Raw genomic sequence first — 56784 nt, 5'->3', positions numbered from 1 at the left:
GACCTCACCGAGGCCCGCCGGATCGAGGCGGTACGCCGTGACTTCGTGGCGAATGTCAGCCACGAGCTGAAGACCCCGGTCGGCGCGCTCTCCCTGCTCTCCGAGGCCGTCATGGACGCCTCGGACGATCCGGAGGCCGTGCAGCGCTTCGCCGGTCGTATGCAGATCGAGGCCACGCGCCTGACCAACCTGGTCCAGGAACTGATCGATCTGTCGAGAGTGCAGAACGACGACCCCCTGGAGGACGCCGAGCCGGTCCGGGTGGACGAGCTGGTCGTCGAGGCGATCGACCGCTGCCGGCACCAGGCGGGCGCCAAGCAGATCACCATGGCCGCCGGCGGCACCGCCGACCTGCACGTCTGGGGCAACCGGGGCCAGCTGGCCGCCGCCCTCGGCAACCTGGTCGAGAACGCCGTCAACTACTCCCCGGCCCGCACCCGGGTGGGGATAGCCGCTCGCCGGGTCAGCGTGCCCGGCGGCGACATGATCGAGCTCGCCGTGACCGACCAGGGCATCGGCATCTCCGACAAGGACAAGGAGCGCATCTTCGAGCGCTTCTACCGCGTCGACCCGGCCAGGTCACGGGCCACCGGCGGCACCGGTCTCGGGCTCGCCATCGTCAAGCACGTGGTCGCCTCGCACGGCGGGGAGGTCACGGTGTGGAGCGCCGAGAACCAGGGCTCCACGTTCACCCTCAGGCTGCCGGAGGCGGGCGTGGCCCGCGACCGCGCGTCGCAGCACCCCGACCTCGACGACGAGGCCGGTACCACCGAGTCATCCCCGTACGAACCGCTTCCCGCCCCGGAGGTCCTTCCGTGACCCGAGTGCTCGTCGTCGAGGACGAGGAGTCCTTCTCCGACGCCCTGTCGTACATGCTCCGCAAGGAGGGCTTCGAGGTGGCCGTGGCGGCCACCGGCCCCGACGGACTCGACGAGTTCGAGCGCAACGGCGCCGACCTCGTCCTCCTCGACCTGATGCTGCCGGGGCTGCCCGGCACCGAGGTCTGCCGCCAGCTGCGCGGCCGGTCCAACGTCCCCGTCATCATGGTGACGGCCAAGGACAGCGAGATCGACAAGGTGGTCGGTCTCGAAATAGGAGCCGACGACTACGTCACCAAGCCCTTCTCCTCCCGGGAGCTGGTCGCCCGTATCCGCGCGGTGCTCCGCCGCCGCGGTGAGCCGGAGGAGGTCACCCCGGCCGCCCTCGAAGCGGGGCCGGTCCGCATGGACGTCGACCGCCACGTGGTGACGGTCTCCGGCTCCAAGGTCGACCTCCCGCTGAAGGAGTTCGACCTCCTGGAGATGCTGCTGCGCAACGCCGGCCGCGTCCTGACCCGCATGCAGCTCATCGACCGGGTCTGGGGCGCCGACTACGTCGGTGACACCAAGACCCTCGACGTCCACGTCAAGCGCCTGCGCGCCAAGATCGAGCCGGACCCGGGTGCCCCGCGCTACCTGGTGACGGTGCGTGGTCTCGGCTACAAGTTCGAGCCGTAGACCGAACAACCCGCCTGCCGGCCGCAGCAGCCGCAGGGCCGGCACGGCCGACGTGCGGCTGCGGCCGACGTGTGGCGGCTGTCGACGTGCGGCAGCGGCCGACGTGTGGCTGCCGCCGAGCGGCCGGCATGCGGTTGACGTGCGGCTTGCTTGCCGCGGATGGCCATGTGCGGCGGCGGTGTGTGCGCTGACGGCGGTGTGCGTGGTTGCGACCGCCGTGCGGTGACGCTCGTGTCGTACCGGCCGGTGGTCGGCGTGCGGTGACGCTCGTGTCGTACCTGCCGGTGGTCGGCGTGCGGTCAGGACGGCCGGGCCGGCGGACGGCGGCGACCATGCGGCCGACGTGCGGTGACGCGGTCGGCGGGTCGGCGTGGCGCCGGTGTGCGGTCGTGTTTGTCGTGCGGTGAAGGGCGGCACCCCGAGGGGTGCCGCCCTTCACGTGTCGCCGGTGCGGTGCGGGCGCTCAGCCCGCGTTCGTCGACGCCGAGGCGGAGTCGGTCGGGGTCGCCGTGGCGCTCTCGGAGGCCTTGCCCTTCTTGCCCGGCTTGGCGCTGCCGCTCGCCGTCGAGCCGCCGGCCGGGGTGGTGGACGTGGACGGCGAGGCCGAGGGCGACGGCACCGCGCTCGGGCCCCAGCCCGTGAAGAAGCTCTCGGCCGGCACCACGAACGCGCGCAGGCTCACGTCACCGGTCTTGCTGAAGGTGAAGGTGATCTTCTGCGCGTTGCCGTCCTGGACCGCCTCGCGGCTGCTGGCCAGCACCGCGGAGGCGTTGCCCGTGCCGCCCAGGATCAGCCGGCCGCCGCCCTGGATGGTCAGCGGCTGGGACTTGGTGGCGTGCAGCTCGGCGGTCTTGCCGGTGCCGGCGACGACGATCGACTGGAGCGTCTCCGGCTCGGTGCCGGTGTTGAAGATCGTCGCGGAGATCACGGCGGGTCCGGTCGACGTGAGGTCGGGCTGGGTGATCACGGTCGCGTTCTGGACCTTGATGTCGCCGACACTCGTCGCCGCGTTGTCCGGCTTGATCTGCAGCGTCTGGGAGTCGTTGCCGGCGCCGCAGGCGGAGAGCGCGGCGACGGAGAAGGCGATGGTGGAGGCGGCGAGGGCGCCGCGTCGAAGGCTGCTGCTCACGGCGGCGGCAACTCCTTGAACGCACGGGCGGCCCCCTTATAAAGCCGCCCTAAGTGTCTGTCAGCGGCCTTAGGTTACCGAGCCGTTCCCGCGCCGCCGCACCCGACCCTCCCCAAGCCCCTCGCTTCCCCCGGGCTGGGGGTACCCACGGGCAGCCACAAGTGCCCCTTCGGCCCCTTTGGGGCGACGCCCGTCCGGCATTCACATAACCGGTCCGCAACACCGCGAGCACCACGCGCAAATTTTCCGTGAAGGAATGCGCGACCGCCCGGAGAATTGATCACACACTGCTTCAGGTGCGGGTTCGCGTGCCGTTCAGTCGGACCCGGTGATCAATTCCGGAAACGTCCGGGATCCGGCTCCGGCAACCGAACGGAGTAGCGGAAGTCGTACGCTTGGAACCGGACATATGTGGATGTTCCATCGCTTGGGCGAGCCTCCGGATGTGTGTAACGTACGCGTTTCACCTCCCCCGAAGAGCGGCTCCCACCTGCGAATACCTGGTTCCGGACGGCTCGCGAAGCACGTTCCTGTTGCTGTTGTCAAGCCCCGAGATATGCCCTGACCTGCGAAAACGCCATTCAGAACCGCCGGTTTCCGTGTTACCCTGGATAGCCACGGAAGGGGTACCTGTCACATGACGTTCAAGGTTGGCGACACCGTGGTCTATCCCCATCACGGGGCCGCGCTGATCGAGGCCATCGAAACTCGCCAGATCAAAGGCGTGGACAAGACCTACTTGGTGCTGAAGGTCGCCCAGGGCGACCTGACGGTACGTGTGCCAGCGGACAATGCGGAGTTCGTCGGCGTGCGTGATGTGGTCGGTCAGGACGGGCTGGACCGGGTCTTCGAGGTGCTGCGCGCGCCGTACGCCGAGGAGCCCACGAACTGGTCCCGTCGGTACAAGGCAAACCTGGAGAAGCTCGCCTCCGGTGACGTCATCAAGGTCGCGGAAGTCGTGCGTGACCTGTGGCGTCGTGAGCGCGAGCGCGGACTCTCCGCCGGTGAGAAGCGCATGCTCGCCAAGGCCCGCCAGATCCTGGTGAGCGAGCTCGCCCTCGCGGAGAACACGAACGAGGACAAGGCCGAGGCCCTGCTCGACGAGGTCCTCGCGTCCTGACGCAGACGCAGTCCAGCTCAGCACGCTGAAACTCCGCACACCCGAAATGCCGCGGTGCCCGATGACACTCTCACTGTCGCCGGGCGCTGCGGCATGTTTGCGTACGCCCTCGGGAAACCCCCGATACTAAGCGTGCCGGGCCCGGGCTGCTGGCTCGACCAGTGTCACGGAAGGGTCCGGTCAAGGCGTCGCGCCCGGCACTTCCCAGGCCATACCCACGCCAGGCCCGCACACAAACCTGACAGGAACCGATGTCTGACGATTCGCGTCCTTCGCGTACGGAACCGGGTACGCAACCGCGTACCGCACCGCGCACGGCAGCCGTGATTCCCGCCGCCGGCCGGGGTGTGCGGCTCGGTCCGGGCGCCCCCAAGGCACTGCGCACGCTGAACGGCACGCCCATGCTCGTCCACGCCGTGCGCGCCCTCGCCGCCTCCCGCGCGGTCTCCCTGGTCGTCGTCGTGGCCCCGCCCGACGGCGCGCCCGAGGTCAAGTCCCTCCTCGACGCCCACGCGCTCCCCGACCGCACCGACTTCCTCGTCGTCCCCGGCGGCGAGTCCCGACAGGAGTCGGTCAGGCTCGGCCTGGACGCACTGCCCCCCGACTACGACATCGTCCTGGTCCACGACGCCGCCCGCCCCCTCGTCCCGGTCGACACGGTCGACGCGGTGATCCAGGCGGTCCGCGACGGCGCACCGGCCGTGGTCCCGGCCCTCCCGCTCGCCGACACGGTCAAGGAGGTCGAGCCGGCCGCCGCTCCCGGCGACCCCGAACCGGTGCTGGCCACCCCCGCCCGCGCCCGCCTGCGCGCCGTCCAGACCCCCCAGGGCTTCGACCGGGCCACGCTGGTCCGCGCCCACGAGACGGTCACCGACAACGTCACCGACGACGCCAGCATGGTCGAGCAGCTCGGCGAGCAGGTCGTGGTCGTCCCCGGCCATGAGGAGGCCTTCAAGGTCACCCGCCCCCTCGACCTCGTCCTCGCGGAGGCGGTCCTGGCCCGCAGGAGGCTCAACGATGGCTTCTGACCCGATCCTCCCCAGGGTGGGCGTCGGCACCGACATCCACGCCTTCGAGGAGGGCCGTGACCTGTGGTGCGCCGGTCTGAAGTGGGAGGGCGAGGGCCCCGGCCTGGCCGGTCACTCGGACGCGGACGTGGTCGCGCACGCGGCGTGCAACGCGCTGTTCTCCGCGGCCGGGCTGGGCGACCTGGGACAGCACTTCGGCACCGGCCGGCCGGAGTGGTCGGGCGCGTCCGGGGTGACCCTGCTGACGGAGGCGGCCCGGATCGTCCGCGCCGCGGGATTCCTGATCGGGAACATCGCCGTGCAGGTCGTGGGCCCGCGCCCGAAGATCGGAAAGCGCCGGGACGAGGCGGAGAAGATCCTCTCGGACGCGGCGGGCGCTCCGGTCTCGGTCTCGGGGGCCACGACGGACGGTCTGGGGTTCCCGGGCCGGGGCGAAGGTCTCATGGCGGTGGCGACGGCGCTGGTCGTGAAAACGGCGTGACCGGATCCTTCCCGGGGCGCGGGAACAGCGCGGCGAGCCACCGCGCACCCGCCCCCGGCCACGGCGCTTCACACATCGGTGCCACGCACCACCCTCCGCCCACTACCCTGGTCCCGTGACCATTCGCCTGTACGACACCAACGCCCGGCAGATCCGTGACTTCACCCCGCTCGTCCCGGGCTGTGTCTCGATCTACCTCTGTGGTGCCACCGTGCAGGCGGCGCCCCACATCGGGCACATCCGGTCGGGCCTGAACTTCGACATCATGCGCCGCTGGTTCGAATACCGCGGCTACGACGTGACGTTCATCCGGAACGTCACGGACATCGACGACAAGATCATCGCCAAGTCCGCCGACCAGGGCCGCCCCTGGTGGTCGATCGGCTACGAGAACGAGCGCGCGTTCAACGACGGTTACAGCGCCCTCGGCTGCCTCCCGCCGACGTACGAGCCCCGGGCGACGGGACACGTGCCGGAGATGATCGAGATGATGCGCGGGCTGATCGAGCGCGGACACGCCTACGAGGCCGACGGCAACGTCTACTTCGACGTCCGCTCCTACCCGGACTACCTCCAGCTCTCCAACCAGGAGCTGGACAACCTCCGCCAGCCCGAGGGCGAGGGCGAGACCGGCAAGCGGGACCAGCGGGACTTCGCGCTGTGGAAGTCGGCGAAGCCGGGCGAGCCCAGCTGGGAGACGCCGTGGGGGCGCGGCCGGCCCGGCTGGCACCTGGAGTGCTCGGCGATGGCCCACAAGTACCTCGGCGCGGCCTTCGACGTCCACGGCGGCGGCCTCGACCTGATCTTCCCGCACCACGAGAACGAGATCGCCCAGGCCAAGGCGTTCGGCGACGACTTCGCCCAGTACTGGGTGCACAACGCCTGGGTCACCATGAGCGGCGAGAAGATGTCGAAGTCCCTCGGGAACTCGGTGCTCGTCTCGGAGATGGTCAAGCACTGGCGCCCGGTCGTGCTGCGCTACTACCTCGGCACCCCGCACTACCGCTCGATGATCGAGTACAGCGAGGAGTCGCTGCGCGAGGCCGAGTCGGCGTTCGCGCGGATCGAGGGCTTCGTGCAGCGCGTGGTGGAGCTGGCCGGGGGAGCCGTCGAGCCCTCGGCCGAGGTCCCGCCGGCGTTCGCCGAGGCGATGGACGACGACCTGGGCGTCCCGCAGGCGCTCGCGGTCGTCCACACCACCGTCCGGCAGGGCAACTCCGCCCTCGCCGCCGACGACAAGGAGGCGGCCGTCGCCCGCCTCGCCGAGGTCCGTGCCATGCTCGGCGTGCTCGGCCTCGACCCGCTGGCCGCGCACTGGTCCGGCGAGGCCGAGAAGGGCGAGGACCTGCACGGGGTCGTCGACAGCCTCGTACGCCTCGTCCTCGGTCAGCGCGAGTCCGCCCGCGCCCGCAAGGACTGGGCGACCGCCGACGCCATCCGCGACCAGCTGAACCAGTCGGGCCTGGCCATCGAGGACAGCCCGACCGGCCCGCGCTGGACCCTCAGGTCCTAGCACCCGCAGCCATCAAGATCGACTGTGCCGCCCGGCCCCCCGGGCGGCACACTGCATAAGACGTACGTACGAAACGAAGCTCACGGAGACGAGTGACCATGGCAGCCAACAACCGCCGCATGTCCGGCAAGAAGGGCGCGCAGGTCGGCAGTGGCGGCCAGCGGCGCCGTGGCCTGGAGGGCAAGGGCCCGACCCCGCCCGCCGAGATGCGCAAGGGCCACAAGAAGAACCGCATCGCCACCGCCAAGGCCAAGCAGGCCCAGCGCCGTCCGGTGGCGCGCGGCCGGGGCGGCAGGGGCACGTCCGAGATGGTCGTCGGCCGCAACCCGGTCGTCGAGGCGCTGCGCGAGGGCGTCCCGGCCTCCACCCTCTACGTCCAGCAGTTCATCGACAACGACGAGCGGGTCCGCGAGGCACTCCAGCTCGCCGCCGAGCGCGGTGGCATCAACCTCATGGAGGCCCCGCGCCCCGAGCTGGACCGCATGACCAACGGCCTCAACCACCAGGGCCTGGTCCTCCAGGTCCCGCCCTACGAGTACGCGCACCCCGAGGACCTCGCGGAAGCGGCCGCCGACGAGGGCGAGGACCCGCTGATCGTCGCCCTCGACGGGGTCACCGACCCGCGCAACCTCGGCGCGGTCGTCCGGTCCGTCTCCGCGTTCGGCGGGCACGGCGTGGTCGTGCCCGAGCGCCGCGCGGCCGGTATGACCGCCGGTGCCTGGAAGACGTCGGCCGGTACGGCGGCCCGTACGCCCGTCGCCCGCGCCACCAACCTGACCCGGACGCTGGAGTCGTACAAGAAGGCCGGCATCGTGGTCGTCGGCCTCGCCGCGGACGGCGAGCACGAGGTAGGCGACCTGGAGGCCCTGTCCGGCCCGGTCGTCATCGTCGTGGGCAGCGAGGGCAAGGGCCTGTCCCGGCTGGTCGGCGAGACCTGCGACTTCCGGGTCCGCATCCCCATGCCGGGTGGCGCCGAGTCGCTCAACGCGGGTGTGGCGGCGGGCATCGTGCTGTACGAGGCGGCGCGGCAGCGGGCCTGACGGCGGTACGGGGCGGGTCGGGAGCGGGCCAGCGGTCGTGTGGGGCCGGTCGGCGGCGGGCTGGCGGCCGTGTGGGGCGGGCGGACGGCGGGCCGGCGGCCTAACGGGGCTGCGCGGCGCCGAGTTGAACGGGTGTCCGAGACCTCGCCCGCACGGGGTGATTCCGGCGTCCGGGACATCCTTGACGGGGTCCGGACACATCCGGCGGGTCAAAGCAGTGTCCTAACTCCACGTCACTCGGTTAGATGAGTGTGGACACCAGAACACCCCGCACACCCACGGGGGACCGCTCCTCGGGATTCCGCTCCGGATTCGCCTCCGGTCCCGACGACGCTCCCGCGCTGAGCATGGTGAAGGTGCCGAGCGATCCGGCGCAGGTCATCGTCAACCACGCGAGCTTCCGCGTGCAGCTGGGCGCATCGACACGGCGTACCCCGTCCCCCCGGGTCGCACGGCACCTGAGCGCCACCGAGGACACCGCGCGCATCCCGGTCGCCGCCCCGGCGGGCAGGGCGGGGGCGGCACCCGGCCGTCGCCGTCCGGTCGTCTGGAGCGGCCGGTCCGCGCCCGACGACACCGGCGCCCACCGGCTGCTCCAGGCCGTCCGGGGCGGCAGCGTCCGGCACGTCGACGAGTCCGCCGAACCGGCGGGCGCGACCCAGGTCATCCCGCGCCTCGGCGACGGCTACCACGCGCTCGAACAGACCGTCGAGACGCCGACGGTCGGCCACCCCCGGTCCCCGGCCTCCGGCGAGAACCGGCTGCTCCCGAACCTGCCGGCGGTGGGCAGCGCCTACGACGACCTCACCTACGGCGAGCCCGGCTACGGCGAACCGGCCTACGCCGACGACGAGTTCGAGGACTTCGACGAACCGCGGTCGGCCCGGCGCGCCGGTGACGGCGACCCGGCCCGGCACGCTTACTACCCGGGCCGCCGGATGAACCTGGGGGTGGTCCTCCTCCCCCTGCGCATCTTCCTCGGCTTCATCTCCATCTACGCCGGCATGGGCAAGCTCTGCGACCCCGTCTACTTCGACGGCGGCAAGCGCGGCTCCATGGTCAAGTGGCTCAACACCCTGCACCCCTGGGAAGTCGCCGAGCCGCTGCGCCAGTTCGCCCTGCACCACCCCGTCGGCTCGGGGCTGGTCATCGCCTTCGCGCAGGTGATCGTCGGCGTGCTGACGGTCCTCGGCTGCTGGCAGCGGGTGGCCGCGGTGCTCGGTGCGCTGCTCTCCGCCGCGCTCATCGTCACCGTCAGCTGGAAGACGGTCCCGGCCTACGACGCCCCCGACATCATCTACCTCGCCGCCTGGTCCCCGCTGATCATCGCCGGTGCGCCCGTCTACTCCGTGGACGGCCGACTGGCGGCCAGCGCCTGGCGCCGTCTCGGACCCCGCTCCGACATCTGGGACCTGCGCGCCTACGTCCTGCGCCGGGGCGCTCTGATCACGGCCGTCACCGTCGGCCTCACCCTCCTCATCGGCTCGCTGCTGGGTGGCGCGGTCCGCGACTCCAGCCGCGTGATCGTCCCCGGGCCCGGTGAGGCGCCCCGCAACAACCTCCCCGGCACCACGCTGCCCGGCGAGTCGACCAAGCCCCGCCGCCAGGCTCCGCCGGCCTCCACGGCTCCCTCCGGGGGCGCGACGTCCAGCCCCTCCCGGTCGGCGGCCACCCCGAGCGCCGACAGCAGCACGAGTGGGGCCACCACCACGACGCCCAGCGAGACCCAGGGGACCACGGGGCAGGCCCCGCCCCAGCACACCGCTCCGGCGCCGACCACAGCGGGGCCCACCTCAGGCGGCACCGCCACGGGGGGCGCCTCCACCGCCGGTGGCACCGGCAACAACACCGGCAGCACCGGCGGCGGCGCCTCCTCCTCAGGCCAGCCAGGCCTGGTGGGCGGCCTCCTCGGCTGACCCCCTTCCAGACCGGTCCGCCGCCGTCGACCGCGGCCCGCAGGGGCTCGTCGCGCAGTTCCCCGCGCCCCTTTTCGGGGCCGGTGCGCCGTCGTCGGCTGCGGGCCTGCGGGGGCTCGTCGCGCAGTTCCCCGCGCCCCTTTTCGGGGGCGGTGTGTCGTTGTTGGGTGCGGGTCTGTGGGGGCTTGTCGCGCAGTTCCTGGCGTGCCTTTCGGGGGCGCCTCTTCGGGGTGCTTCGGCAGCGCCCCGCCAGGGGCGCGGGGAACTGCGCGGCGAGCCCCAGCGGACCGGCAGTCGACGATGGTCCTTCGCCACCCCGAAAAGGGGCGCGGGGAACTGCGCGATCGGCCACTGTCTGCCCGCAGGCGGCGAACCGGCGGCAACCGCCCCCTCTCTTCGGCCTACCGCCCCAGCGAGGCCAGTTCCTTCGCCGCCTCCGTCAGGTCCTTCGCCGTGTCGATCGCCCGCCAGTACGCCCCCTGCGGGATGGGGAACCCGGCCAGTCGCCGGCTGCGTGCCAGGTGCGGGAACGTGGTCCGCTCGTGGTCCCCGCGCTCGGGGAGCAGCGCGGCGAACTCGGGAGAGAAGACGTACACCCCGGCGTTGATCTCGAACGTCGACGGCGGTGCCTCGATGAAGTCCGTGATGTGACCGAAGCCGTCCGTCTTCACCGCGCCCCACGGAATCCGCGGCCGCGCCAGCGCCAGCGTCGCCACCGCGTCCCGCTCCGTGTGGAAGTCGGCCATGTCACGCAGCGAGAACCGGGTCCAGATGTCGCCGTTCGTGGCGTACCACGGCCCGTCGGGGCGGGGGAGATGCGCGGCCGCGTACCTCAGGCCGCCGCCCCGGCCCAGCGGCTCGCTCTCGACCACCGTCGTGACGGACAGCGGCAGGTCGGCCGTCGCCAGCCACTTCTGCAGGACCTCGGCGAGATGGCCGCAGGAGACCACCACGTCCGTGACGCCCTCCTCGGCGAGCCAGGTCAACTGGTGGCCGATGATCGGCGTGCCCGTACCCGGGATCTCGACCATCGGCTTGGGCCGGTCGTCGGTGTACGGACGAAGCCGTGAGCCCTGGCCACCGGCCAGGATCACGGCTTGAGTGGGGCGCAACGCGGCGTTCGGATGGGTCATGCCCGAACTGTACGACGCGCCCCGGGGTCGGCTTCCCGCCGCGGGCGGCCCCTTAAGGAGCCGTTACCCACTTCCCAACCGGTGTTCAGCTGTGCGCCGCCAGCACGCCGGACGCGAAGGACGTGTCGCAGACCGGGCGGGCGTACGACTGGGCGCGGGAGGCGCCGTAGATGCGGACCGCGGCCCGGCCCAGCGCGCGGGCGATGGACGTGCAGTGCTCCGCCAGCGACGGGTGGCCGTTCACCGCCTGCTGGAGGTGGGTGAGGACCTGGCCCGGGTTCTTGTCCTGGAGCTCGGTCATCAGCTGGTCGCGCAGCACGTCCTGCGGGGCCTGGGAGACGGCCTTGGAGGAGACGTGCACGTCGGTCACGTCGGTCGCGGTGAGCACCGAGCTCCGCGGGGACCCGGTCCAGTTGACGCGGGTGACCGCGAGGGTCCCGGAGAGCACCAGGACGACGGGCAGGACAAGGGCGAGGGTGCGGCCGATCCGGCGGGCAGGGCCGCCCCGGTGGCCGCGTCGCGTCTGAGGGGTGGTGGAGTGCTTCACGCGTGTGAGGGTAGCGTGCGGTAATGATTTGGCGACATTTAGTCACCGGTTCGGGGGATGGTGAAGTGCTGTGTCGCGGGTACGGGGTTGACGCACACCGCTCGAAAACCACCCGCTTGCCGGGGTAAATCAGGGCAGTGGAAAGGGCCCCGCAGCAGGCTGCGGGGCCCTTTCCGTCAACCTGGGTGAATTCACCCTGGTCAGAGGTTTGTTTCCGGGACGCGCTCCGAGTCGGAGGCGGGCGGAGGTCAGTCCGAGAGACGCTCGCCCGTGGACGTCGAGAACACGTGGGTCTCGCCCGGCCGCGGCACGACGTGCAGCGTGGCGCCCTTCTCCGGGACCGCGCGGCCGCTGACGCGGACGACCAGGTCCTTGAGCTCGTCACCGACCTTGGCGCTGCCGTAGACGTAGCCGTCGGCGCCCAGCTCCTCGACGACGTTCACGGAGACCGCGAGACCGGCCGGGGCGTCCTCGGTGTCCTTGGAGAGGGCGGACGCGGCCTCGCCGTTGTGCTCGACGACGTCGAAGTGCTCGGGACGGACGCCGACGGTCACCGTGCGGTCGCCCTTGTCGGCGGCGGCCTTGAGGGCCTCGCGGTTGACCGGCACCACGCTGTTGCCGAACTTCACGCCGCCGTCGGTGATCGGGACCTCGACCAGGTTCATGGCGGGGGAGCCGATGAAGCCGGCGACGAAGAGGTTGGCCGGGCGGTCGTACATGTTGCGCGGCGAGTCGACCTGCTGGAGCAGACCGTCCTTGAGGACCGCGACCCGGTCGCCCATCGTCATGGCCTCGACCTGGTCGTGGGTGACGTAGACGGTGGTGATGCCGAGACGGCGCTGCAGGGACGCGATCTGCGTACGGGTCGAGACACGGAGCTTGGCGTCCAGGTTGGACAGCGGCTCGTCCATGAGGAAGACCTGCGGCTCACGCACGATCGCGCGGCCCATCGCGACACGCTGACGCTGACCACCGGACAGGGCCTTCGGCTTCCGGTCCAGGTACTCGGTCAGGTCGAGGATCTTCGCGGCCTCCTCGACCTTCTGCCGGATCTCCGCCTTGTTGACGCCGGCGATCTTGAGCGCGAAGCCCATGTTGTCGGCGACCGTCATGTGCGGGTAGAGGGCGTAGTTCTGGAACACCATGGCGATGTCCCGGTCCTTGGGCGGCAGGTGCGTGACGTCGCGGTCACCGATGCGGATGGCGCCGGCGTTGACGTCCTCCAGGCCCGCGAGCATGCGCAGCGAGGTGGACTTTCCGCAGCCCGACGGGCCGACCAGGACGAGGAACTCGCCGTCCTCGATCGCGATGTCGAGGCCGTCGACGGCGGGCTTGGTGGAACCCGGGTAGATCCGGGTCGCCTTGTCGAACGTGACAGTGGCCATGGCTCAGAGGCCCCCTTCTACCGGCAGGAACGTGCCGGACGATCCGTTGTAGGAAGGTGGTTGGTGTAGCTCACTCGGGTAGCCCACGCGAGTGAACCGGATCAGGACGGTACCTGGCGTTCACCCCGTATGTCAGTACCTGGAGCCCTGTGAACTTCGCGGAAATTTTCGACAGGCCCCGCCCGGGACGTGGGTACACTGCACTGGCACGCACCCCTGGTGCGCGTACGCCTCCTTAGCTCAGCTGGTCAGAGCGCCGCTCTTGTAAAGCGAAGGTCGTCGGTTCGAATCCGACAGGGGGCTCCTACGACATGGGCACCGCCGCATCACGCGGCGGCGCCGCCAGTGCTTCGACTGGCGGCGCTGCCTGTGACCGCCCCTGGGCGAGAGGTCAGGGAACGATGTAGTTCGCGGCGCGGAACAGCTCGTACCACTCGGCGCGGGTCAGCGGGACGTCCGATCCGAGGGCGGCGTCCGTGACGCGCTGCGGTGTGGTGGTGCCGATGACGACCTGCATCCGGGCGGGGTGCCGGGTGATCCAGGCGGTCGCGATGGCGATGGCGGGCACGCCGTACTTCGCCGCCAGGCGGTCGATGACGGCGTTGAGTCCGGCGTGGCGCTCCGAGCCGAGGAACGGTCCGTCGAAGAACCCGGCCTGGAACGGCGACCAGGCCTGCACGGTGATGTCGTGCAGGCGGCAGTAGTCGAGGAGTCCGTCGTCGCGGCTGACCGACTGCTCCAGGCCCTGCATGTTGGCCGCGACGCCCTGCGCGACGAGCGGAGCGTGTGTGATCGACAGCTGGAGCTGGTTGGCCACCAGCGGCTGGGTGACGTAGCGCTTCAGCAGGTCGATCTGGCGGGGCGTGTGGTTCGAGACGCCGAAGGCCCGCACCTTGCCCGCCGTCGCGAGTTCGTCGAAGGCCCGCGCCACTTCCTCGGGTTCGACCAGCGCGTCGGGTCGGTGCAGGAGCAGGATGTCGAGGTAGTCGGTGCCGAGAGCCTTGAGCGAGCCGTCCACGGACTCGACGATGTGTTCGTAGGAGAAGTCGAAGTACGGGCCCTCGCGGACTATGCCCGCCTTCGACTGGATGATCAGCTTCTCGCGCTGTGAGGCGCTCAGCTGCATGGCCTCGGCGAAACGGCGCTCGCAGCCGTGCAGTTCGCTGCCGTACACGTCGGCGTGGTCGAGGAAGGTGATGCCGGCGTCCATCGCGGCGGCAAGGAGTTCTCGCACCTCTGCGTCGCTCTTGTCCTGGATGCGCATCAGGCCGAGCACGATGTTCGGGACGACCATCTCGGTGCCGGGCAGCTTGAAGGTTTTCACGGTGGGTTCCTTGTCCGTAAGCGGTGCGTGGTGCCGGTACCGGGCGTCTCAGGCCGCCGACAGGCGGGAGATCTGCTCGGGAGTCAGCGTGACGTCGGTGGCGGCGGCCGAGTCGCGGATGCTCTCGGGACGGGAGGCCCCGGGGATCGGCACCACCACGGGTGCGAGGGCGAGTTCCCAGGCCAGGGTCACCTGGTAGACGCTGACGCCCACCTCGTCGGCGACCTCCTGGAAGACGGTGTGCCGCGCTGAGAGCGCGGGCGCGCCGGCGATGCCGCCCAGCGGGCTCCAGGGCAGGAACGCGATGCCGAGTTCGGCGCAGTGTTCCAGCTCGCCCTGGCTTGAGCGGAAGCTGGGCGAGAACTGGTTCTGGACCGAGGCCAGCCGGCCGCCCAGGATCTCGTTCGCCTCGTCGATCTGGTGAACGGTCGCGTTCGAGATGCCCGCCATGAGGATCACGCCCTCGTCCAGCAGGTCACGGATCGCACCGACGGAATCGGCGTACGGGACGCGAGGGTCGGGGCGGTGGAACTGGTACAGGCCGATCGCCTCGACGCCCAGGCGTCTGGCCGACTCCTTGGCGGCCTGCTTGAGGTGGGCCGGGTCGCCGTTCACGGTCCAGCTGCCGTCACCGGGCCGCAGGTGTCCGCCCTTCGTCGCGACGAGCACGTCGCCCGCTCCCGGGCCGTACTCGCGCAGCGCCTGGGCGATCAGCTCCTCGTTGTGTCCGACCTCGCCGGCGTCGCGGTGGTACGCGTCCGCTGTGTCGATGAGCGTGACACCGGCGTCGAGCGCGGCGTGGATCGTCGCGATCGATCTGCCGGCGTCGGGCCGGCCCTCGATGGACATCGGCATACCGCCGAGCCCGATCGCCGACACCGTGCGTCCGCCGATCGTGCGTTGCTTCATCGAACGTCTCCTCCGGATGTGGAAGACAGAAGACAGGTGGCCGAAGCCTTCTCGTCCGAAGCCGTCTCGCGCGGTCGTCTCGCGCGGGGTCCTCGCTTACTGAAGGCCTGCCTGGGCGAGCCTAGGAACCGATGATTCACAAGTCCAACAGTCGCTCTTCATGACATTCAGAAGCGCGATGGATGAATGGAGCGGGGCGTGGGCGGCAGGCTGCCCACGCGTGCGCTTGGTCCGCACGGCGAGGTCTCGGGCCGGCGTACGGGGTCAGCCGTTGACGGTATGGCCTCGCGCTCAGCCGGTGACCGGCTTCGTCGGCCTGCTGGTCGCGGTGCCGTCCTTGTGGCCGGTGCGGTGGGCGGTCACCTTCACGGTGATCTTCTTGCCCTTCTGGGCCGCCTTCAGGGTCAGCGTGGACCTGGTGGCCCCGCCGATCGCCCTGCCGTTCGCGTACCACTGGTACGCGTACGAGGTCGCCGCCGGGCTCCAGGTGCCGTGCGCCGCCGTCAGCTTCTTCCCGACCTTCGCCGTGCCGCCGACGGCCGGCGCCTTGGTGGCCCTCGGTGCCTCTCCCTTCGCGACCGTCACCGCGGCCGAGGTCGCCGACCCGCTGGCCCAGCCGCTCCGCACGGCCGTCACGGTCACCGTGAGCTTCCTGCCGAGCAGGGACGCCGGGACGGTGTACGAGGCGGCGGTGGCCCCGGCGACGGCCTTGCCGTCGGCGTTCCACTGGTACGTGTAGGAGGTCGGGGCCGCCGACCAGCTCCCGGTCGTGGCCGTGACCTTGGCGTCGACCCCGGCGGTGCCGGTGATCTTCGGAGCGGCCGTGCCGGTCAGCCGGGGCTGGGTGACCGTGAAGCCGCCGCTCTGGTACTCGCAGCAGAACGACAGCACGCTGACGGTCCAGTCGCCGACGGCCGCGCCGGTCAGGTCCAGGGTGGCCGTCACCGAGCGGTTGTCCGCGGCGACCGAGTCGGCCTTCGCGGAGATCGTCCGGCCGGACAGGCTCAGCCGTACCACCGTGTCCGGGCCGAGCGCGGTGCCGGTGACCGTCACCTTCACCTTCGTGCCGCTCACCCCGGTGGCCGGGCTGATCCCCGTGACGCTCACCCTGTCGGTGCCGCAGAGGGGGGACGAGCAGGCCAGCCGGGCGCTGTAGGCGGTGCTGGACGCGGTCTCGGGCAGGCCGAGCAGGAACACGGTCGGGGTGGCCGCCGCGGACGAGCCGAGCGTGGCGCAGTCGTAGCCGTCGCCGTCGCCGTCCGTACCGAGGTAGTGGACGCAGCCGTTGCGCCAGGACGTCGGGTTGTACAGCGCCGGTACGGCCGTGGCGGTCGCGCCGGTGGTGTCCTTGATGTCGGCCGAGAAGTGGTCGAGACCGGAGGTCGGCAGGACCGCGCAGACGGCGCTGTGCGTCTCGTCGAGGGTGCCGGTGACCGGGCCGTACCCGTACGACACCGACGGGACCCTGGTGCACTCGGGTGCCGGGCCGTCGGCGGTCGCGATGCGCAGGGCGTCCAGGTGGTACACGGGGGAGGCCTGCTGGCCGGCCGGGGTCTGGACGAGGACCTGGTGGGTGGTGGAGCCGGTGACCGCGCAGGCGCTGTTGCGGTAGGAGCACTCGGACGTGCCGTCGCCGCCGAGCACCATGAGGTTGGCCTTGCCCAGCGCGTCCCGCACGTTGACGTGGAGCACGTCGGTGGCGGCGGGCGTGGTGACCTGGACGCAGTCGACGGTGCCGGCGGCGCCGTAACCGCGCTTCACCGAGGGGCCGCCGACCTTGGCCGCCGAGGTCCTCGCGCAGCCCACCGAGGTCGCCGAGGCGGTGACGTCCCGGCGGGTCAGCGTGTACGCGGCCGCCTTGTCCTGGCCGGTGACCAGCACGGTGTGGGCCTTGCCCGGGGTGAGCGGGCAGACGGTCCAGCCGTTGGTGGTGGCGTAGCGCTCGCAGACCTTCTTGCCGGTGGAGTCCAGCACCGAGAACTTCGCGGGTGCGTCCCCCGAGGTGGCGGTCAGCTGGAGCAGCTCGGCGCCGGTGTGGGCGTCCGCCGGGATGCTCAGGCACTGCGAGAAGGCACCGCCGCCGGTGGTGAACGTGGCCTTCGCGCCGTCGGCCGTGAAGCTGCCCGCGGGCAGCACGGGGCAGCTCTCGGGGGCGTCGGTGCGGTGCAGGGCGATGCCGTAGGGGCCGGTCGCGCCCTCCGCCTGGTATTCGCTGTGCAGCAGCACGCGGTAGGGCGCGGTGCCGGTGAGCGCGCAGTCGCCGTCCGCGAGGGCCTGCGCGTCGCACTGGGCGGTGCCGTCGGCGTCGACGACCTCCACGTCGGCGTCGACACCGGCGGAGACGAGCGGGGTGAGGGCGGCGATCCGGGCGTTGTGCGGGGCGGGCAGGGTCAGGCAGTCGTACTGGCCGGGCGTGCTCAGCTCGCCCCGGTGCAGGCCGTACCCGGTGGTCACGCATCCGGCGTCGGAGGCTCGGTCGAGGACGATCACGCCCTGGCGGGCGGGGCCCTCGGGGATCGCGGTGTAGGTGCCGGCGGCGGGCACCCGGCACGGGTCGGTGTCGGAGCGGCACACGGTCCTGCCGTCCGCGCCGTAGACCTGGACCGGGCCGGTGCCGCGGTCCTCGTTGACGTAGTGGACGGTGTAGGGGCCGGCCTTCCCGGCGGTGAAGGTGGAGCAGCCGCCGACCGTGAGGTCCTGCGGGTCCAGGACGCCGTACGGGCGGACCGGGGCGGTGGTGCAGCCCTGCGGGTCGTTCAGGCGGCGGGCGGCGACCGTGTACCCGGCCGGGAAGCCGTTCTCCGCGTAGGTGACCTGGGAGATCACCCGGTAGGGGCCGCTGCCGGTCAGGACGCAGCTGTCCTCGTCGTCCTCGGGGAAGCGCGGGCAGATGCGGGCTCCGGTCGCGTCGGTGAGCCATGCGACGGTGCTGCCGTAGACCGACGTGGCGGCGGTGAGGCGGATGCGCTCGCCGGCCTGCCCGGTGAAGGGCTGGCAGTCGACCTCGGCCGGGCTCACGGCGGTGCGGGTGGCGGGCGGCTGGTCCCAGCCGGTGCCGGCCGGATCGAAGCACCCCGGGGTGGCCGACCCGAGCGGGACGACGGTGAGCGTCGAGGCGGCGGGGTCCCAGCCGGTGTTGACGACCTTGAGCGTGTAGGCGCCGGCCGCGGGCAGGTCGCACCAGCCCTTGACGCTGTACTCGTTGTCGTAGCAGTCGAGTTGGGTGCCGTCGGCGGTGTACAGCTGGGGGTACAGGTCGCTGCTGCCGGCGCCGAGGGAGACCAGGTGCAGGCCGGGCGCCTCGGCAGTGAGGGTGAAGCAGGTGCTGCCGTCGGCCGGCACCGACACCTTGGCCTCCGCGTCCCCGGGGTCGCCGAAGGGCGCGAGGGCGAGCGGCGCGCACACCGGGTCGTCGGCGCGGGCGGACCCGGCGCCGGTGAGGGTGAGCAGTGCGGTGAGCAGCGATACGACGAGGACCGTCACGGCGGTGAGCCGCCCGGCTCTCACTGTCGTACCGGAACCGGTGCCGGGTCCGTGAAACACCATCAGTTCCCCCCCTGGAATGCGAATGTTGGGCCGATGGTCGCACACAGGTACGACACAGCCTCAACGGGTTTCCAGGGGCGCCCGCGCGGGGTGTGACCTCAGTGCCGCCCCGCCACCCGGTCCGCGATCCGGGCGAGTCGGGAGGAGTCCGTGCTCGGGCGGAGCCGTTCGCGCTGGTCGGCGGCGCGGTAGGTGGCGTACATGCCCTGGACGCCGAGCCAGCGGAAGGGTTCCGGCTCCCACTTGCGGACCTTGTGGTTCACCCACGGCAGCTCGGTCAGGTCGGTGCGGCCGGCCTGCCCGGAGTCGAGCTGGACGAGGTCCCGGAGGGTGCGGGCGGCCAGGTTGGTGGTGGCGACGCCGGAGCCGACGTAGCCGCCCGCCCAGCCGAGCCCGGTGGTGCGGTCCAGGGTGACGGTCGCGCACCAGTCGCGGGGCACGCCGAGCACGCCCGACCAGGCGTGCTCGACCGCGACACCCGCCAGGGACGGGAAGAACCGCACGAGGATCTCCCGCAGCGCCTCGACCGTGGCCTCCTGTGTGCGGCCGTCGTTGTCCGTCCGCGACCCGAACCGGTACGGCACCCCGCGCCCGCCGAGCGCGATCCGCCCGTCGGCCGTGCGCTGCGCGTACATGTACGCGTGCGCCATGTCCCCGAGCGTCTCCCGGCCCTCCCAGCCCACCGACGCCCACTGCTCTTCGGTCAGTGGCTCGGTGGCGATCATGGAGGAGTTCATCGGCAGCCAGGTGCGCTTCTGGCCCTTGAGGCTCGCGGTGAAGCCCTCGGTGCAGCGCAGGACGTACGGGGCGCGGACCGTGCCGTAGGGGGTGACGGCGTGCCGGGGGCGGACCTCGGTCACCGGCGTGGACTCGTGGATGACGACGCCGAGCGCTGCCACGGCCGCCACCAGGCCCTTCACCAGCTTCACCGGGTGCAGCCGGGCACCGTGCGGGGTCCACGTGCCGCCCACCGCGTCGGCGACGCGGATCCGCTCCCGGGTCTCCCCGGCGCCGTACAGCTCGCGGTCCTTCTCGCCGTACGACAGCTCGTGCTCGTGGAAGGCCTTCAGGCGGGCCAGCTGGGCCGGGGTGGTGGCGACCTCCAGGACGCCGCCCTTGTGCAGGTCGGCGTCGATGCCCTCGGCCGCGGCGACCGCCACGACCTCGTCGACGGTGTCGTTCATGGCCTTCTGCAGGCGTACGGCGGCCTCGCGGCCGTGCAGCGCGGCGTACCGGTCGCGGCCGGCGATGCCGTTGTAGAGCCAGCCGCCGTTGCGGCCGGAGGCGCCGTAGCCGCAGAACTTCTGCTCCAGGAGGGTGATCCGCAGGAAGGGGGCGGCCTTCTTCAGGTAGTACGCGGTCCACAGGCCGGTGTAGCCGCCGCCGACGATCACCACGTCCGCCGTGGCGTCACCGGCGAGCGGCTCCCGTACCGACGGGAGGCCGTCGTCCGCGTACCAGAAGGAGATGCCGCCGTTCACGACGCCGCGTGCCGCGCCGCCTGCCGATCTGCTCATGACCTGGACGCTAACCCCTGAGACCGGCCAGTGTCTCCTTCGGATTCCATGCTTTTCCGCGCCCCCTGACCAGCGGCCGGCAGCCGAGGCCGATCAGCGCGGCGACGAAGTGTCCCAGGTCGGTGAAGGTGGGCGACTCGGTCAGTGGCAGCCCGTAGACCAGCAGCACGGCCACGATGTAGGGATACCGCCACGGCGTCGCGATCCGGTACGCGAGCACCGCGATCACCCCGGCCAGCGCGTAACTCACCCCGATGTCGAGGGTGTTGACCGCGGAGTGCGGGGCGAGGCCGTCGTGGATCCCCTTCAGCAGCGCGCCCTCGCTGATCAGGGTGGCGAGGACGTGCGCGGTCACGCACACCACCAGCCAGCGGGCCGTGCCCAGCCAGCGTTCCGCCGGCGCGTGGAAGACGGTGTAGAGGAAGGCGTACGGCAGCCAGTGTCCGCCGTCGATCCACATCGCGCTGGCGACCAGCACCCGCACCGGGTTGTCCGACAGCTCCCGGATGTTGGTGGACCGCTGCCGCAGGAACTGCTGCTCGAACTGCGGCGACATGTGGTGCAGGGCGACGGTGGTCACGAAGAGGATCGCCAGCCAGATGTACGTACCGGGGGCGCTGCGGACGTACGCCCACACCGCGCCGCCGAGGCCCCGGAAAAATCGCATGAGGCGATTCACGCACGATCGGATCGACGGGCGGTTGATTGACATTCCGAATGTCGGGGTCCGCTCGGCGGTCCGGCGGCCGCGGCGCCGTCGTGGCCGAGCAGCCCCCGCGACGCGCACGCGGCATTGAGCGTGAACCTCCGCACCCCCAGTGCTGCGCCGGGCCGCCGCCGATTGTCGGGAGCGTGAACCGTGCTTCGTGATGTGCCCGTTGTGTCGGCGCGGGGGCCGGAAACCGGAACGGGACGGAGAAGGGAGGCGGGGCGTAGATGGCACACAAGCCGTGGCCCGTGTTCGGGCTGGAGGGCCGGAGCGCCGAGGAGGTGCGGGACGCCGTCGCTCTCGGCTACCGCAGGTTCGACGCGGGGGAACGGTACGGCACCACGACCGGCGAGCTGGCCGGGGCGATCCGGGACGGCGGGGTGGACCGGGAGGGGGTCGAGGTCCTCTACCGGTTCGACGTACGGGCGGACGAGACCAGGGACGAGCTGAGGACCAGGCTCCAGGGGGTCGCGGCGGAGTTCGGCGGCCATCTCGACGCGGCGGTGATCGGGAACCTCGACGCGTCGGAGGAGAAGGTCAAGGAAGCCTGGGTGGTACTGGGCGAGTTGAAGGAGGAGGGGACGGTCCGGCAGGCGGGGGTCGCCGGCGTGGCGCCCCGGCACGCGAACCTTCTGGTGGACCTCCGGCAGGACGGGCGCGTCGACGTCGTCGACTTCGCACCGCAGGCCCCTGGCCAGGGGCAGGGGCAGGGAGCGGCGGAGGGCTGGCGGAAGAACCTGCTCGACGCGCTGGGCGGCGACGAGGACCTGCGGTACTACAAAGTGGTGCGGGCCCTGGGGGAGCTGCTGGGACGGGCGGCGCGGACCCAGCAGGCGTCGCAGCTACCGCAGGCACCGCGCACACCGCCAGCACCGCAGGAACCGCAGGAACCGCTCACACCGTCGGCGCCGCAGGCGTCGCACGCACCCGCGACATCACCGGCACCACCGCGACCCGCACACACACCGCAGGTCTCGCAACCGCCCCGGACGCCGCAGGGACCGCAGCTGTCGCCGCGGCTGCCGGCAGGGCAGCAGCCCGCGCCGCGCACGTCGTACCGGCCACAGGACCCCGCGCCGTCCGTCCACACCCCCGACAGCGTCCTCCGCGACGACGACACGCCCCTCCCGGACGGGATCAGGGAGCTCCTGGTCCCCCTCTACGAGGAGCCGGAACGGCTGCGGGCCGAGGTGCGGGCGTATGCGGCGGGCGGGGCCGTGGACCGGGAGACGGTCAGCCGCTGGCTGATGGAGGAGCGCGGGTTCACCCGGGAGGAGCTGGAGGGCGTCACGGTGCCGGACCGGGTCGGGTTGCGGGGCGAGTTCCGGGACATGAGGCTGGCCGACGTGCTCGCCGGGCACCTGGGCCCCGACCCTCGGAACCAGGCGGTGGCCCACGAACTCGGCTACGCCCTGCTGCACGGCCCCGGCACCTGGAACGAGGTCCGGCCGGCCCTGAGCACGGTCGCGTACCCCTCCTCGCCACCGCCGTCGGTCGCCGACGCGGCGGCCCTGCGCAGTGTCCACACGGAGTCGCCGGGGCAGGGACCGACCAGGAACGGGGAGACCGCCACCGTGGGCCTGCCGCCGCGGATCGCGTCGGCGGCGATCTCCCGCACGCTGTGACGGCGCCTCACTCCCCGTAGGCGGCCATCCCCGGTGGCTCCTTCTCCCGGTGACCGTTCGCCTTGCAGCCCGCGAAGGGGCCGGAGGGATCGCGGAGCGCGTTCATGACGTGGGCGAGATGGTCTCGGTGCCAGATGGCGGGGCCGGTCAGCCCGGCGGCGGCGCTGGTCAGCTCCTGCCAGGACAGCCACAGGCCGTACAACTGGGCCACGGCCTCGCGGTGGAGCCACCAACTCGTGCACCAGGGGGCCGTGGAGGTGACCTCCCGGCCGTAGACCGGCAGCAGGAGATGGCGTACCCACTGCATCAGTCCGCGCAGCGCCTCGTCGTGTTCGGCGCCTGTCAGATAGAGGATGAAAACCGGCTTCTGCTGATCTTTTTGCTGCTCTTCCTGTTCTTCCTGCTCTTCCTGCTGTTCCTGTGCGGAGGGCATTCGAGGTGCTCCGGTCCTTTGAGGTGTGGCCGTTTCACCCCGCACTACGAGAAGTTCCGGACGGGGGGTTCAAAGGAATTCGGCCCGGCTGAACTCCGGGCACCCCCACAGACGTTGTGGACTGCTGAGGTATCCCACAAAGGAGCGCAGGCATGGTCGAGAACAACGAGATCGAGATGGTCTACAGCACCGACGACGAAGCGGAACAAGAGATACGGAATAAGCAGGCCGGCGGTCACGGAGACCTCCAGTACCTCGGCGCGGACCGGGAGATCGTGCAGAAGCCGGCCGGGGACCACAACACGGAGAACGAGTTCTACCAGCGGGTCCGGGACGGCCAGTACCCGGCGATGCAGGGTGTGGTGCCCAAGACCTACACCGCCGACGAGGTGCGCAACCTGCTGAAGGACGACCTGGACGACACCCAGAAGGCCGCTCTGGACGACAAGAAGTTCGTGTATATGGAGAACATCGCGAACCTCCAGCAGAAGAAGGTCCTGGACATGAAGATCGGCCCTCAGACGACGAGCTACGTGGACAACACGAAGCAGCAGGGAAAGACCACCGGAGAGGCCGTCCTGAAGTCCATCAAGCTCAAGTTCGTCGACGTCCTCACGGATTCCGCCAAGCGGAACTGGCGTGTGGTCGCGGGTGATGACGCGGCCAAGTCCCGGATCAAGAGCGGCCGCAACTCCGAGGAGATCCTGAGCAAGTTCTCGGACGATCCGGAGGTGTGGAAGCAGATGGTCGCGAAGATGAAGGACATCAGGGACGCGGTGAAGACGACCGACATCGGTCTGGTCGCTTCCAGCGTCTTCACGGTCAAGGGCACGGCGAACGGGAACTCCGTGGTGGACGCGAAGCTCATCGACTTCGCTCACGTCATCGACGCCAACAAGCCTTTCGAGGTGACCAAGCCGGGCGCCGACATGACGGGCGCCAGGGACAAGTTCCGGGAGAACTTCGTCAAGGGGATGGACTCCCTGATCAAGACCTCGGAGAAGATCCAGCAGGAGAAGGAGACGGCCGCCGCCGCGAACCTGACCCCGGTAGGAATCCAGAACCTCCAGAACAACCCCGGCCCGTCGCAGTCGACGTCGAATACCGTTCCGGCCCTGGTCTCCGCCAACAACCAGAACAAGCCGCTCAGTCAGTGACATGAGCGGGCTGGGCCCGCCGCGTTCCGCAGCGCCGGGCGGCCGGGCTTCCAGACGGCGAAGGGAATTCATGGACGGCGAGTTGGCGATTCAGGCGTTCGGCACGGTCACGGGGACCGGCTGTCTGGTGCGCGCGGTGTACGAAGCCGTACGCGCGGTACGGCCGCGGCCGGGACGGGCGCGACCGATGGGCACGGCCTTCGTCTGGTTCCTGTCCTGCACGCTGGCCTTCGGCATCGCTGCCGCGGTCGGTCTGTCGCGGTGACCGTCGAACCGTAGGGCAGGACTTCGGGCCGGGAGCGGAACTCCGCTCCCGGCCCGAAGCAGGTGGTTTTGCGTCACGCGCCCGTCGGCGCCGGGTTCTTGTCGTCCCGGTCCGTCGGCTTCGTGAGCGTGACCGGGCCGGCCCCCAGCCGGGCCGCCGCCCGCTCGGTGATGGCTGCCGTCTCGGCCTTGGCCGCCGCCGAGATGGGGCCCGCGTCGGGCTCCTTGTACCAGGGGCGCAGCCGGATCAGGGCCGGGCGGATGCCGGTGGCGAGGAGCAGGGCCGTGCCCTTGGGCAGGGCGCGGATCCGGTCGGGCGGCAGCACCGCCTCCTGGCGGTAGGAGTACGAGCGTGACGTGCCGTCCTTGCTGCGGGAGACGCTCGGGGTGCGCACGTCGTGCTGGCCCACCAGGGTGGAGATCTTCTGCACGAAGTCCGCGTCGTCCAGGCCCGCCCCGAGCAGTTTCACCGTCGCCGCGCTCCACAGGGCGTCCATGCCCGCCTCGCCCCACACCCGCGCCCCCTGCCGGTAACTCTGCAGCAGTGTCACGACGTTGATGCCGCGGGAGCCGAAGTGCGAGTACAGGTCGGGGAGATCGGAGATGCGGCAGACGTTCGCGGCCTCGTCGAGGACCGCGGTCATCGGCGGGTCCAGCCGGCCGCCCATCCGCTCCGCCGCCACCACCCCGGCCCGCATCGTGGCGTCCGCGATGCCCGCGATGACCCCGGCCGCCGAGCCACCGCCGTCCTTGGACAGCAGGTAGAGCGTGTCCCGGCCGAGGACGTGCGCGGCCGGCACGAACTCCGGCAGGTCCGGGTCGGGGGTGACCCAGGCCAGGATCTCCGGGTCCAGCAGACACGAGACGGTCTGCCGGGCGGTCTCGTAGATGCCGTCCCTGGTCTCCACGGCGCCCCGGACGGTGCCCTGCAACTGGTCGGCCATCGCCGGGAGTCCGGCGTCGCGCAGCAGGTCGATCGGGGTGCGGTCGGCCGGGTCCGCGAGCCAGGCCAGCAGCTCCTGGACGCCGGCCTCGCCGCGCGCGGCGGCGAGGAAGAGGGCGGTCAGGGTGTTCTGGGCGGCGGCGATCCAGAAGTCCTTCTGGGAGGAATCGTCGTTGACCGACGCCACGAAGTGACCGGCGAGCCGGCGGGCGCCCTCGATCGTCGTGCACTCGCCGAGCATGTTCCACCACATGCCGCGCGGGGTGTGCGCGATGCCCTGCGGGTCGAAGGTCCAGACCGTGCCGGTCTCGGCGCGGGCGGCGCGGGTGACGGCGTACACGTCGGACTTGTTCGAGGTCAGCAGCACCGGGCCCTGGGCGCGCAGCACTCGGGGGATCGCGATACCGGTGGACTTGCCCGCCCGGGGGGCCATCAGGTCCAGTTCCACGTCCTCGTAGGAGGAGCGGAGTTCGGGGCCCGAGGGGTCGAGGTCGCCGAGGAGGTTGCCGGTCTCGTCCGGGTGCAGGTGTTCGCGGCCCTTCAGGGTGGGGCGCAGGTCGCGGGCGCGGGCGGCGATGCCCTGCGGGCACATGCTCGCGAGTTCCCGGCGCCCGGCCAGCCCCGAGGGCCGCGCCAGCCGCTTCACCAGCAGCCGTACGACGACGGCGACGGGCGCGGCGACCAGCGCGGGCAGCCCGGCCAGGCCCGCGTACACCGCGCCGGCCGGCGCCTGTGGCCACAGCCGGGCCGGGCCCTCGGTGAGCAGCGCGGTCACGGTGGACAGTGCGAACGGCGGTGCGCTCCAGCCGTGCCCGCTGAGTCCGGCCCCCAGGGTGCCGCCGCACCACAGCAGGGTGAACACCAGCAGGGCCACGGCGGCCACCGCGGCGATCGCCCAGGACGCCAGCTCCTGACCGCCGACGGCGGCGGAGGGACGCGCCCCGCTCACGCGGGCCTCCGCAGACGGCTCAGCACCACGGTCGGCGGATCCTCCAGCGCCGCGGCCCCCGCCGGGGGCCCCGCGAGGTTCGTCGCTCGTGCCGTCGGTACGCCGTTCGGTGTCCAGCGGGTGTTCGTGTCGTGGAGCCGGCGTTCGACGTCGGTGATGGCCACCCGGATCGGGATGCCGGGGCGGCCGCCGACCTTGATGAGGAAGCGGCCCCGTCCGGGGGGTTCCTCGTGGTCGCCGGAGGCGCCCCAGCCCGGCGGGGACGACCAGGAGGAGACCAGTTCGATCTCGCGCCGGGACAGCCCCACGACCTTGCCCAGCTCCTCCATCTCCGCTCGCGGCAGCCCCGCGCACACCACCATCCCGGCCCGCTCCACGAACCCGCGTGCCTTGGCCCGGTCCGAGTCCGTGCCCAGGGCCTCCGCGTCCTTGAGGGTGTGGGTGATCTTCGCGTCGCCGAGGCCGAGCGAGCGGTTGAGGCGGGTGAGCGCGTCGATGCGGTCGACGATGCCGGAGGCGGCCCGCAACGGGCGCCACAGCTCGTCGAGGACCGTGAAGAACCAGCGGCGGGGCGCCAGTCCCGCGTCCGCCAGCGCGTGTGCGGCGGCCACCGTGCCGAGCCCGTCCGACCAGGCCGCCAGCATCGCCGCGGCCGTCAGCTGGGTGTCGGCCTCCCCGATGCCGGAGATGTCGATGCACACGGCGGGTGCGTCCGGGTCGATCCGGGTCGACGTCTCGGAGGCGAAGGTGTCGCCGAGCGGGCCGTCCAGGATGCCCAGTAGGGAGCGGTGCAGCGGGTCGACCGCGTCCCGGTAGCGGGTGTCGTCGCCCCGGTCCAGGGTCACCGCCCTGACCCGGTCCGGACCCTCGGTCAGCACCCGCAGGAGGTCCGGAAGGAGGACCGTCCGCCCGACCGGGGTGCGCTCGCGCAGGTGGTGCAGGACCGCGGAGAGCACCGACTGCTCGTGGTCGTCCATCGGACGGCCGCGCACGATGGTGATCAGCGCGGCCACCATGTTCAGCACCCGGCCGTGCGTCTCGGCCCGGAGGACCTCGCCGGCCTCCCCGCCGATCCGGGCCGCCGCCGCGCCCATCGCGCCCGGATCGAGGACGTTGATGCCGCCCCGCCCGCGCCCGATGGAGATCACCTGGCCGCCCAGCGCGCGCACGGTGTCGGCGTAGTCGGGCTTCAGGTCGCCCAGCACCAGCGGTACGACCCCGGTCGCGGCGAGCCCGATCAGCATCCGGTTGACCAGTGTGGACTTGCCGAGTCCCGGCATGCCCAGCATGAACAGGGAGGGGTTGGAGATGAACCGGGCCCGGGTGAACCAGTTCAGCGGATCCCCGCAGACCGTGGCCCCGGTGAACAGGTGCTGCCCGAGCGGCACCCCGGTCATCGGCGAGCCGGAACCCGCCGCGAACGGCCACATACCGCACGCCTGCACGGTGGTGGCCCGCCACATGGTCGGGGGGTCCATGTGTCCGACGCGCCCGCCACCGGGTCCGGCCCAGCCGCGCGCCGGCACGAACAGCCGCTCGGCCGCCTTCTTCTCGCTGTCGCGCCTGCTCACAGTGCCTCCTGCAACTGCTGCGGAACCAGGGTCTGCTCCCAGGGCAGCAGCCCGGCGGGGAGCGTGCAGCTGAAGGCCGCCGCCTGCATGCGGTCCGCGGCGCGCATCTGCACGCGCGCGGCGGCCGACAGGTTGCGCACCGTCACACCGGCGTCGGCCAGCTCCTCGTCCGAGTCCACGGTGACCGTCAGCATCAGCGAGAACTCGACGAGCCCCGCGCCGGCCGCCTCCTCCGCCGCCGCCTGTTCGGCCGCGCGCACCTCGGAGGCGGCGCGGGCCTGCACCATGCCCCGGCCGGAGGTCGCCATGAACTGGGCGCTGCGCCGGTCGGACTCGACGATCCGGGCCGAGGTGGCCGGATCGATGGGCCGGTAGACCAGGGCGACCCGCTTGCGCCGGGTGCCGGGCGCCGCCTCCAGCAGCCCGCGCAGCACCGAGGACCGTACGGTGCCACGCGGCGCCAGCGTCAGCAGCCAGGTCCGGGAGACGCCCGAGTCGTGCCGGTAGCTGCTGACGGTCTCGACCGCGGTGGCGGGCCCGGCGTCCTCCCACTCCAGGCCGGTGCCGCCGTGCTGCGCGCGGGCGTTGAGCACGTCCGGGGCGACCGCGGGGTCGTAGGCGACGCGTACGACCTCGGCGATGCGCTCCGCCGACAGCGGATAGGCCGCGCCGCCGCCCGCGCCGACCAGCCCGCTCAGCAGGCCGGGGATGCGGATCGCCAGGTCGGTGAGGACGTCCTCCGGGTCGCGCTTCTGGCCCTGCGGGACGCCGTAGGTGAGGGTGACGTACGTGTGCATCTCGGAGGAGGCGCTCGGATAGCGCTGGACCACCTCCTCCATCACCGCGCGGGCGGCGGGCGGGGCGCCGGGGTCGATGCGGGGCAGGACCTCGTTGGCGAGCCGGGTGCCCGGGTCGGGGGCGGTCTCCACGACCACGGCCGCGCCGCGCAGCCCGGGTTCGTGGGCGAGCCGGGCCAGCCAGTCGCCCCACATCGCGACCCACACGTCGACCTGGTCGGGGTCGACCAGGGAGCCGCCGTCGGGGTCGCAGCCGAGGACGATCGTGTACTGGCCGCGGGCCGCGTGGCGCAGGACGCCGAACGGACGGTCGTAGGCGTCCCGGCCCTCGTACATGGTGACCTTGTTCAGCAGCCCCGGCGGGCGGAACCGGCCGCCGGGACGGCGCGAGAGCGGGCCCGAGACGTAGAGGTGGGCGCCCTTGCGCTTGCGGCGGCGCCAGCCGATCCGCAGGGTCATCATCTGGTAGACGTTGCGGCCGTCCTGGGTGCGGACGGCGAGCGGGACCAGGAACAGCAGCAGCGGTACGAGCACGACCAGCGCCGCGGTCAGCGAGATCAGCGACACCAGCAGGGTCAGGATCAGGCCGCCGAAGACACCGAACGTGCCGACGAGCCCGAGCGGACCCAGGCCCGGCCTGCGCGGACGGCGCCAGTTCCCGTAGGTGGGATGGGTGACGGCTTCCGTGGACATGGGAGGGGGACCTCCTTCTCGTGTGCGTGTGTGCGTGTGTGCGTGTGTGCGTGTGAACGCGGGGGTGCGGGCGGGTGACGTGAGGTGGGGGAGTCGGCCGGGTGGGCGGGGGCTCAGGTGTTGTGGCCCCGGTCGCCGTCCGCGTCCTGGACGGCGCCGGAGGCGACCCGGCCGACGAACTGCGCCGCCGCGACCACGGCCGCCGCGGGCCCGGCCGCCGCCGCGGCACCGGCCGCACCGGCACCACCGGCCGCGCCCGCGCCGCCCGCGGAACCGGCACCGCCCGCGGCACCCGCGGATCCGGCCGTGCCCGCGGATCCGGCGGACCCCGCCGAACCCGTCGTACCGGCCGACCCGTTGCCGCCGCTCGCGCCGCTTCCGCCGCTGCTGCCGCCGGTTCCCGTCGCGCCCGAGGGGCCCGCCTGGCCGGCCGGGCCGCCGCTGCCGCCACCCACCGACCGGGCGCCCGAGGCCAGCGAGCCGGCCGTGGACATCGCGACGGACATGGCGTTGCCGCTGCCGAGCGCGGCCGTGGCGGGTACGACGAGTTTCAGCAGCGCGGGCAGCGCGATCGCGGACAGCAGGATCACGCCGATACCGGCGATGCGCTGGTTGATGTCGCCGTTTCCGCCGGCCCCGCCCTGGCTGCCCGCGGTGAAGATCGCCGAGCCCGCGAAGAGCACCAGTCCGGCGGCGGGCTTGTAGAGCAGCCAGGCGATCATCCAGCCGATGTGCTTGCGCCACCAACCGCCGCCCCAGTCGGTCATCGACGCGGCCGCGGCCAGCGGGAGCGTGCCCAGCAGGATGATCATCACGCCGAGCCGCACGAACATCAGGATGGTCTGCACGATCCCGGCGATCAGCAGCAGGAAGGAGAGGACCAGCAGCAGGAAGGACTCGATGTCGGTCTGGCACCCGAAGTTGTCGAGCTGGGTCTGCGCGCCCCTCTTGAAGAGTTCGTCGGCGTACTGGTCGGAGAGCTTGGCGGCCGTCGTGACGACGGCGGTGGCCGCGCCCGAGACGAGGATCATCCGGATGACGCCCTTGAGCGCGGTACGGCCCGCGTCACCGCGCCGTTCCAGAGCCATCCGGGCGGCGGCGAAGAGCAGCGAGCCGACCGCGAGATAGACCACGATGCCCTGGGTCTCGTCGTCGATCGCACGGGCCGAGTCCGTCCCGGCCAGGGTCGGGATGTTGGTGGTCAGGGTCCCGAACGCCGAGATGGCCGCCGACAGTACGGCGTTCGCGACACCCGCGACGATCGTGCCGATGGGGTCGCCGAGGAAGTCGAAGAATCCCTTGGCGGCATCGGCGATGGGGTTGCCGGTCGAACAGGTCGCCGCCATCTCACGCTCCCCACAGGACGAAGCCGCCGGGCCCGGCCACGGTTCGCACGGGCGAGTGCAGGGCCCCGTCGTCGCCGGGCGCGAGCTTCCAGTCGCCGTCGCCCCAGCGCAGCCCGACGTTGGTGGCGGCGTAGCCGCTGGAGGTCTTGATGAGCAGCGCCACCGTCGCGGCGGACTTCTGGTACGACAGCACGGAGAACCCCGCGTATCCGGCCGAGGACCCCGAGCCGCCCGGCGAGACGTCGGGGACCGTGGCGCGCTGGGCGACGAACAGGTCGCGGCCGCGGCCCGCGACCACCTGCATCCGGGCGACCGACCGCCAGGCGGGCCCGCTCATCTGGGACGGGATGACGTGCGCGGCGAGCGCGGCGCCGGTCGGGGTGTGCGCGAAGCACCACCACACCGGGCCGGTCGTCATGGTGGGGCCCGCCGAGGCGGAGACCGGCACCCGGGTGCCGGCCAGGTCGCGCCACCGCACATCGGTGGGGGCGGCCGTGGGTGGCGTGTCGTCCCCGTCGCCGTCGGTGGCGCAGCCCTCGGGACGGCTGCCGCGCAGGGTCGGCAGGGCCACCACCTGCCCGGACCGCCCCGAGGCCGCGGTGCCGCCGTTGCCCGAGCCGTCGTTCCTGGTCAGCGCCACGACGGCGGCCACGAACAGGACGACGGCGAAGAAGCCGGCCGACAGCTGCCAGCTGCGCTGCCGCCAGAACGGCCGGGGCCCGTCCTCGGCCCATCGCGGACGGGGGGCGTACGTGTCCGCGCGCGGGGGGTACGTGTCCGCGCGCGGGGCGCGCCGGTGCAGGCCGGGTTCCCGCCGTACGGAGGTCTCGTCCCGCCAGGGGGCGCCGAAGCCGTCGTCCTGGCGGTGGTTCGACTGGTCGCGCATGAGGATCGCCTTCCGCCGGCTCACTGGAAGACGAACTGGATCAGCGGTCCGGCGGTGGCCACCAGGACGCAGCCGCCGAGCACCATGCCGAGACGGCCCATGTGCTCCGAACTCTCCCCCCGCTTGAGGGAGATGGCCATCATCGCGCCGGTGATCAGCACCCCGGCGACACCGGCCGCGGTGCCCGCCCAGGCGGCTATGCCCAGCACGGTGTTGACCTTGCCGGTGAGTGCGTCGGGTGCGTTGCGGCCGGGGTTGGGGACCGCGCCGTCGGCCAGCAGGACCGAGGCCGAGTGCAGGAGTGTGCTCATGTTGCCCTTCGCCAATCGTGAGGAAAGCCGAGGAAAATGGAGGAAAGGTGCATGGGTGGGCGCGCTGGGACGCGCCACCGGTGAGTGGAAGGGGGGCGGGGGGTCAGATGGACAGGTCGCCGAGCGCGGCGACCAGCGGGCCCGCGGAGGCCGCGATGACGCAGCCGAGCAGGACGAAGAAGACCCCCCTGAAGTGCTCGCCGCCCTCCCCCGGGTCGCCGCGGCGGAGCTGAAGCGCCATCTGGATGCCGACGGTGATGAGTCCCGCGACGCCGCAGGCGGACGCGCCCCAGGCGAGGATGGCGAGGATCTGGTCGCCGTCGTCACCCGGGTTGAACGCCGCCAGCGCGGTGGGCAGGGCGTCCGGGGTCATCGGCCGCCCTCCTCGTCCCCGGGGCGTACCCCCACCAGGTCGGCGAGTTGGTCGAGTTCGCGGGGCAGGGTCCGTGGCCGGTCGCCCACCCGGAAGGCCGGCACCCACGGCACCCGCTGCACCGGTGCGACCGCCCCGATGATCCGCACCCGGCGGGCCAGGCTGAACGGCAGCCGGCCGGGCGCGTCCGCGACCAGGACCAGCGACAGCAGGTCGAGGCCGTCGGGGGCGCGGCCCTCGCGCAACGCGTTCAGGACCTGGGCGACCGCCTGGAGGCCGTCGGCGTTGGTGCGGCCCACCACCAGCAGGCGGTGCGGTTCGCCGGCGGCCGGGTCCGGCCAGCGGCTCCCCGCGTCCATTCCCCCGAAGAGCCCCGCCAGCGTGCTGGCACCGGCGCCGCCGTGCGCCTTCACCCAGCACACGGCCGGATGCGAGCCGCGGCTCGTCCGGGGCGGTCCGGACTCCGGCGGCGCGTCCCAGGAATCCGCGGGGTCGGGGGTCGCCCGGGGCGGCGGTCCGGTACGCGGACGCCGATGGCGGCGGCTCCGCACGCCTGCGGCCCCCACGGCCGCCGGTCCGGCTTCCGACGGGTACGCCGGTACCCGGGCCGGGCTGGACGCCGGTTCGTACGCCGGTTCGTACGCCGGTTCGTACGCCGGTTCGTAGGCCGGTTCGTAGGCCGGTTCCGCCGTCGCTATGCGGACCGGTCCGGGGATCGGCGCGTGGGCCTCCCCGGTTTCGGGGGCGTGGGCCGGTCCGGGGATCGGCGGGTAGGCGTGCTGGGCTTCCGGCGCGTGGGTCGGTACCGGCGTTGGCCTGGGTGTCGGCACGGATACCGGTATCGGTACCGAGGTGGTGGGCGCGTCGGTTCCGCCGTAGGAGGTCGGGCCGCGTACCCATGCCTGCGGTCCCGGCGGGGTGGTCGATGGAGCGGTCATGCGCTTGCCGCCTTGTCTGTCGTGTCACCGGCGTGCAGCCGGTTCCTGACGGGGATCTCTGACGGTGGTTTCTGATGGTTTGAACCTGTTCGCTGCCGGGCCCGTTTGAGTCTCACGAGTCCGTTGGACCCCACAACGCACCGGTCACCCCGAGCGGTTCAAGGCACCGAGGTCGGATCCGCACCGGAGGCCGGAAGGAAGAAGGCGCGCACATGAGTTCAGCTACCGGACAGGACACGGGAGGCGGCGGGGAGGAAGAGGCCTCGGCCGCCGTGCGCAACGCCCTCGCGGCATCCGGCTGCGGCTGCCTGCTGTCGCCGCTGGTGCTGCTCGGCGGGGTGATCGTGATCATCGTCATCGGCGGGTTCGGGGTGGTCCTGGCGCCGCTGATCGCGCTGGTCACGGCGTTCGGCGGGGACGGCGGGGGCGGCGGTCAACCCTCCGCGGACGACGTGATCGCGGTGTTCCAGGGCGACGGGAAGGGCACGCTCGATCCCGCCACCCTCCCCGCCGACCTCGTCGACCCCGTCGAGAAGGCGGGCGCGCTGTGCGACGCGATCGGACCGACGGTCATCGCCGCGCAGATCGAGCGGGAGTCCGATTTCGACCGGAACCTGGTCGGCAAGGACGGCGCCCAGGGCATCTCACAGCTCCCGCCCGCGGTCTTCGAGCGGTTCGGCAAGGACGAGGACGGCAACGGCAGTACGTCGGCGCTGGACCCGGCCGACTCGATCCTCGCGCAGGGCCGTTTCCTGTGCGACCTCGCCGACCAGGCCCAGCAGCTCATCGACAGTGGCGTGGCGAACGGCTCCGTCCTGGACCTCGCGCTGGTCGGGTACGACCAGGGGCTGGACGCCGTCCGGGCGGCCCACGGCGTCCCGAAGACCGCCGAGGCCCAGGGCTATGTGGCGGGGGTGCGGTCCCTGCTCGCCAAGTACGAGGGCCTCGTCACACCCCCGCCGTCCCCCACCCCGCCCACTCCGGACACCGAGTGAAGTGAGGAGTAAGCCCATGCACCCGAACCCCACCTCCGCCCACCCGAACACCCCCTACGCGTACGGCGCCGACCAAGCCCCCGCCTTCGCTCCCGACCGCGACACCAGCCCCCGCTCCAGCCGGACCTGCGCCCCGGGCACCGACCCTTCTCCCGATCGCGGGGACGCCCCCCGCCCCGTCGCGCGGCCGGGGCGGCCCGGTGGAGTCGGTCCCGTCGATGTGTTTCTCTCCGATGACGGAGCGGCGCTCATCGACGGTGTGCCCGTGTTTCCGGAAGTCGGCCGCCCAGTCCAGGAGTTGGTGCTCGACCTGCTGCAACGGCGCGCGCGGGAACGGGAGGCGCCGGTCGGAGCGTGGGTGCACGATCGTCCCGGCGCGACCCGCTTCCTCCTGGAGGTCTGCCCGGACGGCTCCAGCCGTGTCCTCTCAACGGAACAGGTGGAAAAGGCACCGGCACAGACACCGGCACCGGCACAGGCACCGGTGCCGTTGTCGGCCGCGGCCCGGCCCCTCGTACCGGCCGCCCTCGCCGCCCAGCTCGAGCGGCTGGTCGATGACGTGATCGTGCGCGAGTTGGCGCAGGCGTACGAACTCGCCGGCGCCTTGCGGAAGCGGCTCGCGCGGGACGAGGGCGGTGCGCATCCGTACGTGACGGAGGCTCGGGCCCTGGAGGCCGTGCTGGCCCGGCTGTGCCACGGACGACGGCAGACCGTCGCGCTCGCGCTGGCGGCGGCCCGGGTCCGCTGTCGCGGCGGGGATCCGCGGGCCGCCGACGCCGTGGCCCGTGCCGCCGCGGCCTGGAGCGCGCTGGACGACCCGCGGGCCGTGCGCGATCACGGCCGTGAACTGCTCGAACTCTGGGACGAGCTGCGGCGCCGTGAGCTGCTCCCGCCGACGCACGCCGGGGTGGTCAGGGAGATCCACCGATACCTGGACGCGGTCGTACAACAGGCGTCAACGGAACGTGGATCCCGGCTCGGCACACTCGGACCGGTGTGAGGGGCACGGGCCGCCCGCCCGCACGCCGCAGCCCGCCGCACTCGTCGGAAAACCGCTGGAAGTTGTCGGAGCACGGAATTTCTCGGCCCACGGGGGTCGATCACACCGAGGAACGCCCATGAACCTGACTGTCATCGGATCGGCCGCCGCGGTCTCGCCCGAGGAGCGGGCCCTGCACGGCCTCTACAAGGCCCACGGTCCCGCCCTGTACGCGTACGTCGTACGGCTGGTCGGCGGGGACTGCCACCGCGCGGAGGACATCGTCCAGGAGACGCTGCTGCGCTGCTGGAAGAATGCGGAGAAATGGAACGGCTGGGCGGACCCGGCCGACACGGCGCAGATGTCCGTACGCCCCTGGCTGTTCCGGGTGGCCCGGAACCTGGTCATCGACGGTCACCGCACGCGCCGCGCGCGCCCGGTGGAGGTGGACGGCGGTGAGTGGCTCGGGGAGGCCTCCGCGGCGGTCGCCGGGACCGACGACATCGACCGGATGCTCTCCGCGATGGTGCTGCGGGAGGCACTGGACGCGCTCTCGCCCGCGCACCGGGAGGCGCTGGAGGCGACGTACTTCGCGGACCGCACCACCCAGGAGGCGGCGGAGGCCCTCGGTATACCGCACGGGACCGTGAAGTCCCGGGTCTACTACGCCCTGCGCAACCTCAAACTGGCCCTCCAGGAACGGGGGATCTCGATGGGCGAGGGCGCGCCGCCCCCGCCCCGGACCGCGGCCGGCTTACCCGGCGGCGGTCACCCCGACCGCGAACCCTCCTGACGCACCGTCCCGGCGGCACCGGACGGGCCGGTGGCCGCCGTACCGGTCTCCTCCAGCGCGCGCAGCTCCTGCCGTACCTCCTCCGCCTCCGGGTTGCCCTCCTCGGCCAACAGGGAGACCGCCCTCGACCACGCCGCCCGCGCGGCGCTCCGGTCGTCGGCAGCGCGGTGGGTGGCGCCCAGGTGCCGCAGCGAGTCGGCTTCCATGTAGCGGTCGCCGATCTCCCGGAACAGCTCGACCGCCCGCTCGAAGCGGGCCACGGCCACGTCGTACCGGCCCAGATGGTGCAGCGCGTAGCCGAGGCTGTCCTCCGCGGACGCCAGGCCGAACAGGTCGCCGGTCTCCCGGTACACGGTGATGGCCCGCTCGCACTCGCGCAGCGCCTTCTCGTGCTCGCCGAGGAGGATGTACGTCCAGCCGACCTCGTTGCGCACCCCCGCCTCGCCGTTGCGCAGACCCAGTTCCCGGTAGAGCGCGAGGGCGCGGTCGTAGTGGCCGAGCGAGACGTCGTGACGGCCCGCCTTGTTGGTCTGGAAGGCCAGCGACCGGCGGGTGAGGGCCTCGCCGAAGCCGTCGCCGGCCTCCTGGAACAGCTCCAGGGCGTGTTCGAGGTGCCGCATGCCCTCCGCGCGGCCGAGCCGCAGCGCCGAGTAGCCGAGGCCCCGCAGGGCGTGGGCCTCGCCGACGCGGTCGCCGAGCTCGCGGGCGGCGCGCAGCGCGGTGGCGTTGATCTCGACGAGGTCGTGGCTGTAGCCGAGGCGGTTGAAGTACAAATCCAGCGCGCAGGCGGTGCGCCAGGCGTGCTCGTCGTAGCCGTGGGCGGCGGCGTGCGCCACGACCGCGCCGAGCACCTGGCGTTCCGTGCGCAGCCAGGTCGTGGCCTGTTTGCGGTCCTCGAACCGGGTCGGTGAGCTGCCCGGCACGGGTGCGGGCAGCGGCACCATCTCGTGGAACGGCCCGAGCACGGCCGCCGCGTGGTGGGCGGTGCGCAGGTAGTGGTCGTGCATGCGCAGCAGCGCGCTCCCGGCCGCGGACGCCGGTGTCCGTGCCGCCTGTGCCGCGTGTGCCGCCTGTGCGGTCCGTGCCGCCTCTTCCTCCTCTTCCGCGAGTTCCGTCGCGTACGCGCGCAGCAGGTCGTGGAAGACGAAGCGGCCGGGGGCGCGCTCCATCAGCAGGTTGGCGGTGGTGAGTTCGGCCAGCAGCGGACGGACCCGCCGGACCGGGGCACCGGCCAGCGCGGCCGCGGCCGAGCTGGTGATGTCGGGGCCGGGATGCAGGGCGAGCCGGCGGAAGAGCTCCGCGGTGGCGGGCGGCAGCGCCCGGTAGGACCAGGAGAAGACGGCCCGCGCGTCGGTCTCGGTGTCGCCGCCGACGAACGCGTCGAGGCCACCGTGGTTCTCCCGCAGTTCGCCGGCGATGTCGGCGAGCCGGAAACCGGGGTGCTGGGCGGCGCGCGCGGCGGTGATGGCGAGGGCCAGCGGCAGCCCTGCACACAGGCCGACGATCGCGTCGGCCGCTTCCGGCTCGGCCGTGACCCGGGCCGGCCCCAGCCGTCGTACGAGCATCTCGCGGGCCTCCTCGGCGGTCGGCAGGCCCAGGGTGAGCGGATAGGCGCCCTGCCCGGCCACCAGGCTGCTGAGCCGGGACCGGCTGGTGACGACGACCAGGCAGCCCCGGGTACCGGGCAGCAACGGCCGGACCTGTTCGGCGTCCCGCGCGTTGTCGAGGACGATCAGGACCCGGCGTCCGGCCAGGACGCTGCGGTAGAGGGCGGCCTGGGCGTCGAGTCCGTCCGGTACGGAGCCGGGGGGCACGCCGAGCGCGACGAGGAAGGTCTGCAGTGCGTACGAGGGGGACATGCCGGTGCCGCCGGGATCGTAGCCGCGCAGGTTGACGTAGAGGGCGCCGTCCGGGAACCGGTCGGCGACGCGGTGGGCCCAGTGCACGGCCAGGCTGGTCTTGCCCGCGCCCGCCATCCCCTCGACCAGTACGACGGTGGCGGTGGCGGTCGGCCCGTCCGCGGCCAGCAGGGCGTCGGCGCTGTCGAGTTCGCGACGGCGGCCGGTGAAGACGGGCAGGTCGGCGGGGAGCTGGGCGGGCTGCGGGGTGGCGGGGGGCGGCAACGGCGACCGGAGCGCGCGGTGCGCGGGCGCCGTGTCCTCGGCGGGGCCCGCGGCGCCCTGGGCGGCCGGCGCCTCGGGTTCCGCCTCGCCCGCGAGGATCCTGGTGTGCAGCGCGCGCAGCGACGGCCCGGGTTCGATGCCCAGTTCGTCGACGAGCGTACGGCGGGTGCGGGTGTACTCCTCCAGGGCCTCGGCCTGGCGGCCCGCCCGGTAGAGGGCGAGCAGCAGCAGTTCGCACACGTTCTCCCGCAGCGGATGCGCGTCGCGCAGCGCGGCCAGCTCCGGCAGTACCGCCTCGTGGCGGCCGAGTTCGAGTTCCAGGCGCAGCCGGGTCTCCAGCATGCCCAGCCGCCGCCGCTCCAGATGGGTGCGTTCGGCTTCCGCGTACGGGCCCGGAACTCCGGCGAGCGGGGTGCCCGACCAGCTGTTCAACGCGGTGCGCAGCAGGTCGGCCGCGCTGCCCGGGTCGCCCGCCGCCCGCCGGCGCTCGGCGCGGGCCACGTGCTCCTCGAACGTGTCGAGGTCGCTGGAGACCATGTCGGTGCGCAGGGCGTACCCGTCGCCGAGGGACACCACCAGCCGGGGCGGCTCGCCCGCCTCCCGGTCCGGTTCCAGGAGTTTGCGCAGGCGGGAGACGTAGGTGCGGAGCACCGAGACCGCGCCGGGCGGCGGGTCGGTGCCCCAGACACCGGCCACGAGGTCGCCGAGACCGGCCGCGCGGCCCCGGCGCAGCAGTAACCCGGCCAGGACGGCGCGCTGCTGCGGCGATCCCAGTTCCAGTTCCGACTCGTCCCGCCAGGCGCGCAGGGGGCCGAGCAGGGAGAACCGGAGCGGAGCCGTACCGGTTGCCTTCACAGGGCCGGACAGTAGCGAGCGGACTGCGGAACGTCAGCCGGATCGTTCGATTTGGCCGGTCGGTGACCTGTATCGACGTGATGGTGAGACGGTGCTGGGCTCTGCGAGCGGGCCGGCGCCGGGGTCACGGGCGGGCCGCCTCCCGGTCGGGGCGATTGTCAGTGGGGCCCTGCACTATGGGGGCATGGCGAGGACAGGGGCCGGTGGGGCCGGTGGTGGCAGGGTGAAGGGCGCGCGGCGGCCGGAGGTGCGGTTGCCCGAGTTGGAGGTCTGGGGCGGGGGTGAGCTGGAGCCGGACGGGGACTACGACGGGCAGGAGTTCCGGGCGGCGGACTTCGCCGGTCAGGACGGGGCGGGCGCCCGGTTCATGGACTGCGCGCTGCGGGACTGCGTCCTCGACGAGACGGGGCTGCGGCACGCGCGGCTGCTGGACACCGTCCTCACCGGGGCGAGAGGCGTCGGCACCGACCTGGCCGAGGCGACCCTGCGCGATGTAGAACTGGTCGACGCCCGGCTGGGCGGCACCCAGTTGCACGGTTCCGTCCTGGAGCGCGTGGTGGTCCGCGGCGGCAAGATCGACTACCTCAACCTGCGCACGGCGAAGCTCAGAGACGTGGTCTTCGAGAGCTGTGTCCTGGTGGAACCGGACTTCGGCAACGCGGTGCTGGAGCGGGTGGAGTTCGTCGACTGCGTGGTCAAGGACGCGGAGTTCAGGGGGGCGACGCTGAAGGACGTCGATCTGCGGGGCGCCGCGGAACTGGGCATCGCGAGCGGCGTGGAGCGCCTGTCCGGCGCCGTGATCAGCATGTCCCAACTGCTGGACCTGGCACCGGTGCTGGCGTCCCAGCTGGGCATCCGCGTGGAGGACTGACCGGCCTCGGGGACAGCGCGCCCCAAAGGGGTGCTGGGGGTACCCCCGGCCGAAGGCCGGGGGAGGAACTGCGCGACCGGCCCCCACCGACCGTCAGCCGCGAACCGCCGTGGCACCCAGGCGGCCGGCACTCAGCTCGGCGGAGGAGCGGGCGCTGCCTTCTTCCGCACCCCCAGGTGGTCGTCCGGGTCCTGCAACCGGTCCGGCTGCGCAGCAAGCATGCGGCGGACCACCGGTTCGGGCATCCGGACCACCACCGGCCGGGGCAGGGTCAGCTCCCGTACGGCGGTGCCCGCGCGGCCGGGGCGGGCGCGGCCGGTCACCCTCGCCACCACCCGCACGTCCAGGGTGAACTGCACCAGGACCGACGCGGCCTTGGGCTTGTGCAGCGGCATCGAGCCGGACGCGTTCACCGCCGCGTCGGCCGCGCCGCCCGTGCCACCGGCGTTGCCCATCAGCTGGTTGAGGCGGAACTCGTCGGCGTTGAGCAGTCCCGCGCCCGCGAGGCCGCGTGCCGAGCGGCCGTGGTCGGCGGAGCTCAGGCCGTCCGTCTGGGTGGGCCGGGGCGCGTCCAAGTGGCTCTGTCCCACCGTCTCGAAGGTCATCTTGTCGCCGACGCCCAGCACCCGGCCGTCCCGCAGCCGCGCGTGCAGGGAGGCGCGCAGGTCCTGGCCCGCCACCCCGGTGGCGTGCACCGGCGGCAGCTCCGCCCCGGCCGAGGTCAGGAGCGGCAGCGCCGCGATCAGCCACTCGGTGGAGACGGCCTCCTGCAGGGTGTAGGCGGCCGCCTGGCCGCCGGCCCGGAAGCGGTCGCCGCCGCCCGCGTCCCGGACCGCCGAGCCGACCAGCTCCCGTACCCGAGGGGCGCCCTGGAAGCCGTTCACCTGCGCTTCCATCGGCAGCCGCACACCCGCGGAGCGCCAGGTGCCGAGGGCGGCCGGGCGGTCGTCCCCCGGGCCGGGAGCGGGCGCCACCGGCTGGTGGCGGGGCGCGGTCAGCCGGGCGAGGGCGGCGAGGTCCTGGTCCAGGACGCGGTGGGTCAGCGACTGACGGCCCAGCGAGACCAGCGCGATCCGGCGGTCGCCCTTGAACAGTTCGAGGGTCGCCTCGATCGGCACCCGCATCCGCGACGACTTCGCGGTCTTCGCCTCGGCGACCGTCTTCATGCCGAGCTGGCCGCGGCTCGCCGTGCCGGAGCGCCGCGAGCCGGCCGAGCCGACGCCGAGACCGGCCGCGCCGCCCGTGCTCTTCAGCTGCCCGGTGCCGCCGTCGGGTTTGCCGGAGCCGGCGAGGATCCCCTCCACGCCGGTCGCCACGCCCTGGTCGTGGGAGGCGGCCTGCTGGGTGCCGGCCGCGGTGATGTACTCCATGTCCCGGCCGTCGTCCGCGGCCCCGTCGTAGGCGCCGTCGCCCAGCCGGTTCACCTTGAACACCGCCCAGTACGGGGTACTGCGGCCGTCGAACAGCTCGACGGTGACCCCGCCGTCCATCGCCCCGGACAGCAGTCCCGCGCTGCCGTCGCGGTCCAGGACGCGCAGCAGCCGCTGCACGTTGTCGTTGCGGTCCGCCAGTTGCCGCCGGGGCAGCAGGTCGTCGGCGAGGCCCTGCTGCCCGCTCTCCGCGAGGCGGGTGCGCAGCCGGGCCAGCAGCGGCACGAAGTTCGGCAGGTGCTCGACCATGCCGAAGCCGAGGGGCAGCGCCCGGGAGAAGGATGGCCCACCACCACGCCCCGGCCCACCCGCGACCGACCCGCCCCCCGACCCCGCGCTGCGCGCCCCCTCCCGGGCTCCGCGTGCGGCTTCCACCTGGGCCCCGCGTGCGGTGCCTCCCCGGGCTCCGCGTCCGGCCTCTGTCCCAGTCCCGCGTTCCGTGCCTTCCAGGGCCCCGCGTGCGGCGCTCTCCCGGGCCTCGCGTTCGGCGCCCGCCCGGGAGCTTTCCGCTGGCTGGCGGTCCGGGCGGCGGGACGGGGACATCAGGTCCGGTTCGGGGTCGAGTCCCAGGCGGCGGCGGATCGCCGCCGGGAGCTGCGCCTCCGTCAGCCACACCGCCGCCTCGGCCGGCAGGGTGCGCGCGGCCGTCGCCACGTACGGGCCGCCGCCGGTGACCTTGACCTCGGCGACCATGGTGACGAGCAGGTCGCACTGGACCAGGTAGAGCGGCGCCTTCTTCGGCGTGTGGGCGTTGCGCTCGACCGTGCCGGACAGGGCGGCGGACCGGGCGTCGCCCGCGCTGCCGGTGCGACTCCCGGACAGGCCCTGGCCCACCCGCCACTCCGCGCTGTTCTCCGACCCGGTGGCGCCGAACTGCCAGGTGCCGGCGGTGCCGTGCCCCTCCTGACCGGCCGCCTGGTGGCCGCCGAGCACGAAGGTCTCCGTACCGGGACCGGCGCCCCGGTGCAGGAACTTCGGGTTGGCCAGCGTGAGCCGGGTGCCCACGGCCCCGTTCAGCGCGGCGAGCCGGCGCGGATGGCGCAGGTTCTTCACCACCCATCCGGAGGACGCGGCCTGCCGCAGCGCGGCCGTGATGGCCTGCGGTCCGAACCGTTCCTCGATCGCGAGCCGCGGCGCGAGCCCCTCCGTCTGCAGCGCGGGATCCTCCCGGACGCCCTTGTCGCGGGCGGCGGCCCGGGACAGCAGCTGGAAGGCGAGGTCCCGGACGGCCTGGCCGTCGCCGACCGTCTCCACCAGCTGCCAGTCCCGCAGCGGCTGCCCGGCCGACGGCCGGGGCACCAGGCCGGCCAGGTCGCCGATGCCCTCGGCGGTGACCGCGTGCTCGGGCCGCGGCGGCTGCGCCCGCCGCCTGTCGCGGACCGTGGCCTGCCGCCGCCGGCCCTCGTCGTCGAGGGTGAACTCGGCCGGGGTGACAAGCCGTACGTCCTGCTCGTCCAGGTGCAGGCCCGCCAGCCGCTTCGCCTCGGGTGTGTCCCGGCCCGGGGAGCCGGGGGTGAGGGCGCGGCCGAGCTTGCGCTGCCGGGAGGTCATGGTGACGTCGACGTCCAGGCGCAGGGCCGCCGCGAAGGTGCTCGCCTTCTCCGAGCCGTTGGTGAGGACGTCGGTGCGGGTGGTGGGACCGGCCTGGTTGCGGCGGGTGCCGGTGTGGTGCTTCTCGTAGCGGGCCGAGCCGGTCAGGACGCCGGGGACGATCCTGGCCTGGCCGAGCACCAGACCGCCGACCGAGCGGGAACTGCCGCGTCCGCTCTGCGTGGCCGCGGTGACGCCGGAGTGGCTGCGCACCAGCCAGTCGTCGGTGTCGCCGAGGTAGCCGGTCTCCCGGAGCTGCCCCCGTACCCGGACCTGCACGTCGTGGGAGTGCAGGGTGGTCTTGCGGCGCAGCCGGACCCGGATGCCGGTCGTGGTCAACTGGTCCTTGTTGACCCGCAGGCTGGTCTCGGAGAGGGCGGCCATCAACTCCCGGTGGTTGCGCCGCTGGAGGGCGGCCTCCTCCTTGCCCGGCACCGACGTCACCGCCTCCGTGCCGAAGGCGGGCAGGTAGCCGGCCAGCCGGGGATCGGTCGCGAACAGCTCCCGCACGGCCCGCACCATGGGCCCGGTGTCGAGTTGGCTGAGGGTGACGCTGGAGCCCATGGCGCCGAAGGGCAGGTGCCGTTCGACGTCGGCCTCGTCGCCGTTCTCGTCGGTCCGCTTCGGCTTCCTGATGAACTCCCCGGCCTCGACACCGGGCGGCAGCGGCAGCCCGAGGGAGTGCGCCTCGTCGGCGCGCAGGCCCATCCACACCCGCATCTCGTGCCGGGCGACCCGGGTCCCGGGGCGCAGGATCATCTCGGCCGAGCGCGGTCCCGTGCCCTCCGCCGTGAACCGGACCGTCGCCAGGTAGAGCACCTTGTCGCCGCGCACCTCGGCGCCCTGGCGGCTGGCGACGGTCTGCTCGGCCACGGTGAACCGCGCCTTGCGGGCCGCCGCGACCGGCATCGCCGTACCGCGCAGGACGGCGGCGTTGCCGACCGCGCCGACACCGATGGCCGGGCCCAGCCCGCCGGTGGCGGCCCGCCCCTTGCCCGCGCTCTCGGTGACCGTGTGCTGGGTCTGCTGATGGGTGCGCAGCTGGGTCCCGCCGGTGCCCCAGGCGGGCGACAGACCGGTGATCTCGGCGTGCAGCCGGTAGCTGCCCACCGTGCCGCCGTCCTTGGCCGCCAGGTCCTCGCCGGTCACGCCGTCGCGCAGCAGCCGGGGCAGGTCCTCCAGGACGGTCGCGGTGGCGGTGGCCTCGTGGAGGCGGCCGCGGCCGGGAGCGCCGGGCGCGGTGAGCGAGGGATGCAGGACGGAGGCGACCGTGTCGAAGAGCCCGCCGCCGCCCGGGTGCGGGGCGGCGGTGTCGGTGACGGCGACCGGGGCGAGGGAGTCGGCGAGCGAGACGCGCCGGGCGGTGTCCGCGGCGACGGGCCGCGGGTCGGCGGGCGCCCGGGTGCCGGCCGGGACCAGGTGCTCGGTGGGGACGTGCTGGGTGAGGGTGCCCGAGCCGTGGAAGGTCTGCGCCTGCCGGGCGCCCTGCTTCCTGATCCGTACGCCGTAGCGCACCTTGCGCGGCGCCTCGACCGAGCCCTTCTCGCTGCGCAGCACCCGGGGCTCGGCCACGGTCCGCTGGCTGCGGGACTCGCGGGAGGACTGCCAGGGCTGCGCGTTCGCGAGGGCCGCGCCGCCCAGCCACAGCCCCGGCGCGACGGGCGCGAGCCCGAACACCATGCCGCCGGCGCCCTTGCTCGATCCGCCGCTCGCGGTGGTCGCGACGGTGGCGGCGGTGTTGTGCTGGACGTCGACCTTGGTGTCCTTGCCCTCGGCCTCGTCCACCGCGGCGAGCGGCGCCCCGTCCGGGTCGGGCACGGTGTTCGCGAGCAGGTTCCCGGGGTGGAAGACCGGCGGCCGGTCGTCGGGGGCGCGGGAGACGGTGACGGTGACGTCGTACGACTCCTTGCCCTTGCCCTCGACCGTGAAGGCGCGGCCCTGCCCGTAGAACGACTCGGGGCGGCCGGCGAGCTCGGCGCCGATGCCGGCGACCGTGCCGTCGCCGTGGCCGACGACGGCGGCCACCGCGTTCCGTACGAACTCGTGCCCGGTCAGCCCGTACGCCGTGGAGAGCCCGGCGGCCTGGAACTCCATGAGGTACGGCGGCAGGACCAGCCCCGGTTCGGTGCGCTCCTCCTCGATGGTGGGGGGCGGCACGGGCCGGGCGCGGGCCGCCGCGGGCCGGGCGACACCCTTGCCCTTGCCGCCGCCCAGCGCCAGCGTGGTGGCCGCGTTTCCGGCCCTGCCCTGGAGGGCGAGCAGCGCGTGTTCGGTGGGGCCGACGGGAGCGGCGGTGCCGGCGGCAGAGGTGGGACCGGCAGGACCGGTGGGCCGGGCGCCGGGCGGAGTCCGGGAGGTCTCGGGAGAGGCGTCTTTTCCGTTGTCGCCTGCCTGGCGCTGCGTCCGCACGGAGCCAACGTAGGGGCGGCCGGGAGGGTCCGGACGTCTTCCGCGGACTCCCGTCCCAGTTGTCACCCCCGCCACAACAGGAGGTCAACTCCCGTCCATACGGGGGTCGTTCAGTGCCACCGGTGGGGGTCGCCCAGCGCCACCGGTGGGGGTCGCCCAGCGCCACCGGTGGGGGTCGCTCAGCGCCACCGCCCGGGGGCGTGGGCGTTTCAGGAGACTCGCGGGAAGCGGGCCTGGAGGGTCCAGATCGCCGGGTTGTCGGCCAGGTCCTCGTGCAGGTCGGTGAGGTCGGCGATCAGGTCGTGCAGGAAGTCCCGGGCCTCCCGGCGCAGTTCGGCGTGGGAGAAGGTGAGGGGCGGCTCCTCGGCGGGCATCCAGTCCGCCTCGATGTCCACCCAGCCGAAGCGGCGCTCGAAGAGCATGCGGTCGGTGGACTCGGTGAAGTCCAGCTCCGCGTGCTGGGGCCGGGCGGCCCGGGACCCCGCCGGATCCCTGTCCAGCCGTTCCACGATGTCGCACAGCGCCCACGCGAAGTCGAGCACCGGCACCCATCCCCAGGCTGTGGACAGTTCCCGGTCCGCCTTGGTGTCGGCGAGGTAGACGTCCCCGCAGAACAGGTCGTGGCGCAGCGTGTGGACGTCCACCCGCCGGTAGTCCGTCTGGGGCGGGTCCGGGAAGCGGTTGGAGAGGGCGTAGCCGATGTCGAGCACGTAGCCGATGGTGTCACGGCCCGCACCATCCGCCCCATCGGCCTGAGGGGACCGCCCCTTCATCATTAGGATCGATCGCGTGTCCAGACGTGTACGCGTTTTCTCGGTCGCAGCAGGCGCGCTCGCGCTCTCCGTCGCCCTCACGCTCACCGCGCGCGGCGGAGTCCACGGGACCCCCGGTGGCGCGGGCCTCCACGACCCGTACTTCCCGAAGGCGGGCAACGGCGGCTATGACGTGCGCCACTACGGCCTCACCCTCGCCTACGACCCGGCCACCCGCCACCTCACCGGCACCGCCGTCGTCACCGCCCGCGCCACCCAGGACCTGACCGCCTTCGACCTCGACCTGAAGGGGCTGGACGTCGACACGGTCACCGTCGAGGGGAAGCGGGCCCGCTGGAGCCGCGCCGGCCAGGAGCTGACGATCCGCCCGCACGACGACCTGAAGAAGGGCGAGACCTTCGCCGCCACCGTGCGCTACTCGGGCAGCCCGGAGACGATCACCGACCCCGACGGCTCCAAGGAGGGCTGGCTGCGCACCGCCGACGGCGCGCTGGCCCTCGGCGAACCCGTCGGCTCCATGGCCTGGTTCCCCGACAACGACCTGCCCTCCGACAAGGCGTCGTACGACATCAAGATCACCGTTCCCAAGGGCCTCCAGGCCGTCTCCAACGGCGAGTTGAAGAGCGAGACGACCGAGGGCGACCGGACCGCCTTCGTCTGGCACTGCGCGCAGCCGATGGCGAGCTACCTCGCCACGGTCGCCGTCGGCCACTTCACGATCACCCGGTCCACCACCTCCGACGGTCTGCCGGTGTACGTGGCGGTGGACCCCACGCAGGCCTCCGCGAGCAAGAGCGTGCTCGCGAGGCTCCCCGAGATCATCGAGTGGGAGCAGCACACCTTCGGCCCCTACCCCTTCTCCTCCACCGGCGCGATCGTCGACCGGCCGGGCGACGCCGGGTACGCGCTGGAGACCCAGAACCGGCCCGTCTTCCCCGGTGCTCCGCAGCTCCACACCCTCGTCCACGAACTGTCCCACCAGTGGTACGGCGACTCCGTCACCCCGAAGACCTGGCGGGACATGTGGCTCAACGAGGGCTTCGCGACCTATGCCGGGTGGCTCTGGGAGGAGGACCACGGCGGCCGGACGGCGCAGAAGATATTCGACGAGGTCTACGCGACCCCCAAGGACGACGCGACCCTGTGGGGGTTCCCCGCGGCGAAACCACCGAGCGCCGCCTACATCTCGGGGCGGCCGGTGTACGAACGAGGCGCGATGGTCCTGCACAAGATCCGGCAGACCGTCGGCGACGACAGGTTCTTCGCCATCCTCCGGGGCTGGGCGGCCGCCCACCGCCACGGCAACGCGGACACCGCCGAGTTCACCGCGTACGTGGAGAAGATGGCGCCGGGCAAGAACTTCGACGCGATCTGGAAGGACTGGCTGTACGGCGACGGGAAGCCGGCGCATCCCTAGGGCCCCTGGCGGTCAGCTGTCCACGTCGCCCAGTTCCCTGCGCAGGACGGCGCACGGGCGCCCGTGTTCCCGGTCCGCGCGGTGATCGATCACCTCGTAGCCGAGGGCGGTCCAGAAGGCGAGGCCGTCCGGGTTGTTCTCCAGCACGGCGAGCCGGACCGCCGTACGGCCGGCTTCCCGGAAGCGGTCCTCGACGGCGGTCGCGATCCGTCGGCCGTGCCCCTGTCCCCGCACCCCCGCGTCCACCATCAGCAGCCCGATCCACGGGTCCGGGTCGGCCGGGTCCGGATGCCGGGCGAGGGTGACCGCGATCCCGACCAGCCGCCCCTCGCTACGCGCGAGCAGCACCTCCGCGTCCGGTTGCGCCAGCTCGTCCGCAAGCGCCCGCGCCACCTGCTCGGGCCGCACGTCTTCCGGGTCCGGGACGTCCCCACTGAGCGCGAGGAAGGCGCGGTTCGAGGCGTACAGGGCGGTGATCTCGGTGAGCACCGGTCCCGGGATGTCGTCACCGGGCCGCACGGACAGGGGCTGGAGGATCATGCGGGCAACCTATCCCCGCCCCTCCGGTGATCACTTGCCTGGCGCGGCGAGCCGGAACTACGCGGGGAAGCGCGCGCCGATGCTCACGCCAGCTGTCGCCGCTCACCGTCGCACCTGGCCGGTTCGGCAGTCGCGGCAGGGGCCGGGGGTGGGGGTGCGGGTGCGGAAGGGGCGGTCGCAGCCGTCGCAGGTCTGGAACGGGCGTCTCGGCTCCGGGGCCGGTGCGGCAGGGGGCCGGAACGGAGGTGGGGGCGGGAGTTTTTCCGCCAGGCGGTGGGCCAGGAAGGCGGCCGGGCGGATCAGGGGTTCCGCCGGAAGGTTGTCGGTCAGGGCATGGCGTACGGCTGTGGGGGTGACGTCGCGCTCCAGCCATGCGGCGACCCCCGGGGCGAGGTGCTCGGCGTCCGTGGCGGAGAGGAACAGGCGGGGGTCGCGGCGGCGGAGGCCGGCGAGGATGTCGAGGGCTGTGCCGAGGAGTGCCGGGGAGGCGGTGCAGGGCTGCGGTACGGCGGGGAGGCGCTTGCGGGGAGGCGGCTTGTCCGTGGCGGTCTTCGCGCGCCGGGCGGGCCGGTCGGGGGTCTCGGCCGTGGCGGTCCGGTGCCCGGGCTTGTTGCAGGAGACCGTGCGGGTGACGATCCGCCCGTCGGGGATCCGCTCCCGCTCGCGCCGCAGGTACCCCTCGGCCTCCAGTTCCCGCAGGGCCGCGCCGATACGGTCCCTCCCCTCCGGGAAGCGCAGCGCCAGGGTTTTGATGTCGACCTGGGCGCCCTTGGGGAGCGACTGGATGTGCACCCCGAGGCCGATCGCGAGCGCCGAGAGGGTGGGGTGCTGGGCTAGGTGGTTGCCGATCACCACGAAGTGGGAGGTGTGGCGGGCGTTGTCGTGCAGGAGACCGCCTGACCCCCGGTTCGGGTGCTTCCTGGCGGCAACAGGAGACTCGGCGCAGGAGGGCGCGCTAGGGTTTTTCGTATCCATCGGGAAGGCTGCTACTTCCTGGGTGGTCAGGCCCTCGCACTGGGATTGCCGTCCCGGCGGGGGCCGAAGTTTTTTCTGCGGTTGGTGCGCTGAGCGTAGGGCACCCAACCCGCCTCAAATCCAGCTGACTTGGGCATATTCACTCGCGGGAGTGACTCTGCGCGACGGGCGGGAGGGGTGGGGTTTGGTGGGAGTTCTTTCTCCCGTCGTTCTTTGGTGGTGACGTCCCGCGCACCCGGGGTCCGCGTTTCCGGGCTACGGGTGCACCTCGATCTCGGCCCACACCGTCTTGCGCGGCGACAGCCCCGGCGTTACGCCCCACTTGTCGGCGAGCGCGTCGACGAGGACGAGGCCCCGGCCCGACTCCGCGGCCGGTGCGCAGGGTTGGGGCTGTGGCTGGAGGTCACCGCGCGTGTCCGTCACCTCGATGCGCAGGGTGCTCCCCACGACGTAGAGGAGGAGGCCGAAGTCGCGTCCTGGCACCCGCCCGTGCGTCGCCGCGTTCGCCGCCAGCTCCGCCACGATCTGCGTCGCCGGGTCCAGGGGCAGTCCCCACGTGCGGAGTTGCTCGGCGGTCAGCAGCCGCGCCAGGCGTGCGCCTCGCGGCGTGGGGGACAGGCGCAGGCTCATGTTCCGGAGGGGGGTGGAGATTTCGTCGTTCACGTCACCCAGCGTGGCCGCCCGTGCGTACCGTGAACAGTGATGGAAGCGCTACGTACGGTGACTGTCCGGCGCTTGTCCAGTGCTGTCCTGGCTGTCGGAGGGAGGGGTGTGCGGGATGACCGTGGACGGTGAGGTGGCCGAGCCCGGGTGGGAGGTCGACCCGGACGACGACTGGGGAGTGGCCGTCATCACCACCGTCGGACGTCAGCTGAAACTGCGGCGCGAGGCGGTGGGGATGCGCGCCGCCGAGTTCGGGGAGGCCGTCGGCTACGGGGAGGACATGGTCTACAAAGTGGAGGGAGGGAAGCGGATCCCCCGGCAGGAGTACCTGAACCGGGCGGACGAGGTCCTGGGAGCCGGTGGGCTGATCGCGGCGACGTGGGAGGACGTGAAGAGGGTCCGGTATCCGAAGAAGGTGCGGGAGCTGGCGAAGGCGGAGGGGCAGGCGGTCGAGATCGGGGTGTACGTGTGCAACAGCATCAGCGGGCTGTTGCAGACGGAAGAGCACGCGCGTGCGCTGATCGAGGCTGCGCAACCGCCGTACTCGCCGGATGACGTGGAACGCATGGTGACCGCTCGCTTGGCTCGGCGGACGGTTTTTGAGCGGGATCCGGCCCCGTCGATTCACTTCGTGCTGGAAGAGACCGTGCTGCGCCGACCGGTCGGAGGCAGAATGGTGCACCAACGGCAACTCGAACACCTGCTGGAGGTGGGGCGGTTGCGGAACGTCACACTTCAAGTGATGCCGACGGCCGCCGATGCCCATCCCGGGCTTGACGGCAGGATTGAGTTGCTGAAATTCCCTGACGGAACTGCCGTGGGACGCGCCGAAGGCACGTTCAACGGGCGCCCGACCACTGATCCGAGGCAGCTTCGTGTCATCGAGCTGCAATATGGCACCATCCGGGCGCAGGCGCTCTCACCTCGGGAGTCGTCGACCTTCATCGAACAACTGCTGGGGGAATCATGATCCGCAAGGCCTCCGCCAAGAACATTGCCGACCTGACCTGGTTCAAGAGCAGCTACAGCGACGGCACCAACGGCGAGTCCTGCGTAGAAGTCGCCCTCGCCTGGTTCAAGAGCAGCTACAGCGACGGCAACAACGGCGATTCCTGCCTGGAAATAGCCCCCACCCCCACCACCATCCACATCCGCGACTCCAAGTACCCCCACACACCCCCGGCCGCCGCACCCGGCCCCCGGCTCGCGCTCGCCCCCTCCGCCTGGGCGGCCTTCGTGTCGTACGCGTCGGCGCACTGATCCCGCGCCGGGACCCCCGGCCGCACCCACGCGGCCAGGGGCTCCCGCTCAGCGCAGCGTCTCTCAGACGTTGACGCCGAAGTCCTGGGCGATGCCGACCAGGCCGGAGGCGTAACCCTGGCCGACCGCGCGGAACTTCCACTCCGCGCCGTTGCGGTACAGCTCGCCGAAGACCATGGCGGTCTCCGTCGCCGCGTCCTCGGAGAGGTCGTAGCGGGCGATCTCGGCGCCGCCGGCCTGGTTGACGATGCGGATGTAGGCGTTGCGGACCTGGCCGAAGTTCTGGCCGCGGTTCTCGGCGTCGTAGATGGAGACCGGGAAGACGATCTTGTCGATGTCGGCCGGCAGGGCGGCCAGGTTGACGTTGATCGCCTCGTCGTCGCCGGCGCCCTCGCCCGTGCGGTTGTCGCCGGTGTGGACGATGGAGTTGTCCGGGGTGTTCTTGTTGTTGAAGAAGACGAAGTGGGCGTCGGAGTAGACCTTGCCCTGTCCGTTGACCGCGATGGCCGAGGCGTCGAGGTCGAAGTCCGTGCCGGTGGTGGTGCGGACGTCCCAGCCGAGGCCCACGGTGACGGCGGTCAGGCCCGGAGCCTCCTTGGTGAGCGAGACGTTGCCACCCTTGGAGAGGCTTACAGCCATGGTCGGGGGTCCTTTCCCTCGTATGCGTACGGCCGTGCGGCGTACGGGCTTGAAGCTACAGCTACCGGTATGAACGCCACGAGGGGTACCGAAGGTTCCAGCTTCCTTTACCTTCTTTGCCAAACGGGTGAGGAACTTATTCGCGTGACGTGCGCCGGTCAGCCGCGCGACCATAGGGGGTATGTCCGGTCCATACGTCATCCGCGGCTCCGTCTCGCTCCCCGAGGCCGAGCTCACCTGGCGTTTCTCGCGGTCCTCCGGGCCCGGCGGGCAGCACGTCAACACCAGTGACTCGCAGGTGGAGCTGCGCTTCGACCTGGCGAACACCGAGGCGCTGCCGCCGGTGTGGAAGGAGCGGGCGCTGGAGCGGCTGGCCGGACGCCTGGTGGACGGGGCGGTCGTCGTGCGGGCGTCCGAGCACCGTTCGCAGTGGCGTAACCGTGAGACCGCCGCCGTACGCCTCGCCGCGCTCCTCGCGGAGGCCACCGCGCCGCCGCCCAAGCCGCGTCGGCCGACCCGCATCCCGCGTGGGATCAACGAACGCCGGCTGCGGGAGAAGAAGCAGCGCTCGGAGACCAAGCGCGGGCGCACAGGCCGCGACTGGTCGTGACACGGTCCCCGCGGTCTGCGGGGCGATCCTTCCGTCGGCATGCGCAGTCGAGAACGACGACCTGTTCCCGGCGGTCGGCCACGGGGCCACCGAGCTCGCCCACGGACTGCTCACTGCCGGAGTCCGGACCCGCGTCGGCGGGCCGGGGCGGCGCGCCTCGCCTGTAGCGGCTGAGCTGCCGACAACCCGCCGGGTGGCCGGTCCGCGGTCCCTCCGCGACGACTGTCCGGAGGGCCGAACGGGCAGCGGGCGGGTCATCGCCCCCTCGGCCATGGCTTCGGCGGTCGCCGTCGGTCGTTCGCAGTCGCGGTCGAGCGACGGTTGTGGACCGGCCGGCCAGGACTTCGCTCCGCCACCCGGCGGATCCGTGCGGTGAGCGCAAAACGTTTACGGACTTCGATTGATGTGGCTACTATCTGCCACCAGTCGCCGGGCTTTGGCGATTTTTTTCTCCATGGATGCACCGGACGGTGGGGGGAGTGTCCCTAAGGTGACCGGATTTGGCAGGTTTGGGGGTGGACGGGGCAGAAGCGTGGCCGTCGAGAACCAGCCATCGGACGCGCTGCCGGCCTCGGCTGACCTTCTCTCACGTCCGGAAGGGGCGGGCGGCAGCTCCGGGCGACTGCCCCTGCGTACCGTTCTGATCATCCTCGTGGTCGTACCGGTCCTCGCGCTCGCGCCCTTGTGGGGCCTGAGCACCTACCAGCTGGCCACCCGCTGGCAGACGGAGAAGACCCAGAGCGACCTGAGCACCTCGCTGGGCCGGCCGTCGTCCGTCCTCTTCCAGTCCCTCGACGAGGAGCGGCGGCTCACCGCGGAGATGCAGGCCGACCCCGGCCCCGCCACCCGCGGCAGGCTGGTCGCGGCGCGTGCGGCGACCGACAAGGCGGTGACCGGTTTCCGCCGGGTGGCGGACGAGAGCACCTCGCACGGGCAGCAGGGTCTCGGCACGGCTCTGTCCGCCACCGTGCGCGATCTCGACCGGCTCGCCGAGCAGCGCAAGGCGGTGGACACCGGGTCGGCCGGCCAGCAGGCGGCGTTCGACTACTACGGCGGCACCATCGACTCGCTGACCGGCGTCTTCACCGCGCTCGGCCGCCGGAGCAACGCCGAAGTGGCCCTGCTGACGAACACCCTGGTCGACCTCAACGGCGCCATCGACAGGATCGGGCGCGAGGACGCCCTGCTCGGGCGCGACTGGCAGACCGGGCATCTGAAGGTCAGCGAATACGACGTGTTCGTCGATGCCGTCGGCTCACAGGAGTACCTGCTCCAGCGGGTCTCCCTCGGCCTCACCGGTGCCGAACTCGACGCGTACAGGAAGATGACGTCCGCCAAGTCGTGGGGAGTCCAGCACAACCTGGAGGAGCAGGTCATCGTCGCCGGCCCCCACCACTCGCAGGGTGAGCTGGAGCTCGGCCGGATCCACACCCAGTGGCGCACCGCGCTGGACGCCAACCGCCCGCTGCTGCTGAATCTGGTCCTGGTCCGGGTCGAGCACCTCGACAAGGTCTCCGCCGACAGCGTCAGCGGGCTCCAGTGGGCCCTGATCGTCATCAGCGCCGCCGGCCTGCTCGCCGTGATCCTGGTCGTCCTCGCCAGCTGGCGTCTCACCGTCCTGCTGCGCCGGCGCATCGACGCCCTGCGCGAGGAAGCCGTGGAACTCCAGCAGCGGCTGCCCGACGTGGTGTCCCGGCTGGAGCGCGGCGAGGACGTGGACGTGGACCGCGAGGTCCGGCTGGTCGAGCCCACCCCCGACGAACTCGGCGAGCTCGGGCGAGCCCTGAACGCGGCCAGCCGCAGCGCGGTGGCCACCGCCGTGCGGCAGGCCGAACAGCACCGCGGCTTCGAGCGGTTGCTCCAGCGGATCGCCCGGCGCACCCAGATCCTCATCGGCCTCCAGTTGCGCAAGCTGGACGAGCTGGAACGCAGGCACGAGGATCCCGAGGTGCTGGAGGGCCTGTTCGACCTGGACCACCTCACCGCCCGGCTGCGCCGCTACGAGGAGAACCTGGTCATCCTCGGCGGCGGCCAGCCGCAGCGCCGCTGGCGCAAGCCGGTCCGGCTGCTCGACGTGCTGCGCGCCGCGCAGGGCGAGGTGCAGGACTACCGCCGGATCACGATCGACGTCGAGGACGAGCCGTGGGTGTCCGAGCGGGCGGTGGGCACGCTGGTGCACATCCTGGCGGAGCTGATGGAGAACGCCGCCGCCTTCTCCAAGCCGCCGACCCCGGTCGAGGTACGGGCCGCGAGGGTCGGCCGGGGCGTCGCGGTGGAGATCGAGGACCGCGGCCTGGGCATGGAGCCCGAGCACTACGCCGCCGCCAACGCCCTGATGGAGGCGCCGCCGCAGCTCGACGTGATGACCCAGGCCGACGACGTACGGCTCGGCCTGTACGTGGTCGCCCGGCTGTCGGCGGGTCTGGGCCTGCGGGTGGAGCTGCGGCCGTCCGCCTTCGGCGGCACCCGGGTGGTCGTGCTGCTGCCGGAACAGGTGGTGGTGGAAGAGCCCCGCACGGCACCCCAGCCGGTCGAGCTCCCCGCGGACGTCCTGCCGCACCTGCCCGGTCCGCGGCCGCACCCGCACGACGCCGGTGCCGGACCGCGGGCGCCGTACGAGGGCGGGCGGTTGCCCACCCGCGCCAAGGGACACGCGATGGCGCACGTCACCGCCCCCGCGCTCCGGCCTCCGGACGAGGACGAGGCATCCCCGTCCGCGCCGGCCGCGGCGCGGCCGCTGCCCCAGCGGGTCCGCCAGGCCAGCCTGGCCCCCGAACTCCAGATCCCGGCGGAACCGGCCGGGCAGGCGGAGCCGGACGAGCCGGGCCTCTGGACGTTCCCGGACCGGCCCGGCCGGTCCGGGGCCACGATCGGCGCGTTCCAGCGGCAGTCCCGGCTGGCCCGCGGCGGCGGTGACCCGGACGACGGCACCGGTGACAGGGGCGGTGGCGCAGCCGGCCACGACATCGGCCACGACAGCGGCGACAACGACGGCAGCGGTGACGGTACCGGCTCCGGCGGAGGCAGCGGTGAAGGGGCCGCCTCGCCCGACCGGCTCTCCTAGGACGGATGATCGAGAATGACGCAGCGTACGACGGCCACCGACGCGGATCTGGACTGGCTTCTGGACGGCCTGGTCGACCAGGTCACGGGAACCCGGCACGCCATCGTGCTGTCGGACGACGGCCTGGTGATGAGCCGTTCGCGGACCATCGACCGCTCGGACGCCGAGCGGCTCGCCGCGATCGCCACCGGCCAGCAGAGCCTCGCCCGCGGCGCCGGGCAGCTCTTCGGCGGCGGCCCGGTGCACCAGGTCATCGTGGAGATGGCCGACCTGTGGCTGTTCGTGATCTCCGCGGGCCGCGGCACCCACCTGGCGGTGACCGCCTCCCAGGCGGTCGACGCCGAGTTGATGAGTGTCGCGATGCACACCCTGGTCCAGCAGGTCGGCCAGCGGCTGGGCACCGACACGCGTACTCCGCTACCCGATGACGCGGGGAGAGCCGGATGAAGCACTGGACCGAGGGGTTCGACGACGACGCCGCCGACGAGCAACTGGTCCGTCCCTACACGATCACCAGCGGGCGCACGACCCCCGAGCGGACGGATCTGACGCTGATCACGCTGGTGACGACGCTGCCCGAGGTCACCACGCAGGCGGCGCTCGCGGTGCGCAGGATGCAGCCGGAGCACCGTACGATCCTCGGGCTCTGCCGGGACCCCAAGGCCGTGGTGGAAGTCGCCGCCAAGCTGGGCCTCCCGGTGTCGTTGACCAAGATCCTCATCGGCGATCTGGTCGACTCCGGCTACCTGTGGGCCCGTTCGCCGCAGTCGCTCACCCGGGCCGGCGGCCGTTCCGACATGACTACCCTCGAGGCGGTGAGAGATGGACTACGCAAGCTCTGACCACGCGGTCGGCCTTGCGGACGCGGCTCCCCTGGCGGTGAAGATCCTGGTCGCAGGCGGGTTCGGCGTCGGGAAGACGACTCTGGTCGGCGCGGTGAGCGAGGTCGCCCCGCTGCACACCGAGGAGTACCTGACGCGGGCCGGCGTCGGAGTGGACGACCTGGAGGGGGTGAACGGCAAGGTCACCACCACCGTCGCGCTGGACTTCGGGCGGATCACCATCAGCGACGACCTCGTGGTCTACCTGTTCGGCACCCCCGGCCAGGAGCGCTTCTGGTTCATGTGGAACGACCTGGTCAACGGGGCGATGGGCGCGGTGGTCCTGGTCGACACCCGACGGCTGGAGGTGAGCTTCGCCTCGATCGACTTCTTCGAGAGCCGCGGCATCCCCTTCGTCGTCGGCGTCAACTGCTTCCACGGGGTCCGCGACCGGACCGCGGAGGAGATCCGCGCGGCACTCGCCCTCGATCCCCAGGTGCCGCTGGTGCTCTGCGACGCCCGCGACCGGGGGGACGGCCGCGACGTGCTGCTGGCGCTCGTCGACCACTTGATGGCCGGTCACTCCGCCACGTCCGCGTAACCACGCCCTGAGACCGAGTCGGGCCGGACACGAATGCGCCAGTGCCGCCGCCGAATTCGCGGTGGTCACTTCTTCGAGGCGGAGCGGGAGAGGACATCCGCGCACCCCGGAAGGGCCGTTCGGCGACTGCCCACGGAATTCTCGGAAACGGACCGCGCGGTTTCATCCCAACTGGCGATACCGGCCCCGGAAATACATCAGCGGGCCGCCTTCCGTGCTCGGGAGTTCGGCGGTGAGAACGCGGCCGATGACGAGGGTGTGGTCGCCCGCGGTGACCCGCTGTTCGGTGCGGCACTC

General features: G+C 72.5%; 49 protein-coding genes and 1 tRNA gene (2 of these 50 cut by a window edge). 24 read left to right on the top strand and 26 right to left on the bottom strand.

Annotation, left to right across the window (positions count from 1 at the left end):
* Positions 1-819: the 3' portion of an ATP-binding protein gene (locus tag AB0M11_RS02485; protein WP_365700497.1), read on the top strand. 432 nt of this gene lie to the left of the window's left edge; only the last 819 of its 1251 coding nucleotides appear in the window; the start codon falls outside the window, past its left edge; it ends in the stop codon at positions 817-819.
* Positions 816-1496 carry a response regulator transcription factor gene (locus tag AB0M11_RS02480; protein ID WP_010358452.1) on the top strand — a complete coding sequence of 227 codons (681 nt, stop codon included), beginning with the start codon at positions 816-818 and terminating at the stop codon, positions 1494-1496. The genes AB0M11_RS02485 and AB0M11_RS02480 overlap by 4 nt, the downstream gene beginning before the upstream one ends.
* A 463-nt stretch (positions 1497-1959) precedes the next feature.
* On the opposite strand, the gene AB0M11_RS02475 is transcribed toward AB0M11_RS02480, so the two are convergent.
* Positions 1960-2625 (bottom strand): DUF461 domain-containing protein, encoded by a 666-nt coding sequence (locus tag AB0M11_RS02475; protein WP_365700495.1) that lies wholly within the window; start codon positions 2623-2625, stop codon positions 1960-1962.
* Positions 2626-3262: 637 nt separating this feature from the next.
* Between AB0M11_RS02475 and AB0M11_RS02470 the strand changes: the two genes are divergently transcribed.
* From AB0M11_RS02470 to AB0M11_RS02445, 6 genes are all read left to right on the top strand, one after another.
* Positions 3263-3745, top strand: a complete 483-nt coding sequence (locus AB0M11_RS02470; protein WP_003953493.1) for a CarD family transcriptional regulator — start codon at positions 3263-3265, stop codon at positions 3743-3745.
* 251 nt (positions 3746-3996) lie between these two features.
* Positions 3997-4773: a 2-C-methyl-D-erythritol 4-phosphate cytidylyltransferase gene (ispD, locus tag AB0M11_RS02465; protein ID WP_365700493.1), complete on the top strand. Its 777-nt coding sequence runs from the start codon at positions 3997-3999 to the stop codon at positions 4771-4773.
* Positions 4763-5254, top strand: coding sequence for a 2-C-methyl-D-erythritol 2,4-cyclodiphosphate synthase (ispF, locus tag AB0M11_RS02460; protein WP_365700491.1), 492 nt, complete (start codon positions 4763-4765; stop codon positions 5252-5254). Before ispD ends, ispF begins: the two co-directional genes overlap by 11 nt.
* A gap of 115 nt (positions 5255-5369) precedes the next feature.
* Positions 5370-6767 carry a cysteine--tRNA ligase gene (cysS, locus tag AB0M11_RS02455; protein WP_365700489.1) on the top strand — a complete coding sequence of 466 codons (1398 nt, stop codon included), beginning with the start codon at positions 5370-5372 and terminating at the stop codon, positions 6765-6767.
* 98 nt (positions 6768-6865) lie between these two features.
* Entirely contained in the window at positions 6866-7807 is a 942-nt protein-coding gene (gene rlmB, locus AB0M11_RS02450; RefSeq protein WP_365700487.1) for a 23S rRNA (guanosine(2251)-2'-O)-methyltransferase RlmB, read from the top strand.
* A gap of 245 nt (positions 7808-8052) precedes the next feature.
* A complete protein-coding gene (locus AB0M11_RS02445) occupies positions 8053-9723 on the top strand; it encodes a DoxX family protein (RefSeq protein WP_365700485.1) in 1671 nt (556 codons plus the stop codon).
* Between the two features lie 401 nt (positions 9724-10124).
* Here the strand turns inward: AB0M11_RS02445 and AB0M11_RS02440 are convergent, their stop codons facing one another.
* The 3 genes from AB0M11_RS02440 to ugpC all read right to left on the bottom strand — a co-directional run bounded on the left by AB0M11_RS02440 (position 10125) and on the right by ugpC (position 12788).
* Positions 10125-10856: a nucleotidyltransferase family protein gene (locus tag AB0M11_RS02440; RefSeq protein WP_365700483.1), complete on the bottom strand. Its 732-nt coding sequence runs from the start codon at positions 10854-10856 to the stop codon at positions 10125-10127.
* An 85-nt stretch (positions 10857-10941) separates the two neighbouring features.
* On the bottom strand, positions 10942-11403 hold the full coding sequence (locus AB0M11_RS02435; protein WP_365700481.1) for a hypothetical protein: 462 nt from the start codon (positions 11401-11403) through the stop codon (positions 10942-10944).
* 248 nt (positions 11404-11651) lie between these two features.
* Positions 11652-12788, bottom strand: a complete 1137-nt coding sequence (gene ugpC / locus AB0M11_RS02430) for a sn-glycerol-3-phosphate ABC transporter ATP-binding protein UgpC (protein WP_365700479.1) — start codon at positions 12786-12788, stop codon at positions 11652-11654.
* Between the two features lie 229 nt (positions 12789-13017).
* On the opposite strand from ugpC, the gene AB0M11_RS02425 reads away from it, so the two are divergent.
* Positions 13018-13091, top strand: a tRNA-Thr gene (locus AB0M11_RS02425).
* An 88-nt stretch (positions 13092-13179) separates the two neighbouring features.
* Here the strand turns inward: AB0M11_RS02425 and AB0M11_RS02420 are convergent.
* The 5 genes from AB0M11_RS02420 to AB0M11_RS02400 all read right to left on the bottom strand — a co-directional run bounded on the left by AB0M11_RS02420 (position 13180) and on the right by AB0M11_RS02400 (position 20751).
* Positions 13180-14112, bottom strand: a complete 933-nt coding sequence (locus AB0M11_RS02420) for an aldo/keto reductase (RefSeq protein ID WP_365700477.1) — start codon at positions 14110-14112, stop codon at positions 13180-13182.
* Positions 14113-14160: 48 nt separating this feature from the next.
* Positions 14161-15021 (bottom strand): aldo/keto reductase, encoded by an 861-nt coding sequence (locus AB0M11_RS02415; RefSeq protein ID WP_365700475.1) that lies wholly within the window; start codon positions 15019-15021, stop codon positions 14161-14163.
* A gap of 291 nt (positions 15022-15312) precedes the next feature.
* Positions 15313-18567: a Tat pathway signal protein gene (locus AB0M11_RS02410; protein WP_365700473.1), complete on the bottom strand. Its 3255-nt coding sequence runs from the start codon at positions 18565-18567 to the stop codon at positions 15313-15315.
* Between the two features lie 98 nt (positions 18568-18665).
* Entirely contained in the window at positions 18666-20084 is a 1419-nt protein-coding gene (locus AB0M11_RS02405) for an FAD-binding oxidoreductase (RefSeq protein WP_365700471.1), read from the bottom strand.
* 10 nt (positions 20085-20094) lie between these two features.
* Positions 20095-20751, bottom strand: a complete 657-nt coding sequence (locus AB0M11_RS02400) for a rhomboid-like protein (protein ID WP_365700469.1) — start codon at positions 20749-20751, stop codon at positions 20095-20097.
* A gap of 269 nt (positions 20752-21020) precedes the next feature.
* Here AB0M11_RS02400 and AB0M11_RS02395 point away from each other — a divergent pair, with 269 nt between their 5' ends.
* A complete protein-coding gene (locus AB0M11_RS02395; RefSeq protein WP_365700467.1) occupies positions 21021-22418 on the top strand; it encodes an aldo/keto reductase in 1398 nt (465 codons plus the stop codon).
* Between the two features lie 7 nt (positions 22419-22425).
* Here the strand turns inward: AB0M11_RS02395 and AB0M11_RS02390 are convergent, their stop codons facing one another.
* Positions 22426-22851, bottom strand: a complete 426-nt coding sequence (locus tag AB0M11_RS02390; protein ID WP_365700465.1) for a DUF4913 domain-containing protein — start codon at positions 22849-22851, stop codon at positions 22426-22428.
* Between the two features lie 152 nt (positions 22852-23003).
* Here AB0M11_RS02390 and AB0M11_RS02385 point away from each other — a divergent pair, with 152 nt between their 5' ends.
* Together AB0M11_RS02385 and AB0M11_RS02380 are read left to right on the top strand one after the other, a co-directional pair.
* The gene (locus AB0M11_RS02385) at positions 23004-24008 is read left to right on the top strand and encodes an inositol polyphosphate kinase family protein (protein WP_365700463.1); all 1005 of its coding nucleotides are present in this window, start codon (positions 23004-23006) and stop codon (positions 24006-24008) included.
* Positions 24009-24078: 70 nt separating this feature from the next.
* Positions 24079-24273 (top strand): hypothetical protein, encoded by a 195-nt coding sequence (locus tag AB0M11_RS02380; RefSeq protein ID WP_365700461.1) that lies wholly within the window; start codon positions 24079-24081, stop codon positions 24271-24273.
* A 73-nt stretch (positions 24274-24346) separates the two neighbouring features.
* Here the strand turns inward: AB0M11_RS02380 and AB0M11_RS02375 are convergent, their stop codons facing one another.
* The 8 genes from AB0M11_RS02375 to AB0M11_RS02340 all read right to left on the bottom strand — a co-directional run bounded on the left by AB0M11_RS02375 (position 24347) and on the right by AB0M11_RS02340 (position 33079).
* Entirely contained in the window at positions 24347-26122 is a 1776-nt protein-coding gene (locus AB0M11_RS02375; RefSeq protein ID WP_365700693.1) for a TraM recognition domain-containing protein, read from the bottom strand.
* A gap of 38 nt (positions 26123-26160) precedes the next feature.
* The gene (locus AB0M11_RS02370; protein WP_365700691.1) at positions 26161-27642 is read right to left on the bottom strand and encodes an ATP/GTP-binding protein; all 1482 of its coding nucleotides are present in this window, start codon (positions 27640-27642) and stop codon (positions 26161-26163) included.
* A gap of 89 nt (positions 27643-27731) precedes the next feature.
* Positions 27732-29225 (bottom strand): SCO6880 family protein, encoded by a 1494-nt coding sequence (locus AB0M11_RS02365; protein ID WP_365700459.1) that lies wholly within the window; start codon positions 29223-29225, stop codon positions 27732-27734.
* Between the two features lie 113 nt (positions 29226-29338).
* Entirely contained in the window at positions 29339-30571 is a 1233-nt protein-coding gene (locus tag AB0M11_RS02360; RefSeq protein WP_365700457.1) for a hypothetical protein, read from the bottom strand.
* A 1-nt stretch (position 30572) separates the two neighbouring features.
* Positions 30573-31457, bottom strand: a complete 885-nt coding sequence (locus AB0M11_RS02355) for a hypothetical protein (protein ID WP_365700455.1) — start codon at positions 31455-31457, stop codon at positions 30573-30575.
* A gap of 20 nt (positions 31458-31477) precedes the next feature.
* Positions 31478-31768 carry a hypothetical protein gene (locus AB0M11_RS02350; RefSeq protein WP_365700453.1) on the bottom strand — a complete coding sequence of 97 codons (291 nt, stop codon included), beginning with the start codon at positions 31766-31768 and terminating at the stop codon, positions 31478-31480.
* A 103-nt stretch (positions 31769-31871) separates the two neighbouring features.
* Positions 31872-32141: a hypothetical protein gene (locus AB0M11_RS02345; RefSeq protein WP_365700451.1), complete on the bottom strand. Its 270-nt coding sequence runs from the start codon at positions 32139-32141 to the stop codon at positions 31872-31874.
* Positions 32138-33079, bottom strand: coding sequence for a DUF6668 family protein (locus AB0M11_RS02340; RefSeq protein WP_365700449.1), 942 nt, complete (start codon positions 33077-33079; stop codon positions 32138-32140). The genes AB0M11_RS02345 and AB0M11_RS02340 overlap by 4 nt, the downstream gene beginning before the upstream one ends.
* Before the next feature lie 212 nt (positions 33080-33291).
* On the opposite strand from AB0M11_RS02340, the gene AB0M11_RS02335 reads away from it, so the two are divergent.
* From AB0M11_RS02335 to AB0M11_RS02325, 3 genes are all read left to right on the top strand, one after another.
* Positions 33292-34074 carry a transglycosylase SLT domain-containing protein gene (locus AB0M11_RS02335; RefSeq protein ID WP_365700447.1) on the top strand — a complete coding sequence of 261 codons (783 nt, stop codon included), beginning with the start codon at positions 33292-33294 and terminating at the stop codon, positions 34072-34074.
* 16 nt (positions 34075-34090) lie between these two features.
* Positions 34091-35074: a hypothetical protein gene (locus tag AB0M11_RS02330; RefSeq protein WP_365700445.1), complete on the top strand. Its 984-nt coding sequence runs from the start codon at positions 34091-34093 to the stop codon at positions 35072-35074.
* A gap of 118 nt (positions 35075-35192) precedes the next feature.
* A complete protein-coding gene (locus AB0M11_RS02325; protein WP_365700443.1) occupies positions 35193-35846 on the top strand; it encodes a sigma-70 family RNA polymerase sigma factor in 654 nt (217 codons plus the stop codon).
* Here AB0M11_RS02325 and AB0M11_RS02320 read toward each other — a convergent pair.
* Complete coding sequence (locus AB0M11_RS02320; protein ID WP_365700441.1) at positions 35822-38824, bottom strand: BTAD domain-containing putative transcriptional regulator; 3003 nt, start codon at positions 38822-38824, stop codon at positions 35822-35824. The two genes, AB0M11_RS02325 and AB0M11_RS02320, sit on opposite strands and share 25 nt — an antisense overlap.
* A gap of 184 nt (positions 38825-39008) precedes the next feature.
* Between AB0M11_RS02320 and AB0M11_RS02315 the strand changes: the two genes are divergently transcribed.
* Positions 39009-39695, top strand: coding sequence for a pentapeptide repeat-containing protein (locus AB0M11_RS02315; RefSeq protein WP_365700439.1), 687 nt, complete (start codon positions 39009-39011; stop codon positions 39693-39695).
* A gap of 131 nt (positions 39696-39826) precedes the next feature.
* On the opposite strand, the gene AB0M11_RS02310 is transcribed toward AB0M11_RS02315, so the two are convergent.
* The gene (locus AB0M11_RS02310; RefSeq protein WP_365700437.1) at positions 39827-45124 is read right to left on the bottom strand and encodes a hypothetical protein; all 5298 of its coding nucleotides are present in this window, start codon (positions 45122-45124) and stop codon (positions 39827-39829) included.
* A gap of 209 nt (positions 45125-45333) precedes the next feature.
* The gene (locus AB0M11_RS02305; RefSeq protein WP_365700435.1) at positions 45334-45834 is read right to left on the bottom strand and encodes a hypothetical protein; all 501 of its coding nucleotides are present in this window, start codon (positions 45832-45834) and stop codon (positions 45334-45336) included.
* Positions 45835-45913: 79 nt separating this feature from the next.
* On the opposite strand from AB0M11_RS02305, the gene AB0M11_RS02300 reads away from it, so the two are divergent.
* Positions 45914-47314: a M1 family metallopeptidase gene (locus tag AB0M11_RS02300; RefSeq protein ID WP_365700433.1), complete on the top strand. Its 1401-nt coding sequence runs from the start codon at positions 45914-45916 to the stop codon at positions 47312-47314.
* Positions 47315-47326: 12 nt separating this feature from the next.
* On the opposite strand, the gene AB0M11_RS02295 is transcribed toward AB0M11_RS02300, so the two are convergent.
* The 3 genes from AB0M11_RS02295 to AB0M11_RS02285 form a co-directional block, all read right to left on the bottom strand.
* Complete coding sequence (locus AB0M11_RS02295; RefSeq protein WP_365700431.1) at positions 47327-47854, bottom strand: GNAT family N-acetyltransferase; 528 nt, start codon at positions 47852-47854, stop codon at positions 47327-47329.
* 102 nt (positions 47855-47956) lie between these two features.
* On the bottom strand, positions 47957-48829 hold the full coding sequence (locus AB0M11_RS02290; RefSeq protein ID WP_365700429.1) for a helix-turn-helix domain-containing protein: 873 nt from the start codon (positions 48827-48829) through the stop codon (positions 47957-47959).
* Between the two features lie 255 nt (positions 48830-49084).
* Complete coding sequence (locus AB0M11_RS02285; protein ID WP_365700427.1) at positions 49085-49492, bottom strand: ATP-binding protein; 408 nt, start codon at positions 49490-49492, stop codon at positions 49085-49087.
* Between the two features lie 115 nt (positions 49493-49607).
* On the opposite strand from AB0M11_RS02285, the gene AB0M11_RS02280 reads away from it, so the two are divergent.
* Both AB0M11_RS02280 and AB0M11_RS02275 read left to right on the top strand, forming a co-directional pair.
* Complete coding sequence (locus tag AB0M11_RS02280) at positions 49608-50462, top strand: helix-turn-helix transcriptional regulator (RefSeq protein WP_365700425.1); 855 nt, start codon at positions 49608-49610, stop codon at positions 50460-50462.
* On the top strand, positions 50459-50752 hold the full coding sequence (locus tag AB0M11_RS02275; RefSeq protein WP_365700423.1) for a DUF397 domain-containing protein: 294 nt from the start codon (positions 50459-50461) through the stop codon (positions 50750-50752). The genes AB0M11_RS02280 and AB0M11_RS02275 overlap by 4 nt, the downstream gene beginning before the upstream one ends.
* 63 nt (positions 50753-50815) lie before the next feature.
* Here AB0M11_RS02275 and AB0M11_RS02270 read toward each other — a convergent pair whose 3' ends face one another.
* The gene (locus tag AB0M11_RS02270; RefSeq protein ID WP_123976068.1) at positions 50816-51391 is read right to left on the bottom strand and encodes a TerD family protein; all 576 of its coding nucleotides are present in this window, start codon (positions 51389-51391) and stop codon (positions 50816-50818) included.
* A gap of 172 nt (positions 51392-51563) precedes the next feature.
* Here AB0M11_RS02270 and arfB point away from each other — a divergent pair, with 172 nt between their 5' ends.
* The 5 genes from arfB to AB0M11_RS02245 all read left to right on the top strand — a co-directional run bounded on the left by arfB (position 51564) and on the right by AB0M11_RS02245 (position 56487).
* Positions 51564-52001, top strand: coding sequence for an alternative ribosome rescue aminoacyl-tRNA hydrolase ArfB (arfB, locus tag AB0M11_RS02265; protein ID WP_365700689.1), 438 nt, complete (start codon positions 51564-51566; stop codon positions 51999-52001).
* Between the two features lie 532 nt (positions 52002-52533).
* Positions 52534-55065 carry a nitrate- and nitrite sensing domain-containing protein gene (locus AB0M11_RS02260; protein WP_365700421.1) on the top strand — a complete coding sequence of 844 codons (2532 nt, stop codon included), beginning with the start codon at positions 52534-52536 and terminating at the stop codon, positions 55063-55065.
* A gap of 15 nt (positions 55066-55080) precedes the next feature.
* Positions 55081-55512: a roadblock/LC7 domain-containing protein gene (locus AB0M11_RS02255; RefSeq protein ID WP_365700419.1), complete on the top strand. Its 432-nt coding sequence runs from the start codon at positions 55081-55083 to the stop codon at positions 55510-55512.
* Complete coding sequence (locus tag AB0M11_RS02250) at positions 55509-55907, top strand: DUF742 domain-containing protein (protein WP_365700417.1); 399 nt, start codon at positions 55509-55511, stop codon at positions 55905-55907. The genes AB0M11_RS02255 and AB0M11_RS02250 overlap by 4 nt, the downstream gene beginning before the upstream one ends.
* A complete protein-coding gene (locus AB0M11_RS02245; protein ID WP_365700415.1) occupies positions 55888-56487 on the top strand; it encodes an ATP/GTP-binding protein in 600 nt (199 codons plus the stop codon). The genes AB0M11_RS02250 and AB0M11_RS02245 overlap by 20 nt, the downstream gene beginning before the upstream one ends.
* A 162-nt stretch (positions 56488-56649) precedes the next feature.
* Here AB0M11_RS02245 and AB0M11_RS02240 read toward each other — a convergent pair whose 3' ends face one another.
* Positions 56650-56784 carry the final stretch of a flavin reductase family protein gene (locus tag AB0M11_RS02240; protein WP_365700413.1) on the bottom strand. The gene runs 384 nt beyond the window's last position, so only the last 135 of its 519 coding nucleotides appear in the window; its start codon lies off the right edge, out of view; the stop codon is at positions 56650-56652.

The sequence above is a fragment of the Streptomyces sp. NPDC051987 genome (genome assembly GCF_040680735.1).
Taxonomy (GTDB): domain Bacteria; phylum Actinomycetota; class Actinomycetes; order Streptomycetales; family Streptomycetaceae; genus Streptomyces.
Note: the sequence above shows the minus strand (reverse complement) of the source record. Positions and strands in the feature narration are given on the sequence as shown.

Bases quoted from the DNA above. Each gene is read 5' to 3' on its own strand.
- AB0M11_RS02470 (WP_003953493.1), top strand. From the start codon at position 3,263: ATGACGTTCAAGGTTGGCGACACCGTGGTCTATCCCCATCACGGGGCC.
- ispD (WP_365700493.1), top strand. From the start codon at position 3,997: ATGTCTGACGATTCGCGTCCTTCGCGTACGGAACCGGGTACGCAACCG.
- ispF (WP_365700491.1), top strand. From the start codon at position 4,763: ATGGCTTCTGACCCGATCCTCCCCAGGGTGGGCGTCGGCACCGACATC.
- rlmB (WP_365700487.1), top strand. From the start codon at position 6,866: ATGGCAGCCAACAACCGCCGCATGTCCGGCAAGAAGGGCGCGCAGGTC.
- AB0M11_RS02445 (WP_365700485.1), top strand. From the start codon at position 8,053: ATGAGTGTGGACACCAGAACACCCCGCACACCCACGGGGGACCGCTCC.
- AB0M11_RS02440 (WP_365700483.1), bottom strand. From the start codon at position 10,856: ATGACCCATCCGAACGCCGCGTTGCGCCCCACTCAAGCCGTGATCCTG.
- ugpC (WP_365700479.1), bottom strand. From the start codon at position 12,788: ATGGCCACTGTCACGTTCGACAAGGCGACCCGGATCTACCCGGGTTCC.
- AB0M11_RS02415 (WP_365700475.1), bottom strand. From the start codon at position 15,021: ATGAAGCAACGCACGATCGGCGGACGCACGGTGTCGGCGATCGGGCTC.
- AB0M11_RS02410 (WP_365700473.1), bottom strand. From the start codon at position 18,567: ATGGTGTTTCACGGACCCGGCACCGGTTCCGGTACGACAGTGAGAGCC.
- AB0M11_RS02405 (WP_365700471.1), bottom strand. From the start codon at position 20,084: ATGAGCAGATCGGCAGGCGGCGCGGCACGCGGCGTCGTGAACGGCGGC.
- AB0M11_RS02400 (WP_365700469.1), bottom strand. From the start codon at position 20,751: ATGCGATTTTTCCGGGGCCTCGGCGGCGCGGTGTGGGCGTACGTCCGC.
- AB0M11_RS02395 (WP_365700467.1), top strand. From the start codon at position 21,021: ATGGCACACAAGCCGTGGCCCGTGTTCGGGCTGGAGGGCCGGAGCGCC.
- AB0M11_RS02390 (WP_365700465.1), bottom strand. From the start codon at position 22,851: ATGCCCTCCGCACAGGAACAGCAGGAAGAGCAGGAAGAACAGGAAGAG.
- AB0M11_RS02385 (WP_365700463.1), top strand. From the start codon at position 23,004: ATGGTCGAGAACAACGAGATCGAGATGGTCTACAGCACCGACGACGAA.
- AB0M11_RS02380 (WP_365700461.1), top strand. From the start codon at position 24,079: ATGGACGGCGAGTTGGCGATTCAGGCGTTCGGCACGGTCACGGGGACC.
- AB0M11_RS02370 (WP_365700691.1), bottom strand. From the start codon at position 27,642: ATGGACCCCCCGACCATGTGGCGGGCCACCACCGTGCAGGCGTGCGGT.
- AB0M11_RS02365 (WP_365700459.1), bottom strand. From the start codon at position 29,225: ATGTCCACGGAAGCCGTCACCCATCCCACCTACGGGAACTGGCGCCGT.
- AB0M11_RS02360 (WP_365700457.1), bottom strand. From the start codon at position 30,571: ATGGCGGCGACCTGTTCGACCGGCAACCCCATCGCCGATGCCGCCAAG.
- AB0M11_RS02355 (WP_365700455.1), bottom strand. From the start codon at position 31,457: ATGCGCGACCAGTCGAACCACCGCCAGGACGACGGCTTCGGCGCCCCC.
- AB0M11_RS02350 (WP_365700453.1), bottom strand. From the start codon at position 31,768: ATGAGCACACTCCTGCACTCGGCCTCGGTCCTGCTGGCCGACGGCGCG.
- AB0M11_RS02345 (WP_365700451.1), bottom strand. From the start codon at position 32,141: ATGACCCCGGACGCCCTGCCCACCGCGCTGGCGGCGTTCAACCCGGGT.
- AB0M11_RS02340 (WP_365700449.1), bottom strand. From the start codon at position 33,079: ATGACCGCTCCATCGACCACCCCGCCGGGACCGCAGGCATGGGTACGC.
- AB0M11_RS02335 (WP_365700447.1), top strand. From the start codon at position 33,292: ATGAGTTCAGCTACCGGACAGGACACGGGAGGCGGCGGGGAGGAAGAG.
- AB0M11_RS02330 (WP_365700445.1), top strand. From the start codon at position 34,091: ATGCACCCGAACCCCACCTCCGCCCACCCGAACACCCCCTACGCGTAC.
- AB0M11_RS02325 (WP_365700443.1), top strand. From the start codon at position 35,193: ATGAACCTGACTGTCATCGGATCGGCCGCCGCGGTCTCGCCCGAGGAG.
- AB0M11_RS02315 (WP_365700439.1), top strand. From the start codon at position 39,009: ATGGCGAGGACAGGGGCCGGTGGGGCCGGTGGTGGCAGGGTGAAGGGC.
- AB0M11_RS02295 (WP_365700431.1), bottom strand. From the start codon at position 47,854: ATGATCCTCCAGCCCCTGTCCGTGCGGCCCGGTGACGACATCCCGGGA.
- AB0M11_RS02290 (WP_365700429.1), bottom strand. From the start codon at position 48,829: ATGGATACGAAAAACCCTAGCGCGCCCTCCTGCGCCGAGTCTCCTGTT.
- AB0M11_RS02280 (WP_365700425.1), top strand. From the start codon at position 49,608: ATGACCGTGGACGGTGAGGTGGCCGAGCCCGGGTGGGAGGTCGACCCG.
- AB0M11_RS02275 (WP_365700423.1), top strand. From the start codon at position 50,459: ATGATCCGCAAGGCCTCCGCCAAGAACATTGCCGACCTGACCTGGTTC.
- AB0M11_RS02270 (WP_123976068.1), bottom strand. From the start codon at position 51,391: ATGGCTGTAAGCCTCTCCAAGGGTGGCAACGTCTCGCTCACCAAGGAG.
- AB0M11_RS02255 (WP_365700419.1), top strand. From the start codon at position 55,081: ATGACGCAGCGTACGACGGCCACCGACGCGGATCTGGACTGGCTTCTG.
- AB0M11_RS02250 (WP_365700417.1), top strand. From the start codon at position 55,509: ATGAAGCACTGGACCGAGGGGTTCGACGACGACGCCGCCGACGAGCAA.
- AB0M11_RS02245 (WP_365700415.1), top strand. From the start codon at position 55,888: ATGGACTACGCAAGCTCTGACCACGCGGTCGGCCTTGCGGACGCGGCT.